This window comes from Planctomycetota bacterium (assembly GCA_016235865.1).
GTDB lineage: Bacteria > Planctomycetota > MHYJ01 > JACQXL01 > JACQXL01 > JACRIK01.
Genome location: JACRIK010000027.1, coordinates 57,672 through 115,342 on the forward strand (window position 1 = coordinate 57,672; position 57,671 = coordinate 115,342).

Genomic DNA, 57,671 nt, shown 5'->3' on the forward strand with positions numbered 1-57,671 from the left:
GCAATCGCCTCATTAGTCTTGTTGCGCTTGTATAACTCCCGGGCATTGTTGAACGTCTTCTCGAACTCCTTGAAATTGATGCCCTTGAGAAACTCATTGTTAAAATAGTCGAAGAACTCCTTATCAAATCCTTCCACGTTTTTATCCAGGCATTCCTTGAAAATCGTTTCGGTATCCTTACCCGCGCCCCAGCCTTTAAGCATCTTGATAATCGTTTCCATCCCGTATTTATGGTGGAGGTATTCTATGATGACCGAACTCAGGTAATAAGAATGGGTTACGTCGGCGTCCCGGCGGTCCACGAAATCAGTCAGGTGTTTGAGCTTGTTCTCCGAGATGGCCTTGACTAGGTCGTCCTCAATCTCCTCGCCCCAGGCCGGGTTATAGAGTTTCTCGGCATAGACCGAGCAGCCCTCGGTGAACCAGCGCGGCACGCGGAACCGGCTCATTTGCAGGGTGATGATGTGCATAAATTCGTGCACCGTAATAGAGCCCCAGTGGAAACGCTCGGCCATCTGTTCCTGGGCCTTGGGCGATAAAACCAGGAAGGTTTGGGCAAAGCACACCCCGCGCGCCGCGATAAATCCCGGAAAGCCCATCAGCCGGACCGAGAAATCATTGTGGTTCGGAAAGGCCTCAACCAGCAACGGCGTTATCGGCTTGTATTGATAGAGCGTGGTGAACTTATCATAGGCGTCCTCCAGCAACTCCGGCATATACGGCTCCAACAGGAAGCGCTCGTCCTTGTGCATCTTAATCTCAAAATCCCCGGTCTTGACTATCTCAAACTCATCCCGGAGCGCATCCAGGACCTTGAGCATATTGTGGACCTTGACGTTGAACGGGTCGCGGGCAAAGGCCTCGCCCAATAATTTTCGGCCTTGCATTTCATAGTCTGGACCGAGGTGCATATAATTGAATCCGGTGGCAGTCCGGGCGTCCCAGAGATGCCCGTCCAGGGTCAGCGCCTTTTCATAGAATCCGGTTGCCTCCATATAAAACAGTCGCCGGTCTAAATTATCTCCGATAATCAGATAGAACAACGCCGGATTCCTGTTCACCTCCAGGATTGCCCGGCATTCCTTGTCAAACTCCGGCATCTTGTTGGTGAGATAATAAATGCTGGCCCTGGTAGCCCGGTATGAGACCGAATTAGGGTTAATGGACAGGGATTTATTAACGGTATCAAGCGCGTTGGAAAACTGCTCGTTCATCAATTGGACCGTAGCCAGGAGATTATAGGCTTCAGCCTGGACTGAAAGAAGGGGTAATACGGTTGATACGGTAGAGGATGTGGCTCCTGTTTTGTCGTCAGGCGGGGATGATAAACTCAGAGCCATATTGATATTATAAAGATTCTTTTCCCGGTCCCAGATGGCAAAATAGGTCTTGGCCAGGCCGAGATATGCCTCGGCCGAAGACGGATTTGTCTTCGAAGTGTCGGTGAAGCACCCGGCCGCGGCCGGCAGGTCGCCCTTCTCCAGATAGCAATTGCCCCAGAACGTATAGAGCGCCGAGCGTAATGATGGTTCTGTTGCCGATTTCTCTATCTGAGGCAGTAAATCACGTACCACCTTCTGGAAAATATCCTTATCGCCCTGGCGCGTGGCATACAGCCAGGTGCCCTGGGCCAGCCAGAGCAGTTCCTGGGGTTTGAGTTTAGATGATGCTGATTCGGTTATGGCCGGAAAATACTCCAGCAGTGTTTCTGCCTTCTGGTATTCTCCGGTCTCCAGATAGAGATGGCTCAGGACCAGGCGGGTGAAGAGGTTGTCAGGCAATCTGGTCAGGACTTTTTGAGCATCACTGATGGCTTTTCGGTATTCGCCCTTGATGGCTGAGGCAATGAAATCGTCAGTATCTTCTGCGTGAGAAAAGAGAGGATTCACCACAAAGGCACAAAGGACACAAAGAGGAAATAAGTATTTCATTTGTCTGAAAATAGAACGGAGGGAGTGAGATTTGAACTCACGGTCCACCATAAGGCAGACACCCGCTTTCGAGGCGGGCCCTTTCAACCACTCAGGCATCCCTCCGTGTTTAAGGCCGCCGCTTTTTAGAGCCAGTTAGACCTATGGTCGTTACTGGCTCTTATCCCGATTACTCATCGGGGCAACCACTCAGCAACCTCTCCGTAAGAAAATTAGCCACAGAGTCGCAGAGTTCACAGAGAGTAATTAACTCCGTGTTCTCCGTGCCTCTGTGGCTATTTATTAGTATATACGCCCGACAGGAGTCGAACCTGTAACCTTTTGATCCGTAATCAAAAGCTCTATCCAGTTGAGCTACGGGCGCTTTACTCGCTGTTACCCAGCCCGTAGGGGTGGGGTTACAGCGAGTTATCCCGGCAGTTTTTGCCGGGAATTATTAGCATTGTTTATCTGCGGCCTTCCTCTTCTTCTTAAAGAATTCCTTCATCAGCCACTGGCAGTCCCGGGCCATCACGCCTGAGACCACCTCAATGCGGTGATTCAGCCGTTTGTCATTGACCACGTTGACAATCGAACCGCAGCCGCCGGCCTTGGAGTCATCGGCTCCATAGACCAGATGCTTGACCCGGGCATTGACCAAAGCCCCGGCGCACATGATGCACGGCTCTATGGTTACATACAGCGTCACATCGTTCAGCCGCCAGTCCTCCAGATAGGCCGCGGCCTGGGTTAGGGCAATCATCTCCGCGTGGGCCGTCGGGTCCTTCAACCGCTCGCGCTGGTTATAGGCCCGGGCGATAATCCGGTTCTTGTGCACGATAATGGCGCCGATGGGCACCTCGTCGTCATCCAGGGCCTTGACGGCCTCCTTAATCGCCTCCTTCATATAGACCGGGTGTATCTCAGATTCAAGCATACGGCATATTCTCTACCAGAATCAGCCGAAGAAGGCAAGAAAAACCACAGATTACACAGATGGGCACAGATTTTCCAAAATATAATCCGTGTAATCTGCGAAATCTGTGGTTGCTTTTCCTTGCATTTATTCCGGTTCTGTGGTATAATTATTCTATGCCAACAAAGACCATCGGTGAATTCGAATTATACGAAGACCGGTTAATCGGCAAAGGCGCCTGGGGCGAGGTCTATCACGGGAGACAGAAATCCCTGGACCGGCCGGTGGCTATTAAAATCCTGAAATCCGACCTGACCCAGGACGCGGAATTCGTCAGCCGGTTCAAGCGCGAGGCGGAAATCCTGGCCAAAATCACCGACGACCACATCATCCACGTCTATTCAGCCGGCCAGCACGAAGGCGCGTATTATTTCATAATGGAATATGTGGAGGGCAAACCCCTGAGCAGTTTCGTTGACAGCGGCTATAAATTCTCGACCGACGAAATAATCTACGTGGCCCAGTCCGTGGCCCAGGCGCTCAATGCGGCCTGGGAATCAGCCGCTAAAATCATCCACCGCGACATCAAACCGTCCAATATCATGGTGGCTCATTCTGCCTCCGTGGTTAAATCCGCCGGAGACGGCGCTATCAGTATCCTGGCCGGCAAAATTAAGGTTATGGACTTCGGGCTGGCCAAGTTATCAGCCGGCGGCAAAGACGCCACCATTGCCGGCACCATCATCGGTACGCCCAAATACATCTCGCCTGAACAGGGCATGGGCAAGACCGCGGACATCCGTTCGGACATATATTCACTCGGCATCGTGCTGTATGAAATGGCCACGGGCCGGATTCCGTTCGAGGGCGAAACAGCCGTTAGCATGATTCGCCACCATATCTATGACACGGTGGCGGTTCCGTCCCAGTTTAATAAGGATATTCCCAAGGAGCTGGAAGACATCATAATGAAGTGCGTGCACAAGGACCCGGACAGCCGCTATGCCACTCCGGCCCAGATGCTGGAGGACCTGAACGGCTTCAAGCAGAAGAGCGGGCTGATTCACGCCAAGAATGCCACCCTGGATGCGACCATTGTTTCAGGCGCCGTGCGCCGGAAACAGACCGCGCGCAATCTGGCTTATGCCACGATTGCCCTGGTCCTTTTCCTGGCCGGCGGATTTATCTTCTATAAGAATCAGACGTCTGCTGGCCCAATCGCCAAAAACGACCAAACTGAGTTAACTGGCAAAATCGGCGCACCGGGAGGCACTGGCGTAATAGTAGATAGTCCAACAGACCAGACAGTCCCGGCAGTTGACGAGAAATTCGCCATCAAGGTCTGGGTGAATGACGGCAAGGCCGCGACCTACAAGCAAGGCGACGACCTGAAATTCCATTTCCGGGCCAACAAGGACTGCTCTATCTATCTCTATCATCGCGATGGTGCGGGAACCGTCAAGATGCTCTTCCCCAATCCTTACAGCAGTGACAACAAAATCAAAGGAGGTCAGGTCTACACCATACCGGACAGCAAGATGAACTTTGGGATTACGGTCACGCCGCCCTTTGGCACGGAGACGGTCTGGGCCGTGGCCAGTTTACAGCCCATGACCGAGATGGACATCCAGGCCGGCGAAAAGGATTTCCGGGACCTGGGCAAATTAGCCAGTTTAGGCGAAAGCGAACTGGTCACCCGGTCGCTGGAACTGGTGCCCAAACAAGCCCGGGCCGAGGACACCTGCACCATCAGCACGACGGAGAAATAAAATTATCGCCTACACCTCAACTATCTATGGCTATCTGATGGGTAGTGATGCATTATAACATTTTTTGACGCTCCCCCGTCTTATATGAACAGGTAGCGCTTATCATACCAAGAAACGGCGCCTACGATACCAAGCAGTATGGTATATAACTATCAGAACTGGGGTTTAGTTTACCAAGAAATAGGGCTTACCATACCAAGAAGAGGCGCTTTATTTACCAAAAAGATGGGCTTATCATACCAAGAACAGGGGCTTTAGCTATCAAGCAGTATGGTATATAACTATCAGAACCGGGGCTTAAGTTACTAAGAAATATGGCTTATTATACCAAGAGTTAGGGCCTATAATATCAATAAGGGCGGGGGGTTAGTCTAATGGGGGTGGGGCACCTCCCCCCTGCCAAAGTAAGTGGTTGATTTATATGGGGATGGGGAAACGGAAATAGCCGAAAATAGATATTTTGAATGGTTTCTTAAGAGGAAAAGGGCGCCCCGATGTTGCATCGGGACGCCCCGCTAAAGGTGTTTCTACATGGTTTTGAGTATCTTGTCCATGGCATCGAGCAGGCCCTTGAGTTCCTCGGCGTTGCAGTCGCCCATATGGGCAATCCTGAATGTGCTGTCCTTGAGCTTGCCGTAGCCGGCTGATATCATATAGCCGACCTTGCCTAATTCCTCATTGAGTTTCTTGATGTCTATCTTTTTGGTGTTGTCCGCCGTGGTCATGGTGATTGATTCATAGCCCGGCTCGGTGAAGAGCTTGAATCCGTTGTCGGTCACCCACTTGCGGCACATCTTGGCCAGTTCTTTCAGGCGCTCGAACCTTTTTTCCAGTCCCTCTTTGAGCATCTGGTCCAGCTGGTAATTGAGCGCGAAGATGTGCGAGACCGAGGGCGTGGTCGGGGTCTGGTTCTTGGCGTCAAAGGCGTCGAATTCCACAAAGTCAAAGTAATAGCCGCGGTTCGGGACGGTCTTGGCGCGCTCCAAAGCCCGTCCGCTGACCGAACAGATGGCAAAGCCCGGCGGCAGGGCAAAGCCCTTTTGGGTGCTGGCCAGGCACACGTCAATGCCCCAGGCATCCACTTCTATCTTGGCGCCGGCCATTGAACTGACTGCATCCACCATAAACAGCACGTTTGGATACTTCTTGACTACGTCCGAGATTTCCTTCAAGGGGTTCATCACGCCGACCGAGGTTTCGTTGTGGGTGACAAAGACCGTGTCATACTTGCCGGTGGCTAATTCCTTATCAACCATGGCCGGTTTTATGGACTGGCCCAGCGGGACCTCAAACTTGTCGGCCGGTTTGCCGTTGGCGACCGATATGCCGAACCATCTCTCGCCGAATTCACCGCAGACGAAGTGAGCGGCGCGTTTGCTGATGCAGTTGCGCACGCAGGCCTCCATCAGTCCGGTGCCGGACGAGGTGCTCAGGTATATCTTGTTCTTGGTGTAGAGCAGTTGCTGGAGTTTTCCCTTTACCGCGCCGTGCAGGTCGGTATAGTCCTTGGTCCGATGTCCGATCATCGGCGTGGCCATGGCGTTTAACACGCCCGGATAGACCTCGACCGGGCCCGGGATAAACAGTTTCTTGTGCATAGCACTCTCTCTTTCTATCTGAATGAAGCCGAGCAAATGGCGCAACCCTTACGGGCCTTCTTGCCCTTTGCGCTGCCCTTGGTTTCGTTTTCGTGCAGGTAGTTTATCTTACTGATGACGATACCGCTCAGGAGTTTGGGATAGAAATCAGTTGATTTCTGGGGCATCCGTTCGCCCTTGAGCGAGACGTTCTTGACCTCGGCAATCCTGGTCGGATTGAGGATGAAGGCCATCTGGTACTTGCCTTTTGTTACGCTGTCAATGGCCTCGTCTTCGGAGCGGATGTAGTTGACGTTTTCCTCGTTGGCCACCTGTTCCTTGTTGATGCCCAGCATTTTCTCAAGTATCAGGGAGTGGAGAATGGTCACGTCCAGCCGTTTCCAGGTGGACGACTGTTTTTCGGTGATGACCTTATCCATTATCTTGTCGTTCTTCAGGGTGAGCACGAAGTATTTCTTGACGCCCTTGACAATCAGTCCGAAGGCATGGGCCCGCTCCCCGGTCATCCTGAGGTCCTCGGAGAATTCCTGGCGGCTGGCCTTTTCCTCTTTGGAGGTGTGGGTTGGATACTCGTTAATCCAGAAATACTGCTTGAGCTTGGCCAGCAGGTTATTGAAGGAGAAGTCCTTCCCCGATTTGGTCGGGACTCCGCTGTCGCTGCGAAGCCCGAAGATGAGCCGGTGGGTGGGCAGGATGGTCAGGCCTTTGTCGTCCATATTGACAAAGGTCATCATCCGGTTCTCGAATGACTCGTTGCCGATGCATTTCAGGCCCAGGGCGCGCATCTCGTTGCGGTAATTAAGCGCGGTTTCGTAGCGGTGATGGCCGTCCGCGATGAAGACGGCCTTCTTTTTCATGGTGTTCTGGACAACCTTGATTATCCTGGGATCGGTGACCTTCCAGAGCTTGTGAATCACGCCGTCGTCGTCTTTGAGCTTGATATCAGCCGGCCGGTAGTTGGTAACCCGGGCCAGGGCCTGATTGATGACCAGTTTCGGGTCCGAGTAGAGCATGAAGATTTGTCCGGTCGAGCCGCCCACCGCGCGCATGGTGCTTAAGCGGTCCTGCTTGGGCTTGAGGAGCGTGCGTTCGTGCGGATGGACGCCGCCCTGGCCGAATTCCACCAGCCGCATCAGTCCGATAAAGCCCTTGCGGATTTCCGGCGCGTGAGCGCCATAAGGGCGCCATGGCGCTTCGGCGCCACAGGCGGACTTGTTCTTGATGGGTGAATGGAATTCTTCGTGATAGGCATAGATGGCCCGCTTGTTGTCTTGGACCAGGATATTCTTCTTCAGCCAGGCATTGAGATAATCAGCCGCCCGGGTGTATTTGTTGTTGCTGTCGTTGTCGCCCTTGAGGTCCTTGCCCTTGGTGATGCGCACCAGGTTGTAGGGGTTCCGTTTGTAATACATGGCCTGCATCTCGGGCGTGATTTTGTCATACGGCTGGGTCAGGACCAGCCCGTAATCCTTGATTTTGGACTTGTTATAGGTGATGCCGTAAAAAGGCAGGATATCGGTCATTTGTTTGGTCCTCTCTTTAGAGTCCGTTGGAGTAGGGCGGCTTATGGACTCTTATGTCCCCCGATGTTATATCGGGGGGCTGTCATATTAATGGGACAATTCACTCAGTTCTTTAATGGCATCCTGCAGGTTATTGGTAATGCTGTAGAAGGTGGACAGCTTGAATAGTTTGAATACCTCCATGACATTGGCCTGGGGGCTGATAAAGACAATCGTGCCCTTGTGCTTTTCCAGTTCATCCAGCAGAGAGATAAACAGCCCGATGCCCGGGCTGCCCATATAGCTCACTCCGGATAAGTCTACTACGAGCTTCCATATCTTACGGTTAAACAGGGACTGGATTGCCTCGAAAAGCGTTTCCGAGGTCTCGTTATTCAATACGCCGTCCAGCGTTATCAGGCAGGACTTGCCTTCCAGTATTTTAACGTCAATAGCCAGTTCTTGCATAGGTTATTTCTTTGCGAAAGCGATAAGTTTATCGGCCACCGCGTCGCCCACCCGGTTCTGGCCTTCGACCGAAGAGGCGCCCAGATGGGGCGTCAGGATTATTTTCTCGCCCACCGCAATCAGCGGATTGTCCGGCGTAACCGGTTCTTTTTCATAGACATCAATAGCCGCGCCGGCAATGGTGCCGGCCTTGAGCGCTTCGGCCAGGTCCTTTTCCACGATGATGCCGCCCCGGGCGCAGTTGAGGATATAGGCGGTCTTCTTCATCTTCTGGAATGCCTCGGCGTTAATCATGCCGGCGGTTTCCTTGGTCTTGGGCATATGGAGCGAGATATAATCGCTTTGACTGTAAACCTCATCCAGGGTTTTGACCATTTTGATGCCGGCTTTGGTGATATGTTCCGGCACCGGATTGAGATAGGGGTCGTAGCCGATGACGGACATACCCAGGGCGATGGCCCGCTTGGCCGCTTCAAATCCGATTCGGCCCACGCCGACTAAGCCGAGCGTCTTCTGGTAAAGCTCGGTGCCTTCCAGGCGCTTCTTTTCCCATTTGCTGGTCTTCATGGTGCTGTCGGCAATGGTGATTTTCCGAGCTAAGGCGAACATCAGTCCGATGGTCAGTTCGGCCACCGAGATAGACGATGCCTCGGGTGTGTTTTCCACCTTGACATTGGCTTTCTTGGCCGCCTCGGCGTCGATATTGTCCATGCCCACCCCGCCCCGGACGATGAGTTTCAGGTTCTTGCCTTTTTCGATGACCTCTTTGGTGGCCTTGGTGGCGCTGCGGACGACCATAATGTCGTAGTCACCCACCACGTTAAGCAGATCCTGGGCCGTGATGCCGCCCTTGTCGTCCACGGTCAGTCCGCCCTGGCGCATCTTTTCCACGGCGGAACTTTCCACCTTGTCGCAGATTAAGACCTTCATGTGTTCTCCTCTCTAATTTCCCCCGCTACTGTCCTCCTATAATACCTGTTTTACCCGATAATATCAAGAAATTACGGTATCAATTCATTAAACCGCTTATCCCGGCGCAGGTTTTCCAGGTCCGGGTCTTTTTTGGCCCAGTCCAGGCCGGTCATCCCGAATTCGATGGCCTTTTTCAGGGCCATAAATGCCTCGTCAATGTTGTTATTGCGGGACAGGGCGCAGGCGTAATTATACCACAGCCCGGAGATGTTCGGGAAACAGGCCACCGCCTTCTGGTAATACTCAACCGCCTGGGCATAGTTACCGCCTTCCAGGGCTTCCAGGCCTTTCTGGATGTATTCCAGCCCGGCTAAATCAGTCTCTTGGAATTTTACCTGGCTTTGGAGCGACTCTAGGGTAGTGATATCTGACTTTCCGCCCAGCAGGGCAGTGAAACTATCCGCTAAAATACTGTTGATGGCCAGGTTATAACCCTCTTTCCAGAGAATAACCGCGCCGGCCTTGTTTATCAGGAGCACCGAGGGCATAAGCTCCTTTTTCTTGGTGGCCACATCCGGGATAAACTGTTTGGCCGCGGCCATATCCTTATCCAGCAACATCGGTAGTGACACGCCGTTTAAACGCTCGTCATTTTCGCCCTTTTCGTCAACCAGCACGGTCCAGATTTCCACGCCGGCTGATTTGGCCTGGTTAATCGTGGACTGAATCAGCGGCAGCATCCTCAGGGACGGCTCGGATTCCAGGGTGAAGAATACCAGGAGTATATTATTATTCTTGAGCGCTGATTGTAAGTTATGCGTTTGCCCGGCCTTATCCGTCAGGGTGAAATCCGGCCGGGTCTTGAGTTCCCGTACCACCCGTTCACCGCTGCTGAGCATATCCATCGGCAAATCCAGCGGTACAGTTACCTCAATGCCTTTTTCCGAGGCGATGGTAATCGGCCGGGCGTAGATAAGCACATCGCCGTTGGCGTTGCGGTTGGCGGCGGTTAGGAGATATTCGCCCGGCGCCGCGGTCAGCCAGCCGTTGCTGACGTTGAGCTCCTCTTCCAGGAAATCCCAGCCGCCGTCGCTGAACCTGGAAATGCCGCAATTCATCTCGCTGGTCTGGTATTCAAATCCGTTCTTGGTGGTGATGATTCTTACCCCGCCTTTCTTGACGTATTGCTTTTTGGTATCCTCGTTCAATTCCGTCTTGCCCAGATTCTTGCTGTCCATGGGATAAAGCGGCAGCCAGTTGGCGCCGTCGTAAAACTCCACCCAGTCGGACTTGATATTAGCCGGGATGCCCACAGACCGCAATGCGGCGATGGTGGACATAACCGGCCCGCCCTTGAGCGCGCGCCGGCTCTTAAAGACATCGGCCGGATTGGGCGAACAGAAAAACCGGCCGCTGGCTGAGTCCGCTATCTTGATGTTCTGTTCAATCCACTGGTTGATTCTTAAGGCCGCCTCGGTAATGGTCAGAGGTTTTTTACCTTGGTAAACCACGGGCATGAGCAGGTCATAAAGATCTTTGCGCCATTGATAAATATGCATGTAGGGCATCCGGGGCGACAGGACATAGGAATGATAAATATCGTCGGTTACCTTTACCGGCATCTGGCTCCGGGCTAATTGGGCGTACTTGACGTGCTCCAGCAGGATGGTCTTGTTGGTTTCGATGCTGTCCACCAGGTTCATCTGGGCCACCAGCCAGAACAGGTCTTCTTTCTGTTCCTTGGAGGCTTCATTCATAGCCGCAACGATTTCCGTCCAGTTGCCGCCCGAGCGCTTCAGCACGCTGATGATATTGCCGGACAGCGGGCTGGACATGATTAGTTCGTTGACATCTGGGTGTTCCTCTATTTTGAACTCCGCGCAATAATAGGCCTCCGGCGGCGCTATCGGGCAATGGTCGGAATTAATTTTCTTATATTTGGCCGGGACTTCCGGGTCAGGCCCGGCATTGGCCGCGGCCGGATTAAACGCCACATACGCCGCATGGGTGTCCGGGAAGCGCAGGGTATAATAACCGGACGGGCCACTCTTGTTTGATAACGTCATGGTGACGGGCAGGGTGCCTGAAATAGTGGAGATAATCTGCCAGTCCAGCTGTCCGGTATTCCCGGCGCTGAGCATATACTGTCCGACGCCGGTGGTAATCGAGGCCTTGCCCTGGGCATCGGTCTTCTGCAGGGCGACCTTACGGAATACCGCCCAGTTTACCACGGACAGTGTCACCGGCGTGCCGGAAGCCGGCTGGCCGTCGGCCGCCAGAACGGTGACATCCAATTTGCAGGTCAGCGAATAATTGGACAGGACGTTCAGAATGGAGTCCTTTTTACTGGCCCGGTAGATTGTGGACTTGTCCTCGGGCTGTCCGAACCGGGCGCAGTAAATCGCCGCGCCGGTAGCTGAGAATTCCGTGAACCAGGCCCGGCCGGCTGTGGCGGCCATGGCTGATTGGATGGATGGTTCGCAGCTGCCCATGGAAAACCATTTATCGCCGGCCCAGATCTCGGTCCAGGCGTGGTTGTTGTCGCATTTGGGCCAGTAAGGCGTATAGACGCTCCGAGACGGGATGCCGACCGCTCGGGTAGCGGCCATAAAGATAATCATCATCTCCTCGCAGCGTCCCTGGCTGGATAGAAGCGTGGCAAAGGGCGATTTGTCCCTGGCCTCGCTCGGCTCAAAATGGACCCGTTGCTTGGCGTATCCGGCCTGGGTGTCTTTGCGCTCGCCGCCCAGCCAGAGATTGACCTGATAAGCCGCCTCTAACATCGTCTCGCAGTCCTTAACCAGCGGGTCTAACTGGTCGTAGAAATATTTGCGATGCGCGGTAATCGGTTCTTCAGCCATCCGGTAGGGCAGGACATAGGCCAAAAAAGTGTCCTCGGGCATATCCTTCATCCAATGGTATTTGTGTTTTATCAGATATGCGTAATGGATGTGCTCCAGCAGATAATCGGCCTTGATGGAAATCAGGTCCGGGAAGGGCATGGTGCTGATGAGGAACGCCGCGCCTTCCAACTCCTCGCCTTTGAGCGTGGTCAAAACCTTGAGCAGTTCCGGGGCGTTCTCGCCGGCTTCATTCAATGCCGATTGGACATTGGCAACGTATTTGGCAGGCGCATATTTGGAGATGTCCGCGTATGGTTTTGAACCGGATGACTTGCAGGAGGATAACATGAAAACAACCAGAAGCGCGCCTAAAACCAGTTTGGTGTGTCTGATAACCATAGTCGAATCCCTTCTTAGTTACGGTTATGATGGAAATTCGGATTATTATATAGCAAACGGTCATGATGTTCAATATTTCCAACGATAAATCCATTGACCCCGCACATAAACTATGTTAACAATACTGCAATAAAGTTCGTTAAACGGTAGCATATAAGTGTTTAATTAAATCGTTATACTTATGTGCGGGGTTGACCCCGTTAAGTGGGGGACTTACGATAGTGCTCCCCTCTATTAAGAGGGGTCGGGGGTGTGTCAGATAATTACCATTATGAAGTTTATCAGACAGATTTGGTTTAGGGCCGTGCACCAGAATCCCAAGGGGTTTTTCTGGTGGCAGGTTCGGGGGGTGCTCCGTCTGATGTCATTTTTCTATTATATCGGCATCAAACTGCGCCTGTTCCTTTATTGGATTGGCATCTTCAGGTCGCGTAAATTGGTTGCCCGGGTCATCAGCGTGGGCAATCTGACCGTGGGCGGGACCGGCAAAACCCCTTTTGTGCTTTATCTGGCAGAGAAACTGTCTAAAGGAAGCAAGGTCGGGATTCTGACTAGAGGATATGGAGCCGGGTCTAAGTCCACAGAAGATGACGAGAATATGGCCCTGCCGGCTAATGTGATTCGGGCTACTAATCCCGACCGGGTCAGTAGTGGCGAGAAACTGATAAAAGAACAGGGTGTTCAGACCATTATCCTTGATGACGGGTTCCAGCATCTTTCATTAAAGCGTGATGTGGATATTGTGCTTATAGACGCCACTAATCCGTTTGGTAAGGGACGGCTGATGCCGGCCGGGATTCTACGCGAGCCGCTGGCCGCCCTTAAACGGGCTGATATCTTTGTCATTACCCACGCTGATTTGGTGACACCGGAGCAACTCAATGTGCTGGAGCAGAAACTTAAAAGGTATAATAAGAAGATGGTCAAGGCGATTCATAAGCCGCAATATCTGGTGGACATGGCCCAGCCGGATAAAACCATTGACCTGGCCGAAATCAAAGGCCAGAATATCTGGGAATTCTGCGGTATCGGCAATCCATTCCAGTTCCACAAGACCCTCAATGCGCTCTGCATGGTCAAGGGCCTTTCGATATTTCCGGACCATTATTACTATTCCCAGCCGGACCTTCAGGCCATGTTCCTGAAAGCGAAGATGGAAAAGGCCGAGGCCTTTGTGACCACGGAAAAGGACGCCCTGCGGCTGAAAGGCGTAACAATCCCACAGGATATTCCCTGCTATTATCTGAAGATAAAGATAGAAATAATCCAAGGAGAAGATGTGATAGGAAGCTTAGAGCAAAGAGCATAGAGACAAGATTATCTCTACGCTATACGCTATACGCTCTACGCTATACGCTCTATGCTGTATTTCCGTATCATTGACGTCAATGCCAATCGGGCGCGGGAGGCAACCCGGGTTATAGAGGATTACGCCCGCTTTATCCTGGAGGATGCGGTCTTGAGCGCCAAGGCCCGGAGCATTAGGCATCAATTAGTAAATATCCTCAAGCCCTGCGCTCGGCAGATGCTGGCCAGCCGGGATATTCAGGCCGATATCGGCAAGGAAACCGCGACATCAGCCAAGACAACCGCTGAGATTGTCATCAGTAATCTCCGCCGGTTAAGCGAGTCATTACGCAGTATTTCAGAGTATTCTAAAACTATTATTAAAGATAATCTGTGTAAATCTGCTTGCACTGAGCAAAGCGAATGTGTGTCATCTGTGGTTAGGGATGTTGAACGCCTGCGCTTTGAGGCATACCAATTAGAACAGGAATTCTCATTTATCCTCTATCCTAACAAGGCATTTGATAAGGTGCGTCTTTATGTGTTGGTGCCGGGCATCCGGAACGATAAGATTATCAGGGATTTGATTAAGGGAGGAGCAGGTGCTATTCAATTAAGAGTAAATACCCCCTCACCCTTCCCTCTCCCCTGTGGGGAGAGGATAGGTGAGGGGAGCGGTACCGAATCATTAACCGACAAGAAATTATTGGAGCTGGCTGTAAAGTTTCGGAAGATTACCAGAGCGCATCAGGCCTTGTTTATTATCAATAACCGGATTGATATTGCTTTGTTGAGCAATGCAGACGGCGTGCATCTGGGCGCCACTGATTGTTCTGTCCGTGACGCTCGCAAAATATTAGGGCCGGATAAGATTATCGGCGCCACCAGCCATTCCATTGCCGAGGCGCTGGACGCCCAGCGGAACGGGGCTGATTACGTCTCGGTCGGTCCGATGTTCTCGTCGCCCACCAAGCCGCATCTGGCGCTGGTTGGGTTCAGTTATCTCAAGGAGGTGGCCAGGAAGATACATATTCCCTATGTGGCTATCGGCGGCATCACCGCAAGAAATCTGCCGGTTCTGTTGAAGGCGCATAAGAGGTTATTTAAAGAACCGCTCAAGATTGCGGTTTCATCGGGGATTCTCAACAGCAAGAATGTATCAGAAGCAACAAGGCGGATAAATAAAATACTTAACCACAAGGGACATTAATAAATTAGACAACAGGATTTAACGGAACTAAGCGGAGCGTGAATCCGAGCACCCCGACCCGTACGGGCGGGGCGCGCAGGTTAATTATCAGATTAGAATTACTTGTAGTGAGTGACCCACAGGGTCCCAGTGGGAAACGAATCTATCTGTTTAATCAGTGTAATCCAGTTGTTATCATTTAATTTCTGGGGCAGTATATTTATTATTCATTCGTGTTTATTTGTGTCTATTCGTGGTTGCTGTTTTCCTTGTTTATCTGTGGTTTCAAAATCTTGACTTGTGTGGCTGGAAAGGTTAATTAGTGTTATGATTACGATAGGCATAAACGGCGCGTCAGGCAAGATGGGTCTTTCGCTGGTGCGTCTGATAACTGAATCCAAGGACCTTCGGCTGGTTATGGCTATTGACCGTTCGGATAATCCCAACATCGGCAAGGACATCGGCCTGATGGCCGGTCTGGGCAAGGCCTTGGGCGTTCGCCTGTCTGCTGGGATGACCCAGAGAGCAAGTGTAATGATTGACTTCTCCCATCCGGCGGGCACAATGAAGATTCTCAAGGAATGCCTCAAATACAAAACCGCATTATTAATCGGCACGACCGGATTAAGTACGGCCCAGAAAAACCAGATTCGTTTAGCCGGCAAGAAGATTGCCTGTCTGATTAGTCCGAATATGAGTATCGGGGCCAATCTGCTCTTCAAGGTCGCTCCCCAGATTGCGGCGATATTAGGCCAGGAATACGATATAGAGATAGTAGAGACACATCACCGGTTCAAGAAAGACGCGCCCAGCGGCACGGCCATCCGACTGGCTGACGCCATTACCGCTACTACCGGTAAAAAGATACCGACCCACTCATTACGCATAGGCGATGTGGTGGGCGACCACACGGCAATTTACAGCACCTTAGGCGAGCGCATAGAATTGACCCACCGGGTCCACACCAGAGACATCTTCAGCCGTGGCGCATTAAAGGTCGCCCGTTTCCTGGCCAAAGTCCGGCCCGGATTTTATACCATGGCTACCGCCATTGGCGAGCCTCGCCCTGCGGGGCGGGATGCGATAAAGTAGAGTGGCTTCTTTCCTCCCGTTAACGCAAAACCTTGCCAAGGCGAAGCTAAATGATAGGCTTGTCATAGAGGCACATTCGCTTGGCTCAGTGTAAACTTAGCGAAGGAATAGGATTAAGCATAGGAGATTAAATTATGAATAAAGAAAGAGCGCTGGCGGTTTTTGAAGATTATAAAATCCGCCGGATATATGATGAGGCGTCAGCCACCTGGTTCTTTTCATTGGTGTATATCATCGGGGCGCTGATTCAGCAGACGGATTATAAATCGGACAGAAACTATTGGAAGGTCTTAAAGAATCGACTAAATAAAGAAGGCAGTGAGTCGGTTACAAAATGTAACCAACTGAAACTAGCCGACGCGATAAAGTAAAGTGTCATCGGAATTAACCTATCCCCTGCAACCTATTTTGGTCTGTTTTTGACGCTACCCTTTGATTTATCTGCACTTATCCCAATTTCCGTTAAAAAAAGGTGGGGGAGGGGGTATGGTGGGGGGTAGTACCCTTGGCGCTACGGAGGTACGTTATCGGCGCTATGGAGGCACGTCACCGGCCCTACAGAGGTGCATTCCAGGCGCTACAGAGGTGCATTCCAGGCACTACAAAGGTATATTCCAAGCATTACGAAGGTATATTCCAAGCGCTACAAAGGTATTCTCCAGGCATTACGAAGGTATGCTTCCGGCGCTACGAAGGTATGCTTCTGGCGTTACAGAGGTATGCTCCAGGCGCTACAGAGGTATGCTTCCGGCGCTACGGAGGCACGTCACCGGCGCTATCATCGGTGTATGCTCACCATACGGATAGGAGGGCAAAAAACAAAGTATTTATTGCTTTTTTAATGAAGGCGGGTATGATTATTACAAAGGAGTAATATTTATGCCATCACTAAATTTTAAGGGTAAGAATGCAGTTTGGAATCATCATTTGTCCGTTCCATACCAGATACTGGAAAAGGATAAGAAGCTGTCACTCAAAGGCAAGAATGAGGATGAGAACCTGATTATAGAGGCGGATAATCTGGTCGCGCTAAAAAGCTTGTTACCGAAATATCAGGGCCGGATAAAGTGTATTTACATAGACCCGCCATATAATACCGGCAATGAAAATTGGGTTTATAGCGATAATGTCAGCAGTCCGTTAATAAAAGAATGGCTAAAAAAAGGGCCTGTTGGTTCTGAGGATTTAACCCGTCACGACAAATGGCTTTGTATGATGACGCCTCGCCTTAAACTTCTTCGTGAATTGATGAGTGAGGATGGTGTCATATTTGTTAGTATTAACGACATTGAGAGTTCTCATGTGCGTATGCTAATGGATGATATATTTAATGGTAATTTTATTGGTATGTTAATATGGAGGAAAAAAGAGGGTGGAGGACAGACTGACGATTACTTTGTAACGGAACATGAGTATGTTCTTGCGTATGCTAAATCGCCAGATTTTAAATGGGTTGATGAAACAATTCCGATAGATGAGGCAAAATTCAAGAAAGAAGATAATGACGGAAGATTTACTGCGGTTAAACTTGCTAAATGGGGTTCTGGAGCACGGAAAGAAGATCGGCCAACGATGCATTTTGCAATAAAATCTCCCGACGGTAAAAATGTGTATCCAAAAGCACCAGATGGGAGTGCTGGAAGGTGGCGCGTTGGGAAATTAACAATGGATAATCTTCTGGAAAATGGATTAGTCTACTGGGAGGAAAAAAATGGCGATTGGGTGGCCTACGAGAAAATCTATTATGACGAAGAAGACGTTAAGACAATTAAAGAACGGAGCATACTATACGAATTAGCTTCTACTGGTGATGCCACGAAGGCGCTAACTGAGTTATTTGGGAAAAAGGATATATTTGAAAATCCTAAGCCAGTTGAACTTACTAAATTCTTAATGCGATATACCACTGATAAATCTTCAATTATTCTTGATTCCTTTGCTGGTTCGGGAACAACAGCCCAGGCGGTTTTAGAGTTAAATAAAGAAGATGGTAAGGAGGGGAATAGGAAAGTCATTTTAATTCAACTGCCAGAAGAAATTAGGAAAGATAAGCCAGCATATAAGGCTGGGTATAGATATGTTCACGAGATTACAAGAGAGCGCGTTAAACGAGTGATTGAAAGAGATAAATTGGGTGTTGGCTTTTCATACATGAATCTTGGATCACAGATTGATGCGGATTCTATCTTATCAGGCAAGTTGCCAACCTATAAAGAGTTTGCCAAGTATGTTTATTATCTGGCAACCGGAAAGACAGGCAACGAGTCAATTTACCTTATATATGAAAAGGACAAGGACAAACTAAAGAAGCTGGCAATTACGCTTGAATGGGCAGAGCAGACAAACAAGAAAGACAAGGGCAAGAAGATTATCTATGCCCCGGCCTGTTTCATAGATGAAGAATACCTGGAGAAGTTTAATATCCATTTTGTGAGTATTCCTTATAATCTCTTTGAAAAGAAATAGATATGATTCTAAAGGATTATCAGATAGAGGTCATCGATAAACTAAAAGAGTTCTATACCGAGGCGGAAAAACAAAAGAGCGAGGTAGAGAAGTCAAATGATAAGGTTTTAAGAGAATCTGTTTCTTATGTTGATACTGTTTATACTAAGCTTGACCTGCATTTTGCCGACCGGCCTAAGAACGGCTTAGGACAATCATATACCCGTTTTTGCCTGAAGATTCCGACCGGCGGGGGCAAGACCCTATTGGCAATTGAGGCCATCCGGGAATACCAAAACCTATTCGCCAAGAAAAGAACCGGGTTAGTGGTTTGGATAGCGCACCGCGAGACCATCTACCGCCAGACCATAGAGAAACTCAGGGATAAAAATCATATCTACCGCCAGTGGCTGGACCAATGCAGCGGCAACCGGACCATTATTCTGGAAAAAGGACAGCCGTTACGGATGCAGGACACGGACAGCAATCTGGTGATTCTGATGCTGATGATTCAGTCGGCCGGAAAGAAAACCAAGGAAAATATGAAGGTCTTTCAGGACAGCGGCAAATATATTGACTTCTTCCCGCCGGATAACCAATACGAGGAGCATGAAAAACTATTAAGGAGGGTCCCTAATCTTGATCCTACCCCTGGTGATGTATTCGGCAAGAGAATAATAAAGACCAGTTTAGGCAACATAATCAGGATGGAGAATCCGCTTATGATTGTGGATGAATTCCATACGATGTTTTCGGATATTGCCAAAAGCACGTTGGACGGCTTAAACCCATCAATGATAATCGGACTGTCGGCTACGCCCAAAAAACGGGAGGGCATGAATATTTTTATAGAAATTACGGGCAAGGCGCTTAAGGACGAGGAGATGATTAAATTAGATATGCACCTGCATTCGCCGACTACCAGCGGAGATTGGCATGAAATGATTAACAGCGTCAGAAAGAAAAGGGAGACGTTGGAAAAGACAGCGACTGACTTTAACCGTAATAAGGGGATATATATCAGGCCGATAGCATTGATACAGGTAGAGCGAACGGGTAAAGACCAGAGGGGAAAAGAATTTGTGCACAGCGAGGATGTGCGCGAATATCTGGTTGCGCAAGGAGTTCCGGCTCATCAAATCGCGGTAAAATCAAGCGAAATGGATGAGATTAAAGAGGAAAAACTCTTATCGCAGACAAGCGAAATCAGATACATCATTACCAAAGAGGCGTTAAAAGAGGGCTGGGATTGTTCATTTGCCTATGTTTTAGGGGTGATACCCAATGCCAGGTCTGAATCCTCAATGACCCAGTTGGTCGGCCGGATATTACGCCAGCCGTATGCCAAGAAGACCGGGGTGGCGGAATTGGATGAAAGTTATGTCTATTTTAACCAGGGCGATACGGAAGATGTCCTGCATAACATCCAGCGCGGATTTGTAGAGGAGGGTTTGGGCGATTTGGTCCAGAATATCAGCCGGGAATCAGGCCCGACCGGCTCGGACAAGATAAAAACAAAGATTAAGAAAGATATTCTCAATAAATATCCTGAGTCGTTATATCTGCCGGTCTGGCTGGTTAAGGAAGATAACAAATACCGGCGGTTCTCTTATGATATTGATATCAGGCCCAGGATTAACTGGCAAAACGGGCATTACGATAAATGGCTGGAAAAAGAAATCCTGCCTTTGCTTAGCGCGAAATCATCCGCTTATGAATATATAGTTGATTTGGACAATCGGCATGAAAGGCGGGATTTGGATGAGATGGATGAGGGCGTTTTTGATATTTCATACCTAACCCGCCGGATATCCGATGTGGTTGATAATGCCTTTATTGCCTTTGACCTGGCTCAGGAATTTATCTCGGCCGGCGATAAATACAAAGACAGGCAAAAACTGCTAATCAACAGTGGATTCATTATCAAGGAAATCGTCAAGAAGTTGTCAGATGAAAAAATCCAGCAAGAGCAATTAATATTTGATTCATTACTGAAAGGCAAGGAATTAATGCTGGCGGTCAGCGATGACGAGCAGGTCGGGTATTCGTTGCCGAAAAATAATGAGGTCTATCCGGAATATGCCGAGACATATAAACTGAATCTTTTTGAGAAGTCGGATATAAAATCAATGAATTCGCTGGAGCGGAGAATTGCCGGTTCTATTGATAATAAGAAAAATGTAATCTGGTGGGCGCGGAATATAGCCAGCAGCAGGAAATGGTATGCCATAAGAGGTTGGAAGAGAGGCAAAATCAGGCCTGATTTTATCGTGGCCAGGAAGAATAAAAGCGATGCGTTGGAACTCGTTTATATCATTGAGAGCAAGGGCGAACATTTAATTGGCAATCCGGATACGATTTATAAAAAGAGCGTATTTGATAAGATGAATCAGGAAACCATTGAACAGGTAACCCTGAAACTAATCAAGTTTAAGCTGAATAAGGACTTTAGGTTTGAACTGGTTGAGCAGGGACAGGAAGATATTGAGATAAACAGATTCTTTAATTAATAGGGGGAATACCCCTCCTTTCTCTAATGTAAAACTATGTATTTCACAAAGCCCGTTTTAGCGGTAATCAAAAGAGTTATAAAAGACCTGAAAACCCGGACAGAACTTGATAACTTATTTGAATCGTATGGCTTTGATCCTAAAAAAGATTGTGATGTTGGCAATAAATTAAATCTGGCTGGTTCATATTTAGACCATCAAGATTGGAGTGATGGAACAACGGCACATAATTTATTGGAGCTTTTGACCGAAGTTCTTCTGGGCGAGAAAGAGTCAGATACCTATCGCTGGCCCCAGGTGGAATTAATGCTTAACGCGCTAATTAAAGACAGCTATTACTGGATTAATAAGAATAAGAAATTTATCAGACAAGGTGAGCCATTTCCGCAACCCGCATTAAATAAACCTGTTGAGCAAAAGCCTTCTGCGGAGAAGACGCCAGCTATTTTACCAGAAAATACCGGGGAGATAGCAGGAAAATACGTTAAAGAGATTCTTGATAGGGAAAGAAATAATTTATTGTTTATAAGCAAATTCCTGGTTGATATAAAGCCCTTCTGGAATGACTGGCAATCATTTAAAGTAAAACTTCTTACAGTACTTAACAATGAGAAAAAACGGATTATTATTAACGGGCAGGTTATCTTAGAGGTAAGTCCGATTGACTCTAAGGAAAAGCCCATTCTCCTTGAAATAGATAATTTTTTCCAGGGCATTACTTTCCGCTATCCTTTTGCTGAATTAGAAGGATTCCTTAAAAACCTTATGACCGGCAAGGTGGTTGCTCAGGGAGAAGAATATCATTTTGTGAACACCTCTCTTGGGCCATACGGTCCGGTTTGGGTGAACTACGCATATGATTACCCCGCACCAGTGAGCATGATAGAATCATTGAGCGGTAAAACAGCGTTTGCCATAGATTACAACGGAGATAAACTCTCAAACATTCTTGATAATACCAAAATTAAATGGCAGGACTTTTACCGGACTTGTCGGGGAAAAGGTTATAATGACCCATCTTACTTATTTAGATTATTCTTCGGATTAAGGGATGCTTATGTTACCAACGATTACCAGACCCAAATATGGATATATGCACCAATTGATGTTTATATCAAGGAGTTTAAACCGCTTAAAAATAAATTGTCGGCCGTTATCTGGGCTGGCCCGTTAATAAAGCCGGATAATGTTGCATTGCGATTTGTTCCCAGTAGGGAATCCCTTCCAGAACAAAGACCGGAATTTAAGCTGTCTGATTTTTCGCCACAAGGCAATTGTTTGTACCAGAAAGATATCCCAGCTGATTTTGATCAAACAGCTTTTATTGATTTAACCTATAAGGAAAAATTATTTTCAAAGGAACTTGAAATGCCGACATCTTCCGAAGATAAGCCCATTACTTTATCTATGGCAAAGAAATCAAAGATAGGCGCTAAAAATACTACAATTATTCATATGCCTAAAGGAACTAAGCCCAATGATATTACTTTTAGATTTAAAGACCGCCGAACGATGGATGTTTTACTAAAAGATAATACCTTTAAGAGTAATGTATCATTTGATGAACTTGGATTTCAAAAGCAAAGCACCGGCAAAAAGAAGAAATCAGAACCAAGTATGCTATGGGAATTATTGGTAACGATGAGTGTAAATTATTCTAACCCGGGTTGGTCTTTTAAGGACAAGTCCACTAAAGGAAGGCAGCAGATAAGTTTACTTAGGGACAAACTTAAAACATTGCTAAATATAGAAGACGACCCCATTCCACTTAATTCTGAATTAAGAGGTTATCGCCCGGAAATTCGTCTTGAGCCGCCACCAGATGAGCGACATCATTCCTATATAAATCCTGACGAAAAAGAGTCTGATTTGGAAGACGAGTAAGACTGGTTGTGAAATCAACCCTCTGGATTTCACATAATTCACAACAATTCCAATAATTCTTGAAAAATCTCGCTATCTAACATCTTTAAACTATTGAAGTTGTAGCAAGTAGTTTAACCGCTAAAAGATTACCCCTTGTTTTTTGCCTATTTCACGGCCTAATTATAGAGGCACACGTTCGGGACGTCACCGGAAGCGGATGCGTGATGTCATCCAATCCCGTCCGGACTTGTCTTCTATGAGTATCTGCTTGATGCCTGTTTGGCAGTTAGTCATATAAATAACAAAATAGGTGGGAACGACTATGAAAAAGAGTTTTTGGAGGCGCATCATCAGGACGGTTATTGAAATCGTGCTTACGGTGATTCGTGACAAGATGAAGAAGTAACTTCGCTTGTTTCCCGGTTTGGCGGGTTATCCGGAAACGGATAGCCCCCGGCCGGGCTCCAAAAAGAAGGTGGCGCCAAAGGCGTCATTTAAGAAAGGATTAAATTATGGGTACTATCAGTGAAGTGAAACTGGCGGTTCTGCTGGGTATAGCAGAGGCCGGAGAGGTCCAGGTGGAGCGCTGGAAACGGGGCACCAAGAATAACGCTGACCTGACCTACCAGCAAATGCAACAGGCAATCGGCAACGAGTCCGATTATAAGTCCAAACTGGCTCTGCCGGCGGCCACGGCCTACGCGCCGGCGATGAATCCGGCTTTCGTGTCTCGCTCAGGTCTGGACCGGAACCGGATTGTCCGCAAGCAGGCGGATAACATCAACCAGGGCTACAATAATTACGCCGCTTCTCTGGCCCAGGCGTTTGAGACCGTGGATGGCGAACCGGCCAAGCGCTATAAGGAGGCGATTGACGCCTCAGCCGAGAATTACAGCCAGAAGGCGGCCCGGAACGTTCTGCCCTTTACCGGGTCGCGCGAACTGGGACTGGGCATCGCGCCCATCGCTTCAAGGTGGCTGACCGGCGATATTACGACTGAACGGCTGCTCAGGGGCGATGACCAAATCGGCCTGGGCGGGCCAATCAACGTGGCCCGGGTGACGCCGGATATGCGGACGGCCCTGAAGGCGGCCATCACCAACCGGATAGTCCAGTCAGGCAAGGTGCTGATTAGCGCGGATTGGGACCCGGCCGTAATGGTCCAGGAGAACGACCATATCAATAACCTGATTGCCTCTTTGCAGGACGCGGCTTATGTGGCTTTTGCCACGGCCGGGGTCTCGCATTGCGATTGGATTGTGATAGACGGCCGGAAATACCTGGAGATAAAGGTGGCAACAGTGTAGGAAATGCGGAATGCGGGGTGCGGAATTAACCGTGCCCCGCTTCCCTTTAATTAAAACAAAATACGAACACGAATGGGACGAATAGGAACGAATGGTACGAATGAATATTATTCGTGTGATTTATCTTAATTCGTGTGATTCGTGTTAAAAGGAGTTGATTTATGTCATTAAAACCAAATGAGGTAAAAACCAGTAACATCGCGACCTATGCGGTCACGACATCAAAGATTGCCAAGAGCGCGATAACCACCGATAAGATAGCCGACGGCGCTATTACCAGCGCTAAGTTGCAGGAGGATTGCGTCACTACTAATAAGATAAGTGATATGGCAATCACCAATGATAAGATTGCGGATAGGACGATTACCCAGGATAAACTGGTACTGCCGATAATTCCGCCATCGCCGATTACCAGGCCGATTTCGCCGCAGGTGGAGAGCGCTGAAATCAAGGACGGGGCGATTGTCCGGGCCAAGATTGCCGTCAATGCGGTGGAGAGCGATAATATCAAGGACCTGAATGTCACCAGCGGGAAACTGGCGTCCAGCGCGGTGACCAACGCCAAGATTGCGGATAACGCAATAACCGCATCTAAGATTGCATCTAATGCTGTGGGTTCGAGCGAGATTGCGGCTAACGCAGTTGGGACGAGTGAGATTGCTAACGGCGCCGTGACGCCTGAGAAACTGTCGTTTGTGCCGGGCGGAGCGGTGAGACCGTTAACACCGCCGGTTACTACAGCAGAAATCGGTGATGGACAAGTGACCGGGCCGAAGATTGCATCTTCGGCAGTAGGCAGTAGTCAGTTGGCAGTAGACAGTGTAATAACTGAGAAAATCCTGAATGGCGCGGTTACTGCTGAGAAGTTAGCGCCCGGCGTGGGCGGAGGCGATACCCTGACCATGTTCCCAACGCCACAGACCGCGCTGGACCAGGGCGGCATCACGGCCACGACCGTACCGGCCACGGTTGACCTTTCCGCAATTATCCCGGTCGGCACCAAGGGCGTGATTGTCTCAATCGCCTGTATCACCCAGAGTTATACGGATGGCGGGATGATGGCGTACGTCTTCAGGCAACTGGGCGCGGAATATGCCCTGCAGGTCGGAGCTCCGCCGGTTAATGCGCCGGGGATTAGTAACGGTGGCTCAGTCCTGATGCCGGTGGCGGCTGATAGGACGTTGCTTTGGCAAGCCTATGTATCAGGAAACAACTCAACCGAGCTGGTAATCTACATTTTAGGTTATGTTGTATAGGGGTTAGAGGTTAAGAATTGGGACGCAGATTTCGCTGATTTACGCAGATAAATCCTGATAATCTGTAAAATCTGCGTTTATCTGCGTTCTATTTCTCGGTCTCTGCGGAGTTTATCTGTGGTTACCTTACACCTCCATCTTCCGGATAGTTCTCAAGCCCAGCCAGACCGAGAATCCGGTAGTGACGATGGCAATGGCCGAGATGACTATGATACTGATGGTCTGCAGTTTTCTGAAGGTGTCTTCATTGATACGGCTGGTCATATAATAAATATGCGAAGGCAGACTGCCGATGACGATAATTGACAGGACATAGAGCAGGGACAGGACCAGGGTCAGGGTGCCGCCGAATCCAGAGACAATCTTGGACGGGTTATCCTCGCGCATATTGGGATACAAGACGCCTAAGGTCACGGCGATGGATGACAGTCCCAGGCATATCAGCAGGGTCAGGTAGAGATGGTGCAGGAGCATAAACGAAGGGACCTCCAGCTGGTATGAGGAGATAAACACCAGCGGTTCGCTGATAAGGATTGAACCGGCTAAAGCAAAGACCAGCTTGCTGTAGAAGATATCCTCGCGCTTTAAGGGCATCATGCCAATTATCCAGAACCGTTTGCCTTCCAAACTGATTTGCGGATAGACGAATCGGGTAGTAAAGGTGGCGAGAGTCAGGGTGGTGGCAATCAAATTGAGCGATGAGACCAGGTACTGCCACATATGTTCCTGCAGGTTGATATAGGGGATATTCTTGATATTGATGAAATAAACGCCCAGCAGGCCGAAGAAGATGAGAAGTTGGGTCCATTGGGCCGGGTCGCGCAGCAGGGTCTTGATGTCCTTGATGATGACCAGACGCAAAGGCCGGGCCAGGAATCCGAATGACAGATTGGCCAGCCGGTCCAGGAGCGAGACCGGGTTATATTTCTTGTCACGCCTGGATGAACGCACCAGGGAGTATCCGGTAAAGTAAAATGCTGAGGCCAGCCAGTACACTACCAGGCTTAGGAATAATACCTGGGCCAAAAGGAGCAGGAAGAAAAACACGGTGTCCGGCAGTCCGGCCAGGTCTACGGAGCTGAACAGACCTTGGGTAACCCAATAACTGGGCAGGAGCGGGTTCTGGGCGAATGAGAGATTGCTCATGAATTTCTGCATCCAGCCGGCTGAGAACGCAAAACTGGTGCCCCGCAGGCCGGACATCTGGGTGATGATGAAAATCACCGCAATCGCCATTAGGCCGATAAGTCCTATCAGGAGCGCCCGGCGATGGCGCGGCAGGAACCGGCCGATGACGATGCTGAACAGGCTCCCGATCAGCGCCGGCAGGATGATGAATACGGCTGAAAACAGGAAGGTCCAAACGTAGAATAGCCAGTTGGCCTGGCGGTCTATGCCAAAGGCAATCAGGAGCGGCGAGCCCAGGAACAAGAACGCCCAGGAGGAAAAAGCAATGGATTCGGTCAGTTTATAGAAGAATATCCGGCCCGGCGAAACCGGCAGTGACATCAGGTAATCCGCCTCGGCGGAATGGAAGAGCGAGGAATAATTGATAATGATATTGCTGATGACCAGCATCAGCCCCAGGGCAAAGAAGAACAGGGCCAGAAAGTAGAGCCGGACCACGTCCACAATTTCCTCGACAAACCGGTGGAGGAATCCGAATGATTCGCGGAAGAATACAAAAATGCTCACCCAGAGGACCAGGGCTGATACCGAGACGATGATGAATTTAAGTTTGTTGTCGTCCAGTTGCTGGGCGGCCTGGTTGGCCAGGGCCCGGGACCGGAATTTATAAAGCGTGGCAAGTGTTGTCATCATTGCATAACAGGAGGAATATATCCTCCAGATTCACCCCGCCCCTGCTCGCAGGGGCTGGGTTCATCTGTCCGTTGTTGTTTATCTGTTTGTTTTTTAGTTCCTCAAAGGTGCCTTGGGCAATGAGTTTGCCCTGGTGAATCACGCCGATAACGTCGGCAATCTCCTGGGCAATGGCCAGAATATGGGTGGACATAAAAATGGTCGTTCCATTCCTGACCAGTTGCTTGAATAATTCCTTAACCACCTTGACATTGGCCGGGTCCAGCCCGACCAGCGGCTCATCCACCACAATAAGCCGGGGCTTGTGGAGCACGCCGGCCGTGATGACCACTTTCTGCTTCATGCCCAGCGAGTAACTCTCGATGAGCTGGTCGATATAGTCCTTCATCTGGAACAGTTCCAGGTAGCGGTCTATTTCTGTATTTAGTTCGTCTTTGGGAATCCCATAGATATGCCCGATGAAATTGAGGAATTCCCGGCCGGATAGTTTTTCGTACAGGAACGGCTGGTCCGGGATATAGGCGATGATGCCTTTTAAGCCCAGCGAATCGGTGGACATATTTTTGTTGTCTATGAGAATCTCACCCGAGGTGGGCTTTAGCAGTCCGGTAATCATCTTGACCGTGGTGGTCTTGCCCGCGCCGTTCGGACCGATAAAGGCGAATAATTTGCCTTCGGGTATCTTAAGGTTCAGTCCGTCCACCGCCTTCTTATTGCCGTAGAGTTTGGTGACACTTTTCAGCTCTATCATGGTTACTCCCTCATCAAATACAATCCCGGTAAAAGTATTTCCTGTTTGAGTATCTGGCCGTCCGGCGTTATATAGGCCGTATAATTCAGGGGCGATTTGGCCATCCCCAGGTCGCTGATGACTACTTCGTAGACATCAACCATCCGGTTCTGCCATTCTATCTGGGTGCGGCTTTCCACCCGGGCTTTCAGGGTCTGCATGGACGCCCCGAAAGGATTGATACAATTAATAGACCATTCCTTGCCGACCGTCAGGTGCGGCATGGAGACAAAAGGCGACAGGCCGTCCGATACGGTGGAGTCATCTTTATACGGCAGGTAGCTGGTGGAACTCTTCAGCCCGTCGTAGAGGGTGAATCCCAGCAGCCCGCCTTTTACCTCGCCTGAGATATTATAATTCAGGAAAGGCCCTTTGGCTGAGAACGAGAATGATTTCAGCTTGTATTTTTCGTCAATCAGGGAATACCCGGAGAATGTCATTTTTGATACGTTGGCTTCAGGGATGTTCCCGGGTTTGCCAGCTTCTTTCTTTTTATTGCGGCGTTTGGTGTCAAACAAGGCGCTCATCATTCCGGGCAGGTTGATGTCGGTGGAATTGGTGATTTTGGTCTGGTTGTTTTCTATGGGCTGGATATCGGTCTGGGACGAGCCGATGCGTGCGCCTCCGAAATAGATGCCCATTTTGACGGTTTTATTCTCGCCCAGGGATTTGAGGTAGGCCTCGTAGGACGGTTGGGATAAGGCCGGCAGGGCCGGCAGTATTTCCCGACGGATGAATAGGCCGGTCATGATCAGCCAGAAGACGATGATGCCGGCGGAAATCAGATATCCTTTAGAGAGCATATGGTTTAAGGAAGCGCTGCTACTTCTTATTTAGTTTCACATAGAGGAGCTGCAGGCCGGAAATCAGGTTCTGGAAATTAGTTTCTTCTTCCTTGGACAGATTGCCCATGGTCTTTTCCTTGAGCATGATGAGGATGTCGATGATATAGCGGCCCTGGATCAGGTCGATTTCCTTTTTCTTGGTCATCGGGTTTTCTATCTGACCGAGTGAAATCAGGGCCTGGGCCGATAACGAAGCTAGGTAGGTATTGAAATCAGGCGGCGGGAGCTCATGGGGTTCTTTGTCTGCGGCCTGGGCCAGATGCTCTTTTTCTTCAGTGGCCTTCTGTTTCCAATCCTCATCCACCTTTTTCTCGAATTTAGTTTTGTCTTCTGTCATATTATCTTTTTAACGCCGCCTTTATAAAATCCCTGAATAGCGGGTGGGGCTTAACCGGTTTGGATTTGAATTCCGGATGGAATTGCACGCCGACAAACCAGGGATGGTCTTTTAATTCTATGATTTCAGCCAGTTCGGTTATCGGCTGGCCCTGCGAATCGTTGATGGTGCAGGATCCGGCTATGTTAAAGCCCTGGCAGGTGAACTGGTCTTTATAGGTGTTGTTGAATTCATAACGGTGTCGATGTCGTTCCTGGACGAGTTCCGCCTGATACGCTTTTGAGGCCAGCGAATTGGGCTTAAGTTTGCAGGGATAGGCGCCCAGGCGCATGGTGCCGCCCAGATTCTTTATCTGGCGTTGTTCCCGCATCAGGTCAATCACCGGGTGAGGGCTGTTCGGAACGAATTCTGAGCTATGTGCTTCTTTTAGTCCCAGGACATGGCGGGCGAATTCTATGGTGGCGCATTGCATCCCCAGGCAGATGCCGAAGAACGGAATCTTGTTTTCCCGGGCGTATTTGATAGCCGCGATTTTGCCTTCGATGCCCCGGTGGCCGAAACCGCCCGGCACCAGGATGCCCCGGACGCCCTGGAGCAGTTTTTCCGCACCTTGTTTTTCCACTTCCTCGCTGTTGACCCGTTTTATCTTAAGCCGGACATTATTGGCAATGCCGCCGTGCGTCAAAGCTTCGTAGATGGATTTATAGGCGTCCTGCAGTTCCAGGTATTTGCCGACCACGGCGATTTCCAGGGTTTCGTCGGCCTTCTTAAACCGCTCGACCATGTCGCGCCATTCCTTGATATTATTATCGCCGCATTTCAGGCAGAGCAGGTTTATGATGGTCTGGTCCAGTTTCTGGTTGGCAAATGTCACCGGCACTTCATAGATGCTGAAATCAACGTCTTTTTCCTCGACCACGTGTTCGGGTTTGACATTGCAGAACATGGCCAGCTTGTCCCTCATTTCCTCGGTGATGGGTTTCTCGGTCCGGCAGACGAGGATATCCGGCTGGATGCCGATTTCCCGGAGTTTGCCCACGCTCTGCTGGCTGGGCTTGGTCTTCAATTCCTGGCTGGCCCTTAAATACGGTATCAGGGTTAGGTGGATATAAAGCACGTTTTCACGGCCGACCTCAAATCCAATCTGGCGGATGGCCTCCAGAAACGGCAGCGATTCGATATCGCCGACTGTGCCGCCCATTTCGGCAATGGTCACGTCCACCGGCTCCTTGGACGGATTCTTCATGGCTATCTTTATTTCGTTGGTCACGTGCGGGATGACCTGGACGGTTTTGCCCAGGTATTCGCCGGCCCGTTCCTTGGCAATAACGCTGCCGTAGATCCGGCCGGTGGTGAAATTGGAGAGTTTACTGATTTTGGCGTTGGTGAAACGCTCGTAATGTCCCAGGTCCAGGTCGGTCTCGGCCCCGTCTTCGGTCACATAGACCTCACCGTGCTGGAACGGGCTCATGGTGCCGGCGTCAACATTGATGTAGGGATCGAATTTCTGAATGGCGACTTTTAATCCGCGGCTTTCCAGGAGCAGACCGATGGATGCGGTGGTCAGTCCTTTGCCCAAAGAGGAAACCACGCCGCCCGTTATGAAAATGTGTTTCATATACGGAGTCTAATATTAGATTGTTTTCATGTAAAAGTCAAGTATTTATTGCAATAAATAACCCGGACCTGACGCAGGGTTTGTCAGCAAAATCAACCGAATCCGCCGGTTACTATAATATTATAATATAAATAATAATATTTGCACTTGACAAAAAGATGGCACATGCTATAATGTGCTATTTCAAGAGCTAAGATGAAGATAGACCTGCATTTGCATACGACCTGCTCGGATGGTATTTATTCGCCTGAAGCAGTGGTTAAATTGGCGCATGATAACGGGTTAGATGCGATTTCGCTGACCGACCATGACACCATCGGGGCGTATCAGGACATTGACGGAATAGAAACCAACGGTCTGAAGATAATCCGCGGGGCGGAAATCACGGCCAACCACGCGGGAAACGAGATGCACATTCTGGGCTATTTTAAGGACGGCCTGAGCGATGATTTGCGGGATTTTTTGAACAATACCCAGTTCGAGCGGATTAATCGGATAAAGGAGGGATTGAGAAACCTGCGCAAGCATAACATCAACCTGTCCTACGACGAGTTGAATGAATTTAACAAGGGAGAAAGTGTCGGGCGCAATCACCTGGCCAACCTGCTGGTGGCCCGGGGTTATACGGCTTCGGTCAAGGAATCGTTTTTGTTATACCTCAAAGATGAATTGAATATTATACCGCAGTTACTGACGCCGGTAAAAGAGGTGATAGAGATTATCCACAAAAACAAGGGCGTAGCTGTTTGGGCGCATCCGCCCCATAAGTCCTTCGAGGGCTTTCTGCCGGCCTTTATGGAATGGGGGCTGGACGGCATTGAGGCGTTTAATTACCGCAAGACCACGGCCTTTGCCCATTATTACGCCGATACGGCCGCGAAGCATAATCTCTTGATTAGCGCCGGCTCGGACTGGCACGGGTTTGAAGGTGAGATATTCCCGGACAAGGTGTTTTATCAGGAGGAGATAACCGACAAGTTTGTTAATCTTTTTAGCTAAAGGAGTTCATAGCCCAGAGCCGATAGTTACGTAATAGAAAGATAAAGATATGCTAGACCCTAAAATCATACTCAAATCGTCATTGGAAGGCCGGGAAATCAGCCCGATTGAAGCGGTTATCCTGATGCAGAGTTATCCGTCCTTTGCCCAGGAAATCCACGAAACAGCCAACCTGATTAACAAGCGGATTCACCGGGACGTGGTCAGCTTCACCCACAGCAAGAATATCGGCTACACTAATATCTGCCGGTACAGCTGCCGGTATTGTTCGTTCTACCGCAAGAAGAAGGAGCAGGGCAGTTTTACCCTGGGGATAGACGATATCCTGAAGAAGGTGTCGGAAACGCCCGGCATCAACGAGGTCTGTATCTACGGCGGGGTTAACACTTCTTTACCGTTTAATTATTATACGGATATGCTGGCCAAGATTGCCAAGAATTTTCCCTCGCTGAGTATCAAGGCGTTTTCGCCCCTGGAGATATTCTTCATCGGTAAGAAATCTAGGCAGACCGTGGCCGAGGTCCTGAAGAAATTCAAAGAGAACGGGTTAACCAGTCTGCACGGCGCTGATGCCGATATCCTCAACGACAAGCTCCGCAAGAAAATCTGCCCGGATAAGATTAAGACGGCCGAATGGATTGATATCATCAAGACCACCCATAACCTGGGTATCAAGACCTCGGCCATGATGTTATTCGGGCATCTGGAAAACGAGATTCATATCGCCGAGCATATGGAAATCCTTAGGGACATCCAGAAAAAGACCCAGGGTTTTACGGAATTTACCCCGATGCCCTTCGGCGAGCACGAGAAGAAGTTGTCTATTCTTGAGAAACTTCTGAAAAGGGGCCGGCGCGAGGATTATTTCGGAGGCGAGAGTCAGATAGTGAAGATTGCCGCCATCAGCCGCATCTTCTTCGGCGACACCATCAAGAATATCCAGGCCAACTGGTTCAGGGTCGGGCTGGACAATGCGGTCAAGAGTCTGCACAGCGGCGCCAATGACCTGGGTGAGACCCATTTTGACAAGACGGCCATCAAGAATCTCAAGCCCAGGGAAGAAATGAGCATCTCGCCGGCTAAGCTTAAGCGGGTGATAATCAAGATAGGCAAGACGCCCCGCCAGCGCAAGCATTAAAGCAGGCCGGGCGCGCCCGGTTAAAAACAACAGTGTCAGTGATTTTATACCAATATTCCTTGTCTGCCATGCCGCGAATAGTTATTATTGATTAGGTGTTTTAATATGGCGCGGTACCCAAGTAGCAAGGGAACGGTTTGCAAAACCGTGATGCGCGGGTGCAACTCCCGCCCGCGCCTTTCTAGAGCCAGTTAGGAGCGTTAGCAACTTACTGGCTCTAATCCCGCCTTAGCGGGATTAGAGCAGGGCAAGTTACAGGGATTTAAACCGCACCTATCCGAAAGATTGGTGCGGGATTAATACGGTATTCTTAAAGAAAGGACATTTATATGACAAAATCTAAAATCCTCATCCTTGTCTTTCTGGCGCTGGCAACCTCCGCGGCGTTTTCTATCCGGGCCGAAAACAAGCAGGACTCGGATATATTTACCGGTTTGAGACGCGGCGAGAGAGTGACCGTTACCCTTAAGAACGATGTTTCCTACACCGGCGCTATTAAATCGATTATCAATGACCGGATAGAGGTGGATATTTCTTTTGACGATCCGGTGCTCAAGGGCAGCTTCTCGTTCCGGGCGCGGGATATCAAATCCATCGTCACCCGTTCCAATCTTAGCAAGGTGGAAAAGGATAAAATCGCCGCCGATAAGGAAAAGAAAGAATCAGAGCGGGCCCGCGAATTGCCGGGAAAAACTCCAAGCGGTGAAGAGCCGGTCGAGCCGGCCAATCCGACGGAAAAGAAGGAGCTAAAAGGCGACGAACTGCTTGGTTTGCTTGATAAATTCCCCCAGGGCGAAAAATGGAATGGCAAAGCCTACCAGGCGATTGCGGACAAGAGCGCGTTCCTGAGAACGTCTGAAGAAACTGCTTTTATGGAAAACTATCAGGACTGGCTTAAGGCCATAGAACTCAAGGGAAAACAGGGCGATATGGAGTTTTTCAGGAAATACCTGCCGGAAAAAGGCTGGGGCGAGGAAAAATACACGGAACTCATTACCAAATATATCCGCCTGAAGGTCGGTCTGACCGCCGAGGAACAGGAATTCGTGGACAAATACGAGATATGGAAAAAGGCCCGGCCGATATACGAAGAGGAACAGAAGAAAAAGCAGGAAGAGGAGAAAAAGGAATCAAAGCCGGCGCCTGAATCCGCCCCGGAAGAAGAACCGCCTGCCGAAAATCCGGCCGGCGAATAACTGGTTACCACCTAAATGGTTTCTGCCATGATTCCTTCAAATCCGCCAGGTCTTCATTTATAACGGCCTTGCCCGAAATGCCGTTGATGACAAGTTTCTTCGGCTTGACGGTCTGGCCGATTAATCCATAAGCACAGCCAGCCAGCACGCTCTCAAACTCCGCCTTGTGTTCCGGCTTGACTTCCACCAAGAATCTGGAATTGGATTCGGAAAACAGTATAACCTCATCCTGCATCCTGTATCCTGTATCCTGTATTTCATATGGCATTGTTTTGAGGTTTATCTCCATCCCGACCTCTCCGGCAAATGCCATCTCGGCCGCCGCCACCGCCAGTCCGCCCTCGGATAAATCATGGCAGGCGCGCACCAGCCCGGTCTTTATGGCTTGGGATACGGCTAGCATAATCTGCCTGCCGGCTGTGGTATCCACTTGGGGCACCCGGCCGCCCTTTACGCCCAGCAAATCGTAATAGTGTGAACCGCCTAATTCGTCCTTAGTCAGCCCGACGCTATAAATCAGGTTGCCCGCGCCCTTGAGGTCCATTGATACGACTTTACGCACATCTTCAATCACCGAGATGGCTGAAATCAGGAGCGAGTATGGAATGGAAATGGTCTTCTTAGCCGAGACCCGGTATTCATTATTGAGCGAATCCTTGCCCGAGATAAACGGCGTCTCATAAACCTTGGCGATATCATAACAGGCCTGCGATGCTCTGACAATGGCGCCTAATTGTTCCGGATTATTGATATTGCCCCAGCAGAAATTATCCAGGATGGCGGTCCGTTCCGGGTCGCCGCCTGAGGCCACGATATTGCGCAACGCCTCGTCTATGGCCGAGGCGGCCATGGCATAAGGGTCCAGGTCGCCGAATTTCGGGCTCATCCCGTTGGCAATGACGAACCCGCGGTATGAACCCAGCCCCTGCTCGCAGGAGCTGGGTGAATCCGGCATCGGCCTGGTGACGCACCCGTCGCCCGGTCCGTCGTTATTTACGCCCTGCATGGATTTCAGGGCGCTGGCGCCTTGCACCTCGTGGTCGTATTGCCGGATGACCCATTCCTTGGAACAGACATTGGGCATCCCCAGAATTTGTTTCAGGGCCTGGCCCAATTTCACCTTCTTTTTAACTGCTCCTGCCTTAGTTGGTTTGACTGTCCACTCGGCCTGCAGTTCTACCTTGGGCAATCCGTTATGCAGGAATTCCATCTCCAGGTTGGCTACGGTATTGCCCTGGTATTTCAGGGTCAGCCGTTTGTCGCCGGTAAACCGCCCGATGATGGTGGCCTCTACGTTTTCCTTGGCGAATAATTCCAGGATGGCCTTCTCGTGTTTGGGCGGGACCGACATGACCATCCGTTCCTGGGCCTCGGAAATCCAGATTTCGGTGTATGACAGCCCCTGGTATTTAAGCGGTATCTTTTCCAGTTCCACCACGGCGCCGGTCTCCTCGGCCATCTCGCCCACGGCCGATGACAGCCCGCCGCCGCCGCAATCCGTAATGGCCGTGTAGTATTCCAAATCCCGGGCCTTGAGAATCACGTCCAGCATCTTCTTTTCTTCGATGGCGTTGCCGATCTGGACCGCGCCGGATGATATCATCTCGGACTTCTCGTCCAGTTCTATGGAGGCGAAGGTCACTCCGTGGATGCCGTCCCGTCCGGTCCGGCCGCCGGCCACCAGTATCAGGTCGCCTTCATTGACGTGCTTGAAACACCTGGTCCGGGGCATGATGCCGGCCGTGCCGCAATAGACCAGCGGATTGGCCAGATACCGGTCGTCGAAGAATAGTGCGCCGTTGGCGGTCGGGATGCCCATCCGGTTGCCATAGTCGCGCACGCCGGCCACCACGCCTTTGAATATGCGCTTGGGATGAAGCACGCCCCTGGGCACCTTATCGGCCGGGAAATCAGGCGGCGCGAAACAAAAGACATCGGTATTCAAGATTGGCTTGGCGCCCAGGCCGCAGCCCATCACGTCCCGGATAACGCCGCCGATGCCGGTGCCGGCGCCGCCGTAGGGCTCTATGGCTGAGGGATGGTTATGCGTCTCCACCTTGAAACAGAGCGCGTTGGCCTTGTCAAACTCAATGATGCCGGCGTTGTCCTTGAAGACCGAGATGCACCAGGGCTTGTCCAGTTCGTTGGTCGCCTTCATCACCGTCTGCTTCAGGAGATTATCTATCACCTGGGTTTTAACCGTGCCGTCCGGCTGGGTCTCGGAATATTTAATCAGACCTTTGAGCGTCTTGTGTTTGCAATGCTCGCTCCAGGTCTGGGCAATGGTCTCCAGTTCTATATCGGTCGGGTTGCGTTTCTGCGACTTGAAATAATCGCTGACGGTCTTCATCTCATTGAGATTCAGGGACAGGCACCGCTCCTTGCTGATTTTCATCAGCGCCTCGTCCGGCGCATCGGTCAGGGTAATGGTCTCCAGCTTGAACGAATAGGGCGGGGCCGAGGGAATGGAGGTCAGCGTTTTGTGTCCGATGAAGAAATTCTCTATGACCGGATTGGCGAAGATGCGGCCGGCCAGCCGCTTGAGGTTCGGCTCCTTGATTGAGCCCTTGAGATAGTATTTCCGGCCGGTGTGGACCGAATTGATTCTGTAACCCAGGTCAGTGATGGCCTTTAAAGCGCTGGCCTCGACCGGGTCCATTACCCCGGGTTTGAGGAATACCGTCACCACCGCGTGGAGCGAATTCTTAAATAACTCCATGGGTTTCTGGCAGGAAAACTGATGCACGGTTTGGTCGGCCAGGATTTGCTGGGCGATGGATTCCACCTCGTGGGGCGACAGCTCCGCATCCAGGACATAGACCGAGGCGAATCGGACGTCGGAAATGGTCTTGATGCCGAAATCACGGACATCGTGCAGGACGCCGTTCCCGACCGGGTCAGTCAGTTGCGGCTTCAAAGCGACTTCTATCTGGTAGAGCATAAGGAAAATCTATATTGCGACAGTAGAATTGGCAAGTAAAATGAGCAGAGAACTAAGCGAAGCGTGAAACGGAGTACGCCGAAGGCGGCGCACGGAAAACTTACGGCGCATCGCCGTAAGTTATCCCTGGCGGGAGGCGGTAGCTCTATGCCGGAGGCCGTCTGAGAATTTTATCCCGCCTGGCCCGCTTAGGCTGGCCTGAAGAGCGGGGAAATATCGTGTTTGTTGATACATTTGGGACTTATCATTATGATTTTTAGACGCACCGTAGTCATTTATAAACCGATATGGACTGGGTTGCCAACATTCGGCACTCCGTATATGCTTATTGTTTTAGTAAGCTCACAAGAAACGGCGCCTGTTCGTATTTCGGATGCCGTTCGTTCGGTAATCAAATGCCATTCCTTTGCCCAAGAGATGCCATCCCTTATATGCTTATTGTCTTAGTAAGCTTACAAGAAACGGCGCCTGTTCGTATGGCGGATGCCGTTCGTTCGGTAATCAAATGCCATTCCTTTACCCAACAGATGCCGTGCCTAAGGAATTGAATGGGGATGTAACAGGCGGAGGGGGGTGGGGGGACTCCCCCTGGTGCTATTTTATAGTTGGAAGGGGGCAAAATGGATAGGCAAAACAGGGAAAATAGCAATTTGGGGACCGATACGCTCATTGGTTTAGGTCTATTCTGCTTCTTTTTTCGGCGGATATAAATACGCCATTTTGTTGAGCCGGTAGATGCGCTCGCGCATGGGCGGATGGGTGGCCATCAGGTTGGCCACAAAGCCCTCTTTGTTGGTGAATGAGTTGCCCAACGGGTCGGCAATGCACAGGTGCGCCACGCCCCGCTTGATGGACATGGTCGGGGCTGACGCCTCTTCTATCTTCTGCAGGGCATTGGCCAGGGCGCCCGGATTCCTGATAATTTCGGCCCCGGACGCGTCAGCCAGGTATTCCCGTTTCCTTGATATGGCCATAGCCATCATCTGGGCGATTATCGGCGCCAGGATGATAAATAACAGCCAGATGGCAAAGAGGATGGCCATGGCCGGACCGCCGGATTTGCGGGATGATGACGACGAGCGGCCTGAGCCGCGGCTGGACCATCTCATGGCCCGGCCGGACCAGTCGGACAAGAGCACAATCGCCCCGACCAGGGCGGCTACGCTGGTGACCAGCCGGATGTCATAGTTGCGGACGTGGCTCATCTCGTGCGCCACTACGCCCTGGAGTTCGTCCCGGCTGAGTTTGTTCAACAGGCCCTGGGTGATGGCAATGCTGGCGTGTTCCGGATTCCGGCCGGTGGCAAAGGCGTTCGGGTCCTGGTCCGGGATGATATAGACCTTGGGCATGGGCAGTCCGGAGGCAATCTTGACCTCTTCGACGATGTTCTGGAACTGGCGTTCTTTGAGTTCCAGCGGATTAATGGGCCGGGCGCCGGTGGAATAGAGCACCACCTGGTCGCCCTTGTAATAACTGCCGATGACCGAAATGATGCCGATGACCAGCGCAATGGCCGTGCCGATGGGCAAGCCCTGGTTATAGAAATAGTCAAATCCGATGCCGATAAAGGCGAAGAACAGGATAAACAGGAACATTATCAGCCAGGTGGCCCGGCGGTTGTGTTTCTGCTGGTCGTAGATGTTAGCACTCATATACAATTATTTTACAACAGGATTCAACTGATTAATCGGATAAATCCGCTAAATCACGTTGTTTAACCGGGATTACTAAGGCGGATGCCGTAGTCCTCGCTATTTAGTTTCTTGAATACGGAAACGATATTTAATTCTATTGCCAGTGGGATTATCTGCGAATCCGCCAGCGGGCAATCTGACATAATACATTCGCCGCCCTGTTGTTGCAAATTATTCACGAACTTGCTGAGCCGGGACGCCATATCCTGATTGAGCCCGGCGTAAAGCCGGTAATAAGAGATGGCCTCTTTTAATTTACGCGGTCCACCCAGGGTGAGATTGCCGATAAGATTGGCAAAACGGCTGATTTGGCTGGCCCAGTTGGTTGGGTCGCTCATATTGGTCATATAGGGCATGCCGCCGAAGACGCCTTTGCCGAATCTGGTAGGATAGAGAATGGTATCAGATAAAGGAAATGTCTCGTGAACCACCGGGCCGGATTCCTTCTTGAATGCGCTGGCTAAGATAAATTTTACCTTGACCCAGTGTTCTTCGGGGTGTCTGACGGTATCAATAATAAGTATGGCGATGAATATACCGGCCCCGATATACCAGGACCGCCAACTAAAGATATTAAGGTTAATGTGGGGCAGGACGAATAGGCCCATGATAAAATAGAGGACATTAAAAACCATAAAGCCGAAGGCCAGAAACACCAATCCCAACAAGGTCAATAAAATACCCTGGGTGAGCGATTCCTTACGTTTCCGGGCAACCAGTTCAGTAATATCCATAAATTAATTTGTTTACTACGGACCTTCCCCTTCCATATCGTCAAAGATAAATACCTTCAGCCCCCAATAAGCGGTTTTGGCAAATCCGGCGCCCAGGAAGGCCAGTGCGGCATAGGCCATGGGCGGGCCTTCAGAGGGGATATTCAAGAGGCGGTCTTTGCTGACCAGGAACGAGGTCATGCCGCCGTAGATGAGGAATTCCAGGACCGCGCCCCGGCTGATAAAGGGTAGTTGCATGGTGTTGAATAAAACCCAGGTGACGAAGTCAGCGGTCATGACGCCGCTGATGATCGGATACCATTCGTTCTGGGTATCCAGGTAAAGCAGCCCGGGCAGATAGACGGCCACCCGGGCGATGATGGCGCTGACAAGCCCTGGCGTGATGGCGTTGAGTTGCTTGACCTTGTCTATGAATACCGCGCCTTCCCTGGCGATAATCTTGGCGATATTTTCCTGCTTGGTGGTATCAAGTTCGGCCATGGGAATCGACTCCGGCGGAGGCGGGTTGCTTTCGCTCAATTCCACCAGGTTCTGGCAGTCGTGGCAAATGGCGTGGTTATTGACCCGGACCAGATGCACCGGCGAGAAGGACTGCAGGCAGATATGGCAGAGCTGATTCTTAAAACTTACTTTAGTTAACATTTTATATGGATATTTTTACGGCCTTGCGGACCGTATCGTCTTCCACCTCGAAGAAATCCTCGTTTTGGAAGCCGAAGATGCCGGCCACAATATTTGACGGGAACATCTGGACCTTATTGTTATAATCGCGGACGTTGCCGTTAAAGAACCGGCGGGCAGCGGCAATTTTGTCTTCGGTGTCAACTAATTCCTGCTGGAGTTTGAGAAAATTCTGGTTGGCTTTTAATTCCGGATAGCGCTCGACTACGGCAAAAAGGGTCTTGAGGGCGCCGAGCATCTGATTCTCGTCCGCGGCTTGGCTGGCATATCTGCCGTTATTATTGAAGGCCCGGTTACGCGCTTCTGTAATCTGCTCAAAGGTGACCTTTTCGTGCGCGGCGTAGCCTTTGACCGTAGTGACCAGGTTGGGTATCAGGTCGTAGCGCCGTTTGAGTTGGATATCGATATCAGCCCAGGATTCGTGGATGTGGTTCTTCAGCCCGACCAGGGCGTTATAAATGACGATAAAGATTATCAGGCAGACAACAATAATAACGGCGAATACGATTAATAATTCCATGTTTTTCCTCCTATGTTGCGCAATCCCTTATGACGTAATCAGGGATGTTCGCATAAAATTCATTGGCAAACTTATAAAGATCCAAATAACCGTTCGGTTTTACTTTGCCGGTATAATAGCATCCGATATGGGTTCCGCCTATTTCTATTACGGGTGTTTTTCGGCTGGATAGCAGGAAGTTCATCATCTGCGGATGGACGATATCGTAGGCAAACTTCTTGTCGTTTGACTTCACGTAGAACCGGCTGCTGAATTCCCTGGATTCAAAGTCGATATCGTCGAACCCGATGGCGCCGGCGATTTTGTCTAGGAAGTTTTCCGGCCTAATAAAGAGAGGTTTAAAATGTTGGGGAACTCCGAGCACGCAAACCGAGTTGTTATGAACCTGCCGGCTTTTGCCGGAACCGGTGGTATAGGTATAATCAAACATGGCGATATGGCAGCCATTTTTGCTGCCGCTCATAGTATTGGATATTTTTTGTGAATGCCCCTTACTAAATAAAGGCAGGTCGTAATACGCCTCGCTTTTGCCCTCATAATAAGTAAGTCCCAATTGGGCGGCTATTTGGGCCATCTCAGCCCGCCGTTTACGTTCAAGGAAATAGTTCAGGGCTATAAACGCAACGACGGCAAGAGCCACTACGACAAAAAAGAAGGTATTCATTAGCGTATCAACGAACCAATACGCCTGCCGGTCCGGCCAGATAGATAAATAACCGGCGAACCGGCAGATCGCTGTTAGAACTGGACCTTGGGCGCCTGGCGTTCCTGAGGCGTGGCATCGATGTTAAAGAATTCCGACGACTTGAAGCCGAATACGCCGGCTACGATATTGGACGGGAACATCTGAATCTTGTTGTTGAATCCCATCACGTTATCGTTATAGAATTGCCGGGCAAATGAGATTTTATTCTCAGTGGTGGTCAGTTCCTCCTGCAGGGCCAGGAAATTCTGGTTGGCCTTGAGTTCCGGATAGGCCTCAGCCACGGCCAGCAAGCCTTTCAGCGCCTGGGTCAGGAATCCTTCGGCCTGGGCTAATTCGCCGACCTTGCCGGCGGCGGACGCCTGCATGCAGGCCGAACGCGCCTTGGCGATATTTTCAAACGTGGTGTTCTCGTGCTTGGCATAGCCCTTGACCGCTTCGACCAGGTTGGGTATCAGGTCGTAGCGGCGTTTCAGTTGGACGTCAATCTGGGACCAGGCGTTCTTGACGATATTGCGCAGGGCCACCAGCCCATTATAGGTAACCACCAGCCACAGTAACACAATGACAGCCAGAATACCAGCGCCTATCAGATACCACATAAATTCCTCCTTTTAAGTCCCCGCCAACGGCGGGGAGTCTTATCCCGATAGTTTTTACCGGGAATAATTCAGCGGATTTAAGATGTTATATGCAATCGGATTCATCCGCCAAATCCGGTCGCAGGTTATTTTTTCGTTTCCTCCGGTTGTTTACGCTGGAACCAGAGCAGGTAGATAATCTCCAGAATACCAAGCGTATTGATAATAAGAATGGAAACAAACCAGCCCAGCTGGTTATTCCGGCCGCATTTCCACAGGGCAATGCCCTTCCAAACCAGAGACCAGGCGACGACAGCCAGGAATACGACTAATATTATGCCGGTTAACGCGAATTCCATAGCATGCCTCCTTTGTTACAGGGTGTTTGATATACTTATAGCAAAAAGCGTGCCAAAGTGAAGAAATAAGGGGTATTTTCCCGATTAGATAAATAACCTATTTAGATACTGATGTTATAACAAGAAAATTACCTGCATAGATTGTAGGTCGGTGTTTCTGATTGCCTGCGAGGCGTTCATTTCTGTACATTGTGTAACAAAGTGCACTCTTGGCTATTTCAGGGCCGGGTTGGCAGATTGTTTGGCTGAAATAATCATGCCGACAATCTTGCTGGTAATGGTCAGCCCAAGCTGGAGGACGCCCAGAATGATAAACACGCCGACAAATCGGATGCCCAGGGTGGCAAAGACGTAAATCCAATCAATGGTTCCGTCAGGATTCATTTTCCCGGCCTTTCTTTTATTTGAACATGGCGATAAACATACCGGCCGCGGCGGCCGTGCCGATGACGCCGGCTAGGTTCGGCCCCATGGCATGCATAATCAGGAAGTTCTTGGGGTTATATTGCTGGCCGACCACCTGCGCGACCCGGGCTGACATGGGCACGGCCGAAACGCCGGCCGAGCCGATGAGCGGGTTCATCCGGTTCTCTGGTTTCAGGAACAGGTTCATTACCTTGACGGTCAGGATGCCGCCGGCCGTGCAGACCGCGAAATCAATGATGCCCAAGCCGAATACTAGGAGCGGGGCCTTGGTCAGGAACTTTTCCGCCTGCATGGTGGCGCCGACCGAGATGCCCAGGAAGATGGTGACGATATTCATCAGGGCGTTCTGGGCCGTGTCGGTCAGCCGGCTGACCGCGCCGCTTTCCTTCATCAGGTTGCCGAACATAAACATGCCCATCAGCGGCATGACTGCCGGCACCAGGATGGAAATCAGGGTAGTGGCCAAAAGCGGGAAGATAATTTTTTCCGTTTTGGAGACCGGGCGCATCTGGCGCATGACAATCAGCTTCTCTTTTTTGGTGGTCAGCAGTCGCATAATGGGCGGTTGGATCAGCGGCACCAGGGCCATGTAGGAATAGGCGGCCAGGGCATTGGTGCCCAAGAGTTCCGGGGCCAGTTTCTGGGTCAGGTAGATGGTGGTCGGGCCGTCCGCGCCGCCGATGATGCCGATAGATGCGGCCTGCTGCAGGGTGAATCCGCCCAGGACAATCGAGCCGATAAAGGTGACAAATACGCCCAACTGAGCCCCAGCCCCGACCAGCATGGTCTTGGGGTTGGAAATCAGCGGGCCGAAGTCGGTCATGGCGCCCAAGCCCAGGAATATCACGCAGGGAATGAGCTCGGACATCTCAATGCCGTAATGGTAAAAAACCTGCAGGAGCTCCCTTTGCCCGTTTTCCGAAACCCCCATCAGGGGCGTGAGCGGGAAATTGACCAGGAAGATGCCGAAGCCGATGGGCAGCAGTAGCAGCGGCTCGAACTTTTTGACAATAGCTAAATAGATGAATAGCAGTCCGATGCACCACATGACCGGATATTGCCAGTTCATATGCAGTATCCCGGTCTGCTGGATGATGTTGTTAATCATGTCGATAATGCTGTTGCTTTGCATAATACGTTCTTTCTGTTTTCTTTCAGGGAAAAACCGTGCTATTTATAGTTTCGCCGGGAGATTTTGTCAAGGAATAACCATGGCAATAATCATCCTGTAATATCGGCATTAAGTTCTTTAGCCTTAAGCTTGAGGGCTTCGAATTCATTGAATCGCCGGCCGTGGTCGTGGCAGTAGTAAACGGATTTGTTATGCAGCAGCGGCTCGGCAAGAAGTTCCGGGTATTGAGTGAGTAATTTGACGAAGTCGGCGCTGCCCGGCACCGGAGAATACTGGGCCATTCTGACCTGCGCGCCGCAGCGATGAACAAATTCTATGGACCGGTCTATCTTGTCCAAGCCTTGGCCGGGCAGACCCATCAGGACATAGACCCCGATATTCTCTGAGGTGAACCAGGCTTCTTTTAGATAGGCAATCACGGTGGCGAGTTGTTCGGGCGAGGCCTTAGGCTCGTCCATACCCTCAAAACCCAGGCGGATGGTTTTGAAGTTTGCCTGATAGAGTTTTTGGGCCAGCGGTTTGTCAATATACCTGATATGCAGCCCGTTGGGCGTATGGAATCTCAGTTTCTTATTCAGCCCGCGCCGGATGATGCCGTCAAGGATAGGATGGATATGGGATTCGGTATTGACCAGCAGGGCGTCATCATAAAAGGCGATGTCGGTTACACCCAGGTGGTTTAGGTAATGTTCTATCTCGTCAACCACTTCATCTGGCGGTCGCTGGGTGAAGTTGGCGTTAAGTGACGAAGATGCGCCCCGATTAAGTCGGGACTCCGCTCCGGCTGCGCAGTAAGAGCAGTTGAATGGGCACCCACGCGAGGTGAGCATGGCGATGCTCTGGGGATTGCTATATAAATGGTAGGCGGGGTAATCAGTTGACTGGTGAGCTGTTAGATTGGGATGCGTAAGTTTGCGGGCGATATCGAGCATTGCCTCCTCGCCTAGCCCGGCAATGACATAATCAGCGCCGGAATTCTTGAGCGCGTGTTCATAGCAAAGCGTGGCATAGACGCCACCCAGAACTACGGGCGTATCGGCAAAGACCTGCTTGATATATTTAATGGTTTCGGAAGCGCCCTGATGCCAGTAGGTCATCATAGAGGTCACGCCGATAAGAGTCGGCGGGTCATCGGGCGAGGTGTCGTCTATCGCCATAAGCAGTTGCGTGAAGACCTCGGGCGGCATGCCGTATCTTTTATATTTACGCGGGATGTTTTGAAAATGGCAGGGCTTGGCGATTTCTTCGCTATGGAATTTACTGCAGCCGTATGGCCTGGGTATGTTGTTGTAATTAAGGCAGTCAATCAATTGCACCTTGAAGCCGTGATTTTTCAGATGCGAGGCGATATAAAGCAGCCCCAAAGGCTTGAGCCATAAATCATAAGCCGAAAAATCGTGTATCCAGGGATTGACCAGGATTATTTTCTTAGGGTTTTCCATATCGGCTTAAGAATGAATTCATAAATCGGCGGGGCAGCCAGGACGAATAAAAGGATAATGGTAAAAGGCAGGTTAGGATATTTTATCAGGGCGTCAATGGTGTCTGGTATCCTTGAGATGTTAAGCGGGGCGATGGTTCGGAGATAGAAGAATACAATCAGGCCGAAGATACGCAATAAACGCCACTGCTCGCGGTATTTCAATATCAGGTTCCAATCAAACCGGCCGAACGGCTCGGCCAGCCGGGCCGGCCATAAGCGCGGTATGATGCGCGGGACCAGCCGGCAGTATTCGTCGTATCTGGCGCCGAATTGGGTTCTCAGGAAACCCTCTTCTTTTCCTACCCGCCAGTTAATGACTATCAGGTAAAATATCGGTAGGTAAACGGCCGCCACGTAGATGTTGCGCGTGACCAAGCACAGCCCGACATCGACCAGGAAACTGCCCACATAAAACGGGTTGCGGACAAAACGATACGGTCCGGCCGTGATGAGCTTTTCCTGTTTGACCAGGTAGCCGGCCGATATGAAATGAATAATCTGGCCGATGATGATGGGAATGCTGCCGATGAGAATGGAATTAATATCCGGATAGGCCCAGACCAGAAGAATGATGATGAATATGGCGCGCAACCGGGTTCGTATTTTTAGCATAATAAATAATTACACCTTGTCTCTGGCCCTGAAGGTCTTGGGGCTGAAAAACCACCATTTCCTGATGGCCCAGAACCGCTTGAGATACTTCTTTTCCTCGGCCGTCATTTTGTCCGGGAAATAGCGGTTCTTGAACTTCAATAAACTGCCCTTGTCAATCAGGCGGAGATAATCAAAGAATACACGTGAAAGTGAGACCGCGGGCCTGAGATACAGGGCGTTGGCAAAGTCAATGATATAGGGTGTAAAATCAGCCGTAATCAGAATGTTTTTCCGCTGGGCCAAATCAAGATGCACCACGCAGCGCTTATGGATTTCCGCAATCAGGACTTCTAATTTTCTGATTATCGCATAAGGCAATTCACCTTCTTTAAACTTATTAAGGAATTTGCCTTCAATATATTCGATTAATAAACCGTTATGGGTCTTGCGAATGGCGTCGGGAATGCCTCTGATGCCCTGAAGCCGGCCCAGGATGGCAAACTCATTATTAACCATCACGTCTCCCCAGGTTTTTCTCACCCAGACCGGCCGGTCTGAATAATCCTTCCAGATGACCTTTTTGCCTTTATGCAGGATTAATTTTACAGCCGGGGTCAGGATGGATTTATCCTTGATGACTTCAAGAATTTGCGGTTTCAGTATGGCATCCATAATTTAATTATAATCGCGACCGTGCCGACCAGGACGGCAAATCCGACCTGGACCTCCTGATTTTCCCAGAATACCCGCCAGGTCCACGATTTTGGCGCGCCGGACTTGTAGGATGTTAACCGGCGCGGGATATAATCCGGAACATTCTTGTCGTAATCCGCGTAGGCCGGACCGAACTTTTCTATCAGCCGGGTGCTTTCTATCCGGCGCTTGGTCGGGATATACACCAGCATAAAGGCCACCAGTTCCACTAATATGATATAGAGGATATACGGGTTTATGGCCAGCATATTGAATCCCATCAGGATAACAAAAGAGCCGGCATACATCGGATTCTTGATATAGCCGTACGGACCGCTGGTGGTCAGGTTCTTGTTCTTCTCCAGATGCCCGGTGGCCCAGATGCGCAGAATTTCACCAAATGTTATCAGAGCCAGCCCGCTGATAAGATAGGGCAGGTAAGATACCCCGCTCTTGGTGGCCGGCAGGGACGGTTCGGACAAATATATCAACACCCCGGCGGTCAGGAGCACGAACAGGAATCGCTGATTGACCTTCTGGAGTCGCTTCTTAAGATTCATAAATACGGTCTAAAATATTTCACTAATACTGGCCACCCCGGTTTTCCTCTATTATCCTACTAACTGACAGGATGAACCGCAAACTTTTCAGATGGTTATTTTATCCGGTCTTTTCTGTAATATGTTTACCTGACTTATATAGCATAAAACAACAGTAAGACAAGAAATGATTGGTTGCCTGAAGTAAACGGGATGGTATATTTGGTTGCGCAAACGCAAAACAGTTACGCTCTGTTAAAGGCGGTATTAATTGCCGGCCCGGGTAATGAAAATGGCTCGTATAAAATTGTTATTTAGGTAATTGTTTCTTCCATTCTTCAATTAGCCTTTGTATTTCAGGATAGTTTGGGTTTATCTTAAGGGCTGTCTCGCCATCCTTGATGGCCTCGGTATATCTGCCCAAATTCGCATAGGCATTGGCCCGGTTGTGATATGGCGTGGCATCATTCGGGGATAATAATATCGCCTTGCTGAAATCGCCGACGGCCCGGTCAAATTGTCTGTCGCTCATATAAACGATCCCCCGTTGATTATATACCTCGAGGTCATTGGGACTTGATTTTATTGCCGCGCTCAGGTCGTTAATGGCCAGCGCTTTTTCACCCCTGTCATAATATAGGCGGCCGCGTTGTTTATGGACGCTGTCATAACCCGGCCTCAGTTCTAGGGCTTTATTAAAGTCAGTCAGGGCCGATTTATGATTTCCGCTTTGATAATAAGCCCCGCCCCGGTTGCAGTATAAAACGGCGTCGGTCGGATACAATGATATGGCTGTGGTAAAGTCGCTGATGGCCAGGTCGAAGGATTTCTTGTTCAGATAGATAACTCCTCTCATATTGTACGAATCTATGTCGTTGGGGACTAATTTTATTGCCATGCTGAAATCACTTAGGGCCGGGTCTTTCTCGCCCTTATCGTAATAGAGATGCCCGCGCTTTTTATAGGCGATAACAAAATCCGGGTTGAGTTCTATCGCCCTGTCAAAATCAGCCATGGCCCTGGTGAAATCTTTTTTCCGGTAATAAACCTCTCCGCGATTGAAATAGGCTTCTGCGCAATCCGGTTTTAATTCCGTGGCTTTGTTAAAGTCCGCTATTGCCCGGCCATAATTGTTTTTATAAAAATAAATGTTGCCGCGCCCCAAATAGGCTCTCTCATAATCCGGCTTGAGATCGATTGTTTTATTATAGTCGGCATCGGCGCGGTCCAGGTTGCCGTTGCTGTAATAGGCGTTAGCCCGGTTATAATAGAGGTTGGCGTCTTCCGGGGCCAATGAGATGGCCTTGGTGAAATCAGTAATCGCCCGGTCAAAATTACCTTGAGTTACATATATCAACCCACGCCGGCAATAGACGTAGGTATCATTCGGGTTTAATTCAATGGCCCGGCCGGAATCGCTCAGGCACTGCTCTGTCTTGCCCTGGTCATAATAAATCAGAGACCGGGCGCTGTAAGCGTCCGGATAATTAGGCTTGAGTTCTATGGCCCTGGTGTAATCGGCCAGCGCCCGGGCGTTATCGCCCGTATAATAATATGCGTCGCCCAGCCATTTGTAGGCCTCTGCAAAGTCTGGTTTTATCTTTATCGCCGTGGTCATATCGGCAATCGCCCTAGCAAACTCTTTTTTATGGGCAAAGATATTGCCGCGTTCCACATAAGCGTCCGCACAATCAGGTTTGAGTTCTATGACCTTGGTATAATCGGCAATCGCCTGTTCAGGGTCGCCCTTTCTGGTATAAGTTCCAGCCCGTTCATAGTATGACTCCTGCGTATTAAAGCCCAGTTCTATTGATCGGGTGTAATCGGTAATCGCTTGTTCCAGTTTGCCTTTGCTGGTGTATAACCCGGCGCGGTAATAATATGCGTCCTTTGAATCCTTGTTGATTTCTATGGCCTTGGTGTAGTCATTGATGGCATTGTCAAAATCATTCATCTTGATGAAAACAAACCCGCGTTCAATATAAAGCCCGGCGTTGTTTGGCTTGAGTTCTATAATCCTGGTCCAGTCGGCAATTGACCGCTTAAAATTACCGGTTACATAATAAATATTTGCCCGATATTTATAAAATGAAGCGTCGGCCGGGCTTAACTTTATCGCTTCATTCCAGTCAGCCAGGGCCAGCGTGTAATTGCCCCTTTCAAAATAAACGCCGGCCCGGCCGGCGTAGGCTTCTTCTTCTGGCTCGAATTCTATGGCCTTGGTGTAATCTGCAATCGCCTTGTCAAAAAGTCCCTGCTGGCGGTAATAACTCGCCCGGTCTTTATAAACCGGCGTATAATCAGGCTTGAGTTCTAGCGCCCTGTCAAAATCAGCCATGGCCCGGTTAAATTCGCCCATATGCAGATAGACCAGGCCTCGTTCATAATACGACAGGACGTCGTTAACCCTGAGTTCTATTGCCCTGGTATAATCGGCGATGGACTTGCCTGTTTCCCCCTGCTTGAAAAATGTAAAGGCGCGGTGGTAATAACCGTCCGCCAAATCAGGGTAGAGTTCAATGGATTTATTAAAGTCAACCAGCGCTGCCGGGAAATTACCGGTGTTCATTTCAATCAGCCCCCGGGCGTAATATCCGTAATAACTCTCGGGCGCTAGTTCCACCACCTTTTTGAAATCCGGGATAGCGCCGGGTTTGTTACCGCGGATGTCGGAGGTGATATAGCCTCGTTCATAATAGGGCGGCACCAGCAGCGGATTAACCTCGATGGCCCGGCTGAACGACTCAAACGCCTGGTCATAATCCTTCTTGTCATATTTATAGATGTACCCCTTTTCCTGCCAGGCCTCGGCGAACGACGGGTCTGTCTCCAGGGCTTTCTGGCATATCCTTATCTTCTCGTCCGGGTTAAGGGTACCGATTCTCAGCGCACCCATCAGTTTTACTGCCGCGTTTCGTTTCTCTTTGTATTGCTCGCAGGTTTTTAGTAAATCATTGATTTCTTTATCGCCGTTTGAAAGGGCTAATATTTTATTGCACGATGCCATGGTCGTCTCGTAATCCTTAGTGGCAAACGCATTGCGGGCATCCCGGCGGTAGTTTTCTATCTGGTGCCTAGTATGGGCCGAGGAAATCAGGAACCAGGTTGACACGGTCAGCAACATCACCGTTGCCCCGATAATTGCTAAACTGGCGGCCTTGTTCCGCTTGGCCTTTCGGATAAGCTTGGTCAATCGGCCGATCGGCCGGGCATTGATGGCCTCGCCTTCAAAGAACCGCTTCAAATCATTGACTAATTCCTGCGCTGTCTGGTAGCGCCGGTCCGGCTCTTTCTCCAGGCATTTCAGGCAAATCGTTTCCAGGTCGCGGTGCAGGTTGCGCACTATGCTGGTCGGCGTCACCGGGTCTTTGGTTACCACCCGGTTCAACACCTGGTAAAGGTCTGTGTCCTTAAACGGCGAGGCGCCGGTCAGCCCATGATACAGCGTGGCGCCTAGCGAGAAGATATCGCTCCGGACGCCGATTTTGTCCTTCTCGCCCCGGGCCTGTTCCGGCGACATATAATCCGGCGTGCCCAGGATGCTGCCGCTTAAGGTCAGCGAACGTTCCAGTCCGGACTGTTCCTTGGCTAATCCGAAATCTGTCAGAAAGGCCCGGTTGTTTTTGTCTATCAGGATATTGGACGGTTTGATATCGCGATGGATGACGCCTTCGGAATTGGCGTAATGGAGGGCCGAGGCGATATTGCAGATTATTTCAGCCGCGCCCCGGGGCGTTAGTTTCTTATCTGCTATCAAATCATCCATCGAGCCGCCATCCACGTATTCCATGGTGAAAAAGTGGTATTTGCCCTGGGTACCGACCTCGTAGATTTGCACGATATTAGGATGCTTCAGCTTGGCCGAGGTCCTGACCTCGCGGATGAACCGGCTGGTGGCCTCGATGCCTTCCAGGGTCATAATCTTCAAGGCCACCTTGCGGTTCAGCACAGGGTCATTGGCCAGGTACACGATGCCCATCCCACCTTGGCCCAGTTTTTTCTCCAACTGGTATCTGCCGAAAATCTCGCCGATATCGCTGGGCGTAATTGTCTCGGCCGGCGTCTCGGACAAGAGAACCGTTCGGTCCAGATGGCTTGCCCAGGGTTTGAGATAAGGGTGGTCTTTTAATTGAGCCGCTTGTTCCGGATTCTGCTCCCGGAATTGGATTGTCTCCGGGCTGTTCCACCAGGCGCGGAAATCATCCGCGTTTTGGAATTCCCTTATGTTTAGGTTCTCTATGCCCATATAAAATATATAACATAGAAATGTTACTGATACAAGAAACTTAGTAACCACAGATTTCGCTAACGCGGTTACTGCGGTGTTCACAGATAGGCACAGATTTTTCATACAAACTGTAATTGGTGTAATCAACGAAACCTATGGTTTAATCTTTCTTCTGCAGCGAAAAATGGTTGACTGCCCGGCAACAGGATGTATATTTGGGATATGCAGTTGATACAAAACAGTTACGCGCCGTTAAAGAGGGTGTTGATGCATCGGCCGGGTGATGAAATCAAACTGGTCACCAAACAAAGCGCCGGATATTTCTCCTTTACCTCGCCGGTCAACCTGGATAAATTCCAATATCAATACGATTGTTTCCTTAAAGCCTTGCGGGATTACCGGGTCGAGCCAGTTCTTATTGGCGAAGTTCTCAAGGATGACAAGGATGCGCAGGCCTACATCGCTCGGCGGCCCAATGTGTTATATACCCGTGATTTAGCCGTGACCATCGGTAGGGGTATTGTTTTGATGAGTATGGGTATGAAGTGCCGTAAGTGGGATACCCATCTGGTGCGAAAAGTGGCTGAGAAACTCCGTATCCCAATCATGAGCGAAATGGTGCCGGACGGTATATTAGAAGGCGGCGGCGTTGAATTCATCACGAACCGGATCCTGGCGGCCGGCCTGTGCGACCGGGCCAACGAAATCGCCCTGGTCAAACTTAAAGACCTGATTCTTGGCACCGGGGCGGACGAGATTGTTTTTATCATGATGCCTGAAGGCGTGGTGCATATTGACGGCTATTTCCTGCCGGTGGATGAGGATATTGTTATTGCCAATCCTGAATACCTCAATCGTTATCCCTGCGTGGTCTATCGCTCAGGTCGGAAGCCCAGATATACCTATTTCATGGACTATCTTAAATCAAAGAAGATGGACATTATTGAAATAACCCATGAAGAGGGCTGTAACTGCGCGGCTAACTATATCCAGGTCGGGCCCCGCAAACTGGTCGGCTACGAAGGCAACAAGCGAGTGGAAAAAGAGATCAGAAAACGGGGCGGTCAGGTTATTACCTTCCCGGGTAGCGAGTTGATTAAAGGCAAGGGCGGCCCGCATTGCATGACCTGCCCGTTGGAGCGCTTATGAAAACGCGGATGTTTCTTCTGTTATTCTCTGTGATATTTGTTTTCTCCACGGCCTGTAGCGGATTCGTGGACCGGCGCAAGGAACTCAAGAACTGCGACTTTGCTATCAAGAACGCCCGGATAGAAAACATCGGCCTGACCTCCCTGACCCTGAAACTGACCGTGGATATCTATAACCCCAACCGGATAGACGTAATTCTGGACAAGCTGGATGTGGATATCTGGATTAATGACAACTATGTCGGCAAGAGCGTCAACGAGCAGAAGCGGGAGATAAAGATCGGAACATCCGAGAACGTGGAACTGATATTTCACATTGACTATACCGGCGCGTATAAGATCTACAAGGACATCAAGAAAGGCGAAAAACCGCAGTATCGGTTCAAAGGCAACGTTTATTTCAGCACAATTTTCGGCGACATTGCATTCCCGTTCGAGAAGAAGAGTTAGGATTTCTATACTAAAGCATTCTTGTTACTTTATTCTGGGCTCTTTTCCAATTTAATCTCATTAACCGTGCCGAATTCGCTCAACGGCTTATCAAACTTCTTGCTGTCGCCGACTACCAGCAGGATGTAATCCTCCGGATTGAGATATTTCTTGGCCGCCTCGCGGATGTCTTCCCGGGTGACCTTCATGATATTATCTCGATAGGTGGGCAGATAGTTGTCCGGCAGGCCGATATGTTCTATATACATATATTGCTCCACCACCCGAACCGGGTTCTCAAACCTGAAGACAAATCCGTTCAGGGTGCCTTCCTTGGTGTTCTTCAATTCCTCTTCGCCCACCAGGTTGGTCTGTATATTCTTTATCTCGGCCAGGATGATGGAGATGACCTGGGCCACGGATTCGTTCTTGGTCGGGGTGTAGGCAACGAACATCCCGGTATCTCTGGACAGGGTGAAATAGGAGCCTACGTCATAGGCCAGTCCGCGCTGTTCCCGAATCTGGTCGTAGAGCCGGGAGACCGACGAGCCGCCCAGGATGGCATTCATCATGATTATCTTGAAATAGTCCGGGTTCAGCCGCTCGATGCCCAGATGCCCGATTTCAATCACGGACTGATTGACCTCTTTGTTAATCAGGTTGACGGATTTGGAGAAGGTGCGCGATAAGGGCTTGTTCGGGAACCAGTGTTTCGGTGTTTGTAAACGGACTTCCTTAAAGGCATCAGTCAATCGCGCTATCATATCATTTTTTTTCATATTGCCAACTACGCCAATCAGCATCTTGGAAATATCGAAGTATTCTCTATGGAATTTCATGAGGTCGGAAACATTGATATTGGCCAGGGTCTCGGTAGTGCCCTGTATCTCATTACCGAAGGGATGGTTTGGATAGACGAGTTTCCGGAATTCCCGGCCGGCAATGGCGCTGGGTTCGTCGTTCTGACGGCGGATGGATTCCAGAATCCGGGCCTTTTCCTTTTCTAACTTGTCCTCTGGGAATGCTGGATTGAACAGGATTTCATTGAGGATGTCCAGACATTCAGACAAATCACGGTTCAGAAACGAGAATTTCAAATCCACCTCCTCGTAATAGGCTGAGACGGATAATTCGGCGGACATAAATTCCAGTTTCTCGTCCAGCGTCTCGGCTGGGTATTTGGCGGTGCCACCGGTGCGCATCAGCCGGGCCACCAGATTGGCTGTGCCGGACTTGCCGGGCTCGTCCTGGACCGCGCCATTGCGAATCAATACTTTAATGGTAATCAGGGGCAGTTCATTGTCCTCCAGCAGATAGGTAATTAATCCGTTGGACAGCACGGTCCGGTCCGGCTTGGGGATTTTCACCTCCAGGGCCGGGAAGGTGAGTTGGTCCGGATGCGCCACCTTGGATGATTTTGGCGTTGGTTTGTGGATGTCCAAGTTAGGACTGTTAGAGCAACCGATCATAAGCAAGAATAATCCTAATAGTAATACGCGCTTTAACATAGATTTCCTTTCATCTTATCTGTGCCCATCTGCGTTTATCTGCGGTTCTGTTTTCTTCTTCGTTACCATGGTTCCCACGGTCCGCTTGGTCGGCACGAAGTATTTATTGGCCGCAGCCATGATATCCTGGGCCGTGACCTTCTGGCAGTTGGGCAGCCAGTCCAGCAGGTAGCGCCAAGAGGAGGAGATTTCGTTGCCGCCGATGCGCTCGGCCATTCCGTCATTGGAATTCAGGCCGCGCAGGAAGCCGACCTCGCAATTATTCTTGGCCCGCTGGAGTTCCAGGTCAGTGACCGGCTCTTTCTTCAAGAGTTCCAGCTCTTCATAGACCGCCTGCTCGACTTCGGTCGCGGTAAAAGGCGCCTGGGGCATGGCGTAGATGCCGAAGAATCCGATGTCCTTCTGGGCGCTATTAAAGGCGTCGATATTCAAGCACATCTTTTTATCCAGGACCAGTTTTCGGTAGAAACGCGAGGTCCGGCCGTCGCTTAATATATTGCTGATGATGTCAAAGACATAGTCGTCTTTCTGGCCGACGGTTACGCCTTTATAACCGATGACCAGCCGGGGCTGGGATTCAACCTCCACAACAACCCGGCGTTCGCCGAACTGTTCCGGCTCCACGGTAGTGACCGGGGCCACCGGCGTGCCGGCCGGGATATTCTCAAAATAGCGTTTCATCAGCCGGATGACCTCATCGGACTTGACATCGCCGACGATGACGGCAATAGCGTTATTGGGCGCGTAGAAGCGCTTAAAATAATCCTCCACCTGGCTCCGTTTGAGCGATTCTATGTCCGAGCGCCAGCCGATAATCGGCCGGTAATAAGGGTGAGCCTTGAACATGGTGCAGATGAATTCCTCCCAGAACAGGCCGCCCGGATTATCCTCGGAACGAGTCCGGCGCTCTTCCAATACCGTGTCGCGTTCTTCGTAGAATCCCCGCAGGACCGGATTGGTCAGATGGTCTGATTCCAGCCAGGCCCAGAGTTCCAGTTTGTTGGCCGGCAGCTGGCAGTAATAATTGGTGGTGTATTGTGAGGTCGAGGCGTTCAGGTCCTGGGCGCCGTTTTTCTCGTAGAGCAGGGTGTATTCCTTGGCAATCATATATGATTGGAGCGCCTGGGAGACTTGCTTTAGCTCCTCTTCCAGTGTTTTTATTTCCATATCCTCGGCGCTGGGCTTGTCCACCGGGCGCGATTGCTTCAGCTTAGCCAGCGTTTCCAGCCGTTCCATTATTTCATCCTGGCGTTTGGTCAGTTCCAGTTCCTTCCGATAGTTGGTGGTGCCGATGGTGTGAGTGCCTTTGAAGAGCAGGTGCTCGAGCAGATGGGCGATGCCGCTCTGGCCGGTCGGTTCGTGGACTGAGCCGACCCGGAAATAGACGTAACAGGCCACGGTCGGGGCGTTGTGGCGCTCCAGTATCAGCACCTTCATCCCGTTTTTGAGCACGTGCTCTTTGACGTCAATCTTGACGCTGGTATTTTCTTCAGCGGCGATATTAAATCCGAAACATAACAGGAATATACCCAGCGCCAGAAATGTTAATAGCTTAATTTTCATGTCAATCGTCTTTCTTTTCTTACTGCCAGTTTAAGTTCTTCTGGGATAAATTCCACGAATTACCGGCAGTTGGACCCGCCAAAGCTTTAGCGTAGGCGGGAATTCCGTTATCTATTTTGCTTCGTTTTCCTTTTCTTTATCAGGTTGTTGATGGGGCGGGGTCAAAACGCCGCCGGACATGATTATCCTGATGGCTTCATCAATTGTCATGTTTAAGTAAATAATTTTATCTTCCGGGACGAACAGGGTGAATCCGGTAAACGGGGCCGGCGAGGTCGGTACGAATACGGTGATGATTTTCTGTCCGGTTTTCTCGCGCAGGTCCTTTAGGCCGTCTGCCGTGATAAATCCGGTGGCATAAATCCCGGCATGCGGGAATTCTACGGCCACCACGGACTTGAATTCGGTCTTTTTCTCGATGGAAATAAAGGTGTCGATGAATTGTCGGGCATAAGGATAGACCTCTTTGATAATCGGGAAACGGGTCATAATCCAGATTTCTATGCCCTTAAATAGCTTCTTGCCTAAGAACGAGGCGGTAAAATATCCGACCAGATAGATAATGATAATAACAATCGGGAATCCGAAGATGGCATTCCAGACAGGCGTCTTGTCGATTCCCAAGCTGGCCATGTCTATTATGGAATCGATTATGGATAGAATGGTATAACCCAATGGCTGGGCGATATTATTATTGACAAACCTAAAGGCAATCAGTAATAGGAAAAGAGTTATCATGGTGGGCAGCAGGATTATTAGTCCCCTGACAAACAGACCTCTTTTTTTATCAGACATATTTTATCTCCAATCCCCTCTATTAAGACAAGAGGAGCCGGGGTGTGTTACCCCTTAATTACTCCCAGTGGCTTGAATCTTGCCACCTTTTTACTAATCCCGGCTATTTCCATCACCTCGACCACATCATTCACGTCCTTATAAGCCGCGGGCATTTCCTCGGCCAGCGCCTCGCGGCTCTTGGTCATGACCATCACGCCCAGTGATTCCATTTCCTTGAACAGATTTCGGCCCTGGCTTTTCCTGAGCATAGCCGAACGGCTGGCCACCCGGCCGGCGCCGTGGCAGGTGCTGCCGAAGGTATTCTTCATCGCCTCGTCAGTGCCCACGCACAGGAAGGAATTGCGTCCCATATCGCCCGGCACCAGGACCGGTTGTCCGATGGCCTGGTAATCCTTAGGCACGTCCGGATGATGGGGCGCAAAGGCCCGGGTGGCGCCCTTGCGGTGCACGCATAATTTCTTCTTTACTCCTCCTACGTCATGCTCCTCTATCTTGGCGATATTGTGGCAGACGTCATAAATCAATTCTGCTCCGAGTTCCTTCGGGCCCATGTTGAGCGACTTCATCAGTGATTCCCTGACCAGGTGCATCATCACCTGGCGGTTGACCCAGGCGTAATTGGCCGCGCAGGCCATGGCTGCCAGATATTCCCGTCCTTCATCCGAATCCACTGGCGCGCAAGCCAGTTGCCGGTCGGGTAGATTAATCCCATATTTCTGCGCCGCCTTCAACAATTTACGCACATAATCGTCGCAGACCTGGTAGCCCAGGCCGCGCGAGCCGGAATGAATCTGAATTACAATCATATCCGGTTCCAGGCCGAAGACCCGAGCCATTTCCGGCCGGTATATCTCTACGACTTTATCTATTTCCAGGAAATGGTTGCCGGAGCCGAGCGTACCGA

47 protein-coding genes and 3 tRNA genes (2 of these 50 cut by a window edge) are annotated in these 57,671 nt (G+C 50.2%); 16 read left to right on the top strand and 34 right to left on the bottom strand.

What is annotated here, in order from left to right; all coding sequences use genetic code 11:
* The 4 genes from HZA49_08480 to tadA all read right to left on the bottom strand — a co-directional run.
* Nucleotides 1-1,931, bottom strand: the 5' portion of a protein-coding gene (locus HZA49_08480; protein ID MBI5779477.1) for a hypothetical protein. Its footprint begins 520 nt before the window's first position; only the first 1,931 of its 2,451 coding nucleotides appear in the window; its start codon is at nt 1,929-1,931; its stop codon lies off the left edge, out of view.
* A 16-nt stretch (nt 1,932-1,947) separates the two neighbouring features.
* Nucleotides 1,948-2,036 (bottom strand) — tRNA-Ser (locus HZA49_08485).
* A gap of 185 nt (nt 2,037-2,221) precedes the next feature.
* Nucleotides 2,222-2,295 (bottom strand) — tRNA-Arg (locus HZA49_08490).
* Between the two features lie 72 nt (nt 2,296-2,367).
* A complete protein-coding gene (gene tadA / locus HZA49_08495) occupies nt 2,368-2,847 on the bottom strand; it encodes a tRNA adenosine(34) deaminase TadA (GenBank protein MBI5779478.1) in 480 nt (159 codons plus the stop codon).
* A gap of 155 nt (nt 2,848-3,002) precedes the next feature.
* On the opposite strand from tadA, the gene HZA49_08500 reads away from it, so the two are divergent.
* A complete protein-coding gene (locus HZA49_08500; GenBank protein ID MBI5779479.1) occupies nt 3,003-4,595 on the top strand; it encodes a protein kinase in 1,593 nt (530 codons plus the stop codon).
* A gap of 527 nt (nt 4,596-5,122) precedes the next feature.
* Here the strand turns inward: HZA49_08500 and HZA49_08505 are convergent.
* From HZA49_08505 to HZA49_08525, 5 genes are all read right to left on the bottom strand, one after another.
* Nucleotides 5,123-6,193, bottom strand: coding sequence for an alanine--glyoxylate aminotransferase family protein (locus tag HZA49_08505; protein ID MBI5779480.1), 1,071 nt, complete (start codon nt 6,191-6,193; stop codon nt 5,123-5,125).
* Nucleotides 6,194-6,207: 14 nt separating this feature from the next.
* Nucleotides 6,208-7,716, bottom strand: coding sequence for a DUF1015 domain-containing protein (locus tag HZA49_08510; protein MBI5779481.1), 1,509 nt, complete (start codon nt 7,714-7,716; stop codon nt 6,208-6,210).
* Between the two features lie 87 nt (nt 7,717-7,803).
* The gene (locus HZA49_08515; protein ID MBI5779482.1) at nt 7,804-8,163 is read right to left on the bottom strand and encodes an STAS domain-containing protein; all 360 of its coding nucleotides are present in this window, start codon (nt 8,161-8,163) and stop codon (nt 7,804-7,806) included.
* 3 nt (nt 8,164-8,166) lie between these two features.
* Nucleotides 8,167-9,093 (bottom strand): hydroxyacid dehydrogenase, encoded by a 927-nt coding sequence (locus HZA49_08520; GenBank protein MBI5779483.1) that lies wholly within the window; start codon nt 9,091-9,093, stop codon nt 8,167-8,169.
* Between the two features lie 71 nt (nt 9,094-9,164).
* Nucleotides 9,165-12,317 (bottom strand): redoxin domain-containing protein, encoded by a 3,153-nt coding sequence (locus HZA49_08525; protein MBI5779484.1) that lies wholly within the window; start codon nt 12,315-12,317, stop codon nt 9,165-9,167.
* A gap of 271 nt (nt 12,318-12,588) precedes the next feature.
* Between HZA49_08525 and lpxK the strand changes: the two genes are divergently transcribed.
* The 7 genes from lpxK (at nt 12,589) to HZA49_08560 (ending at nt 22,724) form a co-directional block, all read left to right on the top strand.
* A complete protein-coding gene (gene lpxK, locus HZA49_08530; GenBank protein ID MBI5779485.1) occupies nt 12,589-13,626 on the top strand; it encodes a tetraacyldisaccharide 4'-kinase in 1,038 nt (345 codons plus the stop codon).
* A gap of 51 nt (nt 13,627-13,677) precedes the next feature.
* Nucleotides 13,678-14,814, top strand: a complete 1,137-nt coding sequence (thiE, locus tag HZA49_08535) for a thiamine phosphate synthase (protein MBI5779486.1) — start codon at nt 13,678-13,680, stop codon at nt 14,812-14,814.
* A 306-nt stretch (nt 14,815-15,120) separates the two neighbouring features.
* Nucleotides 15,121-15,885 carry a 4-hydroxy-tetrahydrodipicolinate reductase gene (gene dapB, locus HZA49_08540; protein MBI5779487.1) on the top strand — a complete coding sequence of 255 codons (765 nt, stop codon included), beginning with the start codon at nt 15,121-15,123 and terminating at the stop codon, nt 15,883-15,885.
* 134 nt (nt 15,886-16,019) lie between these two features.
* On the top strand, nt 16,020-16,256 hold the full coding sequence (locus tag HZA49_08545; GenBank protein ID MBI5779488.1) for a hypothetical protein: 237 nt from the start codon (nt 16,020-16,022) through the stop codon (nt 16,254-16,256).
* A 508-nt stretch (nt 16,257-16,764) separates the two neighbouring features.
* Nucleotides 16,765-18,351 (top strand): site-specific DNA-methyltransferase, encoded by a 1,587-nt coding sequence (locus HZA49_08550; protein MBI5779489.1) that lies wholly within the window; start codon nt 16,765-16,767, stop codon nt 18,349-18,351.
* A gap of 2 nt (nt 18,352-18,353) precedes the next feature.
* Nucleotides 18,354-20,840, top strand: a complete 2,487-nt coding sequence (locus tag HZA49_08555) for a DEAD/DEAH box helicase family protein (protein ID MBI5779490.1) — start codon at nt 18,354-18,356, stop codon at nt 20,838-20,840.
* A 36-nt stretch (nt 20,841-20,876) separates the two neighbouring features.
* Nucleotides 20,877-22,724: a hypothetical protein gene (locus HZA49_08560; GenBank protein ID MBI5779491.1), complete on the top strand. Its 1,848-nt coding sequence runs from the start codon at nt 20,877-20,879 to the stop codon at nt 22,722-22,724.
* A gap of 186 nt (nt 22,725-22,910) precedes the next feature.
* On the opposite strand, the gene HZA49_08565 is transcribed toward HZA49_08560, so the two are convergent.
* Entirely contained in the window at nt 22,911-23,099 is a 189-nt protein-coding gene (locus HZA49_08565) for a hypothetical protein (GenBank protein MBI5779492.1), read from the bottom strand.
* Nucleotides 23,100-23,218: 119 nt separating this feature from the next.
* Between HZA49_08565 and HZA49_08570 the strand changes: the two genes are divergently transcribed.
* Complete coding sequence (locus tag HZA49_08570; GenBank protein MBI5779493.1) at nt 23,219-24,013, top strand: hypothetical protein; 795 nt, start codon at nt 23,219-23,221, stop codon at nt 24,011-24,013.
* 161 nt (nt 24,014-24,174) lie between these two features.
* A complete protein-coding gene (locus HZA49_08575) occupies nt 24,175-25,269 on the top strand; it encodes a hypothetical protein (protein ID MBI5779494.1) in 1,095 nt (364 codons plus the stop codon).
* A 126-nt stretch (nt 25,270-25,395) separates the two neighbouring features.
* Here HZA49_08575 and HZA49_08580 read toward each other — a convergent pair whose 3' ends face one another.
* Genes HZA49_08580 through HZA49_08600 form a run of 5 tightly spaced genes read right to left on the bottom strand, consistent with a single transcriptional unit; the run spans nt 25,396 to nt 30,680 of the window.
* Nucleotides 25,396-27,090 (bottom strand): hypothetical protein, encoded by a 1,695-nt coding sequence (locus HZA49_08580; GenBank protein MBI5779495.1) that lies wholly within the window; start codon nt 27,088-27,090, stop codon nt 25,396-25,398.
* Complete coding sequence (locus tag HZA49_08585; GenBank protein ID MBI5779496.1) at nt 27,062-27,841, bottom strand: ABC transporter ATP-binding protein; 780 nt, start codon at nt 27,839-27,841, stop codon at nt 27,062-27,064. The genes HZA49_08580 and HZA49_08585 overlap by 29 nt, the downstream gene beginning before the upstream one ends.
* A 2-nt stretch (nt 27,842-27,843) precedes the next feature.
* Entirely contained in the window at nt 27,844-28,683 is an 840-nt protein-coding gene (locus tag HZA49_08590; protein ID MBI5779497.1) for a hypothetical protein, read from the bottom strand.
* Between the two features lie 19 nt (nt 28,684-28,702).
* Nucleotides 28,703-29,062 (bottom strand): DUF1844 domain-containing protein, encoded by a 360-nt coding sequence (locus HZA49_08595; GenBank protein ID MBI5779498.1) that lies wholly within the window; start codon nt 29,060-29,062, stop codon nt 28,703-28,705.
* A gap of 1 nt (nt 29,063) precedes the next feature.
* Nucleotides 29,064-30,680, bottom strand: a complete 1,617-nt coding sequence (locus HZA49_08600; GenBank protein ID MBI5779499.1) for a CTP synthase — start codon at nt 30,678-30,680, stop codon at nt 29,064-29,066.
* A gap of 195 nt (nt 30,681-30,875) precedes the next feature.
* On the opposite strand from HZA49_08600, the gene HZA49_08605 reads away from it, so the two are divergent.
* The 4 genes from HZA49_08605 (at nt 30,876) to HZA49_08620 (ending at nt 34,013) form a co-directional block, all read left to right on the top strand.
* Nucleotides 30,876-31,679 carry a PHP domain-containing protein gene (locus HZA49_08605; GenBank protein MBI5779500.1) on the top strand — a complete coding sequence of 268 codons (804 nt, stop codon included), beginning with the start codon at nt 30,876-30,878 and terminating at the stop codon, nt 31,677-31,679.
* Nucleotides 31,680-31,728: 49 nt separating this feature from the next.
* On the top strand, nt 31,729-32,817 hold the full coding sequence (locus HZA49_08610) for a CofH family radical SAM protein (GenBank protein ID MBI5779501.1): 1,089 nt from the start codon (nt 31,729-31,731) through the stop codon (nt 32,815-32,817).
* A gap of 107 nt (nt 32,818-32,924) precedes the next feature.
* Nucleotides 32,925-32,996: transfer RNA gene (locus HZA49_08615), tRNA-Cys, on the top strand.
* A 150-nt stretch (nt 32,997-33,146) separates the two neighbouring features.
* The gene (locus tag HZA49_08620) at nt 33,147-34,013 is read left to right on the top strand and encodes a hypothetical protein (protein MBI5779502.1); all 867 of its coding nucleotides are present in this window, start codon (nt 33,147-33,149) and stop codon (nt 34,011-34,013) included.
* Between the two features lie 4 nt (nt 34,014-34,017).
* Here the strand turns inward: HZA49_08620 and purL are convergent, their stop codons facing one another.
* The 15 genes from purL to HZA49_08695 all read right to left on the bottom strand — a co-directional run bounded on the left by purL (nt 34,018) and on the right by HZA49_08695 (nt 51,339).
* Nucleotides 34,018-36,954 carry a phosphoribosylformylglycinamidine synthase subunit PurL gene (gene purL / locus HZA49_08625; protein ID MBI5779503.1) on the bottom strand — a complete coding sequence of 979 codons (2,937 nt, stop codon included), beginning with the start codon at nt 36,952-36,954 and terminating at the stop codon, nt 34,018-34,020.
* A 680-nt stretch (nt 36,955-37,634) separates the two neighbouring features.
* Nucleotides 37,635-38,606 carry a M48 family metallopeptidase gene (locus tag HZA49_08630; GenBank protein MBI5779504.1) on the bottom strand — a complete coding sequence of 324 codons (972 nt, stop codon included), beginning with the start codon at nt 38,604-38,606 and terminating at the stop codon, nt 37,635-37,637.
* Nucleotides 38,607-38,668: 62 nt separating this feature from the next.
* On the bottom strand, nt 38,669-39,382 hold the full coding sequence (locus tag HZA49_08635) for a hypothetical protein (GenBank protein ID MBI5779505.1): 714 nt from the start codon (nt 39,380-39,382) through the stop codon (nt 38,669-38,671).
* A 15-nt stretch (nt 39,383-39,397) separates the two neighbouring features.
* Nucleotides 39,398-40,024, bottom strand: coding sequence for a hypothetical protein (locus HZA49_08640; protein ID MBI5779506.1), 627 nt, complete (start codon nt 40,022-40,024; stop codon nt 39,398-39,400).
* Between the two features lies 1 nt (nt 40,025).
* Entirely contained in the window at nt 40,026-40,583 is a 558-nt protein-coding gene (locus tag HZA49_08645) for a LemA family protein (protein ID MBI5779507.1), read from the bottom strand.
* Between the two features lie 10 nt (nt 40,584-40,593).
* A complete protein-coding gene (locus tag HZA49_08650) occupies nt 40,594-41,247 on the bottom strand; it encodes a hypothetical protein (GenBank protein ID MBI5779508.1) in 654 nt (217 codons plus the stop codon).
* 74 nt (nt 41,248-41,321) lie between these two features.
* Nucleotides 41,322-41,888 carry a LemA family protein gene (locus tag HZA49_08655; protein ID MBI5779509.1) on the bottom strand — a complete coding sequence of 189 codons (567 nt, stop codon included), beginning with the start codon at nt 41,886-41,888 and terminating at the stop codon, nt 41,322-41,324.
* Between the two features lie 125 nt (nt 41,889-42,013).
* Nucleotides 42,014-42,226 carry a hypothetical protein gene (locus HZA49_08660; GenBank protein MBI5779510.1) on the bottom strand — a complete coding sequence of 71 codons (213 nt, stop codon included), beginning with the start codon at nt 42,224-42,226 and terminating at the stop codon, nt 42,014-42,016.
* A 213-nt stretch (nt 42,227-42,439) separates the two neighbouring features.
* Nucleotides 42,440-42,610, bottom strand: a complete 171-nt coding sequence (locus HZA49_08665) for a hypothetical protein (GenBank protein MBI5779511.1) — start codon at nt 42,608-42,610, stop codon at nt 42,440-42,442.
* A gap of 16 nt (nt 42,611-42,626) precedes the next feature.
* Complete coding sequence (locus HZA49_08670; protein ID MBI5779512.1) at nt 42,627-43,784, bottom strand: sodium ion-translocating decarboxylase subunit beta; 1,158 nt, start codon at nt 43,782-43,784, stop codon at nt 42,627-42,629.
* A gap of 89 nt (nt 43,785-43,873) precedes the next feature.
* Nucleotides 43,874-45,226 carry a cobalamin B12-binding domain-containing protein gene (locus tag HZA49_08675; GenBank protein ID MBI5779513.1) on the bottom strand — a complete coding sequence of 451 codons (1,353 nt, stop codon included), beginning with the start codon at nt 45,224-45,226 and terminating at the stop codon, nt 43,874-43,876.
* Nucleotides 45,205-45,879: an isoprenylcysteine carboxylmethyltransferase family protein gene (locus HZA49_08680; GenBank protein ID MBI5779514.1), complete on the bottom strand. Its 675-nt coding sequence runs from the start codon at nt 45,877-45,879 to the stop codon at nt 45,205-45,207. The genes HZA49_08675 and HZA49_08680 overlap by 22 nt, the downstream gene beginning before the upstream one ends.
* A gap of 9 nt (nt 45,880-45,888) precedes the next feature.
* Entirely contained in the window at nt 45,889-46,533 is a 645-nt protein-coding gene (locus HZA49_08685) for a hypothetical protein (GenBank protein MBI5779515.1), read from the bottom strand.
* Complete coding sequence (locus tag HZA49_08690; GenBank protein MBI5779516.1) at nt 46,518-47,114, bottom strand: isoprenylcysteine carboxylmethyltransferase family protein; 597 nt, start codon at nt 47,112-47,114, stop codon at nt 46,518-46,520. The genes HZA49_08685 and HZA49_08690 overlap by 16 nt, the downstream gene beginning before the upstream one ends.
* Before the next feature lie 289 nt (nt 47,115-47,403).
* On the bottom strand, nt 47,404-51,339 hold the full coding sequence (locus tag HZA49_08695) for a tetratricopeptide repeat protein (GenBank protein ID MBI5779517.1): 3,936 nt from the start codon (nt 51,337-51,339) through the stop codon (nt 47,404-47,406).
* A gap of 204 nt (nt 51,340-51,543) precedes the next feature.
* Between HZA49_08695 and HZA49_08700 the strand changes: the two genes are divergently transcribed.
* Together HZA49_08700 and HZA49_08705 are read left to right on the top strand one after the other, a co-directional pair.
* Nucleotides 51,544-52,470 carry a hypothetical protein gene (locus tag HZA49_08700; GenBank protein MBI5779518.1) on the top strand — a complete coding sequence of 309 codons (927 nt, stop codon included), beginning with the start codon at nt 51,544-51,546 and terminating at the stop codon, nt 52,468-52,470.
* 8 nt (nt 52,471-52,478) lie between these two features.
* Complete coding sequence (locus HZA49_08705) at nt 52,479-52,919, top strand: LEA type 2 family protein (GenBank protein MBI5779519.1); 441 nt, start codon at nt 52,479-52,481, stop codon at nt 52,917-52,919.
* Between the two features lie 29 nt (nt 52,920-52,948).
* Here HZA49_08705 and HZA49_08710 read toward each other — a convergent pair whose 3' ends face one another.
* The 4 genes from HZA49_08710 to HZA49_08725 all read right to left on the bottom strand — a co-directional run.
* Nucleotides 52,949-54,406: an insulinase family protein gene (locus HZA49_08710; protein MBI5779520.1), complete on the bottom strand. Its 1,458-nt coding sequence runs from the start codon at nt 54,404-54,406 to the stop codon at nt 52,949-52,951.
* 15 nt (nt 54,407-54,421) lie between these two features.
* On the bottom strand, nt 54,422-55,969 hold the full coding sequence (locus HZA49_08715; GenBank protein MBI5779521.1) for an insulinase family protein: 1,548 nt from the start codon (nt 55,967-55,969) through the stop codon (nt 54,422-54,424).
* 111 nt (nt 55,970-56,080) lie between these two features.
* On the bottom strand, nt 56,081-56,764 hold the full coding sequence (locus HZA49_08720; GenBank protein MBI5779522.1) for a DUF502 domain-containing protein: 684 nt from the start codon (nt 56,762-56,764) through the stop codon (nt 56,081-56,083).
* A 47-nt stretch (nt 56,765-56,811) separates the two neighbouring features.
* Nucleotides 56,812-57,671, bottom strand: partial view of an RtcB family protein gene (locus HZA49_08725; GenBank protein MBI5779523.1) — the 3' portion only. The gene runs 580 nt beyond the window's last position; 860 of the gene's 1,440 nt are visible here — the last part of the coding sequence; the start codon falls outside the window, past its right edge; its stop codon occupies nt 56,812-56,814.

Bases quoted from the DNA above. Each gene is read 5' to 3' on its own strand.
- tadA (MBI5779478.1), bottom strand. From the start codon at position 2,847: ATGCTTGAATCTGAGATACACCCGGTCTATATGAAGGAGGCGATTAAG.
- HZA49_08500 (MBI5779479.1), top strand. From the start codon at position 3,003: ATGCCAACAAAGACCATCGGTGAATTCGAATTATACGAAGACCGGTTA.
- HZA49_08505 (MBI5779480.1), bottom strand. From the start codon at position 6,193: ATGCACAAGAAACTGTTTATCCCGGGCCCGGTCGAGGTCTATCCGGGC.
- HZA49_08510 (MBI5779481.1), bottom strand. From the start codon at position 7,716: ATGACCGATATCCTGCCTTTTTACGGCATCACCTATAACAAGTCCAAA.
- HZA49_08515 (MBI5779482.1), bottom strand. From the start codon at position 8,163: ATGCAAGAACTGGCTATTGACGTTAAAATACTGGAAGGCAAGTCCTGC.
- HZA49_08520 (MBI5779483.1), bottom strand. From the start codon at position 9,093: ATGAAGGTCTTAATCTGCGACAAGGTGGAAAGTTCCGCCGTGGAAAAG.
- HZA49_08525 (MBI5779484.1), bottom strand. From the start codon at position 12,317: ATGGTTATCAGACACACCAAACTGGTTTTAGGCGCGCTTCTGGTTGTT.
- lpxK (MBI5779485.1), top strand. From the start codon at position 12,589: ATGAAGTTTATCAGACAGATTTGGTTTAGGGCCGTGCACCAGAATCCC.
- thiE (MBI5779486.1), top strand. From the start codon at position 13,678: ATGCTGTATTTCCGTATCATTGACGTCAATGCCAATCGGGCGCGGGAG.
- dapB (MBI5779487.1), top strand. From the start codon at position 15,121: ATGATTACGATAGGCATAAACGGCGCGTCAGGCAAGATGGGTCTTTCG.
- HZA49_08545 (MBI5779488.1), top strand. From the start codon at position 16,020: ATGAATAAAGAAAGAGCGCTGGCGGTTTTTGAAGATTATAAAATCCGC.
- HZA49_08550 (MBI5779489.1), top strand. From the start codon at position 16,765: ATGCCATCACTAAATTTTAAGGGTAAGAATGCAGTTTGGAATCATCAT.
- HZA49_08555 (MBI5779490.1), top strand. From the start codon at position 18,354: ATGATTCTAAAGGATTATCAGATAGAGGTCATCGATAAACTAAAAGAG.
- HZA49_08560 (MBI5779491.1), top strand. From the start codon at position 20,877: ATGTATTTCACAAAGCCCGTTTTAGCGGTAATCAAAAGAGTTATAAAA.
- HZA49_08570 (MBI5779493.1), top strand. From the start codon at position 23,219: ATGGGTACTATCAGTGAAGTGAAACTGGCGGTTCTGCTGGGTATAGCA.
- HZA49_08575 (MBI5779494.1), top strand. From the start codon at position 24,175: ATGTCATTAAAACCAAATGAGGTAAAAACCAGTAACATCGCGACCTAT.
- HZA49_08580 (MBI5779495.1), bottom strand. From the start codon at position 27,090: ATGATGACAACACTTGCCACGCTTTATAAATTCCGGTCCCGGGCCCTG.
- HZA49_08585 (MBI5779496.1), bottom strand. From the start codon at position 27,841: ATGATAGAGCTGAAAAGTGTCACCAAACTCTACGGCAATAAGAAGGCG.
- HZA49_08590 (MBI5779497.1), bottom strand. From the start codon at position 28,683: ATGCTCTCTAAAGGATATCTGATTTCCGCCGGCATCATCGTCTTCTGG.
- HZA49_08595 (MBI5779498.1), bottom strand. From the start codon at position 29,062: ATGACAGAAGACAAAACTAAATTCGAGAAAAAGGTGGATGAGGATTGG.
- HZA49_08600 (MBI5779499.1), bottom strand. From the start codon at position 30,680: ATGAAACACATTTTCATAACGGGCGGCGTGGTTTCCTCTTTGGGCAAA.
- HZA49_08605 (MBI5779500.1), top strand. From the start codon at position 30,876: ATGAAGATAGACCTGCATTTGCATACGACCTGCTCGGATGGTATTTAT.
- HZA49_08610 (MBI5779501.1), top strand. From the start codon at position 31,729: ATGCTAGACCCTAAAATCATACTCAAATCGTCATTGGAAGGCCGGGAA.
- HZA49_08620 (MBI5779502.1), top strand. From the start codon at position 33,147: ATGACAAAATCTAAAATCCTCATCCTTGTCTTTCTGGCGCTGGCAACC.
- purL (MBI5779503.1), bottom strand. From the start codon at position 36,954: ATGCTCTACCAGATAGAAGTCGCTTTGAAGCCGCAACTGACTGACCCG.
- HZA49_08630 (MBI5779504.1), bottom strand. From the start codon at position 38,606: ATGAGTGCTAACATCTACGACCAGCAGAAACACAACCGCCGGGCCACC.
- HZA49_08635 (MBI5779505.1), bottom strand. From the start codon at position 39,382: ATGGATATTACTGAACTGGTTGCCCGGAAACGTAAGGAATCGCTCACC.
- HZA49_08640 (MBI5779506.1), bottom strand. From the start codon at position 40,024: ATGTTAACTAAAGTAAGTTTTAAGAATCAGCTCTGCCATATCTGCCTG.
- HZA49_08645 (MBI5779507.1), bottom strand. From the start codon at position 40,583: ATGGAATTATTAATCGTATTCGCCGTTATTATTGTTGTCTGCCTGATA.
- HZA49_08650 (MBI5779508.1), bottom strand. From the start codon at position 41,247: ATGAATACCTTCTTTTTTGTCGTAGTGGCTCTTGCCGTCGTTGCGTTT.
- HZA49_08655 (MBI5779509.1), bottom strand. From the start codon at position 41,888: ATGTGGTATCTGATAGGCGCTGGTATTCTGGCTGTCATTGTGTTACTG.
- HZA49_08660 (MBI5779510.1), bottom strand. From the start codon at position 42,226: ATGGAATTCGCGTTAACCGGCATAATATTAGTCGTATTCCTGGCTGTC.
- HZA49_08665 (MBI5779511.1), bottom strand. From the start codon at position 42,610: ATGAATCCTGACGGAACCATTGATTGGATTTACGTCTTTGCCACCCTG.
- HZA49_08670 (MBI5779512.1), bottom strand. From the start codon at position 43,784: ATGCAAAGCAACAGCATTATCGACATGATTAACAACATCATCCAGCAG.
- HZA49_08675 (MBI5779513.1), bottom strand. From the start codon at position 45,226: ATGGAAAACCCTAAGAAAATAATCCTGGTCAATCCCTGGATACACGAT.
- HZA49_08680 (MBI5779514.1), bottom strand. From the start codon at position 45,879: ATGCTAAAAATACGAACCCGGTTGCGCGCCATATTCATCATCATTCTT.
- HZA49_08685 (MBI5779515.1), bottom strand. From the start codon at position 46,533: ATGGATGCCATACTGAAACCGCAAATTCTTGAAGTCATCAAGGATAAA.
- HZA49_08690 (MBI5779516.1), bottom strand. From the start codon at position 47,114: ATGAATCTTAAGAAGCGACTCCAGAAGGTCAATCAGCGATTCCTGTTC.
- HZA49_08695 (MBI5779517.1), bottom strand. From the start codon at position 51,339: ATGGGCATAGAGAACCTAAACATAAGGGAATTCCAAAACGCGGATGAT.
- HZA49_08700 (MBI5779518.1), top strand. From the start codon at position 51,544: ATGCAGTTGATACAAAACAGTTACGCGCCGTTAAAGAGGGTGTTGATG.
- HZA49_08705 (MBI5779519.1), top strand. From the start codon at position 52,479: ATGTTTCTTCTGTTATTCTCTGTGATATTTGTTTTCTCCACGGCCTGT.
- HZA49_08710 (MBI5779520.1), bottom strand. From the start codon at position 54,406: ATGTTAAAGCGCGTATTACTATTAGGATTATTCTTGCTTATGATCGGT.
- HZA49_08715 (MBI5779521.1), bottom strand. From the start codon at position 55,969: ATGAAAATTAAGCTATTAACATTTCTGGCGCTGGGTATATTCCTGTTA.
- HZA49_08720 (MBI5779522.1), bottom strand. From the start codon at position 56,764: ATGTCTGATAAAAAAAGAGGTCTGTTTGTCAGGGGACTAATAATCCTG.